Raw genomic sequence first — 57,671 nt, forward strand, 5'->3', positions numbered from 1 at the left:
GCAAGTAGCGCTTTCAGCCAAGGCCGTGCCTTCTCACTTCTGCGCGCGATCCGCAGAGCTGAGGTCGCGCCGAGGACAAGAAGAACACGGAGCTCAGGATTGCCCATTTTAGAGATCCTGCCCAATCGCTCTTTGCCCCCACTGGAGTGAGGCCTAGGGGTAAGTCCCACCCAACCGGCGAAGTGGCGACCTGACTTAAATCCACCGGGATCCGGAACCAAGGCTTTTATCGTCGTTGCCGTAATGGCACCAACGCCTGGGATCGTCGTCAGCCGACGCGCGGTCTCATCGCGCTTTGCTTCGATGACAATAGTGCGTTCGATCATTTCAATCTGAACAGCCAAGGCGTCGATCTGATCCACGATGGCCGTGAGGGCGAAGCGTGCTGACGTTGGTAGTCGGGCGTCTTCGACATCTCGAACAATATCTATCAAGGCAGCGACATTAGGAACGCCCCCGGCTGCAATGATACCCAATTCCGCCAAATGCGCTCTCAAGGCATTTACCGACTGCGTCCTCTGTTGCACCAGAAGAGCACGGGTCTTCAGCACCATCGCATCTGCTTGCTGCTCGGCGGTCTTGATGGGGACAAAGCGCATGGTCTTGCGGATCACCGCTTCGCTGAAGGCTTGGTCGTTGCTTGAACGCCAGAAAGGAGAGACCGTTCCATGAACCAAGCTAGCACAATCGGGTTGGATTTAGCCAAACACGTCTTCCAAGTTCACGGCGCTGACAATGAAGGTTCGGCCCTGTTCAATCGGAACTGCGGCGCACGGAAGTGCTGCGCTTCTTCGAAAGGCTGCCTCCGTGCCTGGTTGGCATGGAGGCATGCGGTGGCGCGCACTATTGGGCGCGGGAGATTGCTCAACTTGGTCATGATGTGCGTCTCATTCCGCCGGCTTACGTCAAACCTTTCGTCAAGCGCGGCAAGACGGACGAGGCCGATGCGACGTTTTTAGCACTAGATGCTGTCGGAGCGGGCCGTTCCACCTCATCACATCCGGTCGCCGCAGGGCCGCTACTCACCCATGATGGAATCTCAAGAATCCATGATCTCCAATGCCAACATCTTGCAAGAGCACAGGTCAGCCTCGACCGGGATGCGCGAGAGGCTTTCCAATGTTAGCTGCAAGAATCACTTGGCCTTGTAGAACCAACGGGCAGCGGAAACCCTTATCGAAAAACTGGAAACCGACTTCAGGGCGTGAGCGGATGGTCGCGGAAGAGACTGGCTGGCCGGATCTACCTAGCGGCGACCCACCGCCTTTGGATCTTGCTTAGCAATCGTACACATGCTCCCGACGCGGCGAGGTGAGGTAGGTGCGAATTGGTTGAATGGAAGCACCTAATAGCCCGGATAGACCGGCCAAGCGTACCGATGGAAGATTCTCTCGAACATCGGATCGGTGTCTCGTGCCCTTAGATTTGCGTCTATAGCGCCCAAAAACAGCTATTTTGGCCCGTTGATTTGCGTCCAGTTCCCTTTAGAAATGCGTCTAACGAGTAGTGTTGCCTTGCGGTTGTATTTGCGCGTATTCACGTTTTTAGATTGCGCCTTCGGAATTGCCAGCAGCTGGCCCATGCGAAACGCCTTGCAGTTCAGCTCATGAGCCGGAGTTGACAGCAGCGCCTAGCACGAGTCGCGAACCGCATAGCAAGCTTCTCAAATCGAGATGAAATTCGACTCGGTGACGGCCTTTGATCGATTTATGGCTGAGACCTGGGGTGTCCAAGCTCGGCAGCTAAGTGATCAACCTGATGTTCAAGACGCCAATTATCGGGACCCATTTGCTCCCTGAGTTGGCCGCGTTACGGAGTAACTAGTACTCCACAAACGACAGCCGATCTAAAAAATCGTGCTCGTGACTTTGTAGCTGACAGGTTGGATCACCGTTCGAGCGCCAGCTTGAGATGGATACGAGGAGGTGCGTGCCGTCCTCGCGTGCGTCATTGCAAACCACATGGAGATGCTTACGGTCCGGATCGTGCGATGGTCCGGACGGTATCAGAAGCGTACCTCTCTTGAACATTCCGTCAATGAACTCGAATCTCGTCGAACATCGAGTCGATATATCGATGATCTTCAATTGCTTCGACCATTTCTTCCGCGTTCTCCATCTTCATTGCTTTGAAGATGCTCAACAAGGTTATCGGCTTGGATGTGTCACCGGGGTCTTCCCACTCCGGTATGTTTTCTTTCTGGTGGGTCCACCTTACGAGCTCCCACGTTCCCATTCCCCCAAATCGCTTCCAGACGGCATCAATCGCCTCGATCTCACCCGAACTGAGAAGGTCAAGTTCGTCCTGGCCCACGTCGCGTGCCAATCCGATTTTGTGCTGCGCCCGGTCGGACAACAGGCTTTTCCATCCCTCGGGATCAGGCCCAGCTTCGCCATTTATTAAGCGGTAGGTCGTGGAGTTCACCGGACCATGCTTCATCGCGACACGATTTTCATCCAGAATTGGGAAACCCCATCGCCGAAGGAATTCCCGATCACAGAGGTATACGAGCTTTACAACCTTTACGATGTCCATTGTCTTCGCCTTGCTCCTCAGCAGGAGCAGGGCGATTACTTGGGCGGCCTTTGTTGGATTATAGCTCATAACTGCGCTCTCGCCTCAACCTCGCGGTTGGTTCTTCTCGTTTGCAACTCTACTACAATATAGTCGCGATTCTGCTAAGAGCAAAAAATGCTGGCTCGCATTGGCCTATGGACCTCGAAAACTGGCGCAGCCCCGAGGGCAGCGCGAGAGCCGTTTAAAAAGGCCTGCGCGCGCTGCCGATTTTCCCTCTTTGGCCAAACTCTGAGCTGCCCACATGCAGATCCCACTGTCTTCCCATGGCCGTCTTTCATGTCTATCCCTCTAACCTCCTTTGAAGCTAAGACAGATTAACGGCCGGCACAAACCGCCTGGACTTGAGGGTCAAACTCCTGTCACCTGCAATTTCCTCCGATTCGGCACGGCTTTGTATGCCGCCGACCGTATAGGCGCATTGTCGCACCCACCAGGCAGCCTGCCGGTTAACACCAGACGACGGCATTCTGCGCTCGACAATGTTCTGAACGGCGGGACAGGTTGTCGTCCAATGTGCAACGTAGTCCTCTATCTGTTGCTGCAAGGGAACCGCCGTGTGGTCAACTGGGCGTTTTCGTCCTCCATATCCTCGCCCTGGATGAATCGTATCCCAGGCTGATTTTAGCTGTTGCCGTCGCCCCTTGCCGGGCATTTTATTGCCAAACCCGCGGATGCCATAATTCCAGATAGGTCGGAAGAATTCGCAAAGTGCGCTCTCTGCCGTTTCGATTTCGTCAGCCTGCAACTCGATGTAGCGCACACGAAAGTCGCGAAGCCGGAGATTTTTCGCAGACCGGATGGAAATGAAATGAGTGCGCAGTCTCCGAAACAGCGCCCCCGTGCGCTCATTTGAACTGCTCGCGCTTCCCGCTTTGCCAACATAAATGGGGTAGGCCAACCCTCCTTGTTCACTGAAGACCTCTGCGCCTCCGTAAAGGGGTCCTTCTCCCACATGATAGATGGCATAAACGCCTGCGCGAATTCTGCCTTCGATGGTCTTCGCCCTCAAATCTGCAGCCTTCGTCAATGGTATCGCAGCGCATCCCACGAGCTTCTTCGGATATTTTTTTCCTTTGGTGGAAAGCTTCGAGCAACCTTCCTCGGATTCCTGGCGGTTGGGAGAAACAAACTTTTTTGATGACATTTTTAATCTGACGCAGCGGTCAGTCCCTTACTGTCACCAATTGTGGATCCGGAATTTTCGCGACGTCAATCGCGTGGTCGTGACTTTCGTGAATCTATTTAAGCGGTCATCTTTGTGCGCCGATATCTTGTTCGACAGGATCAGGAGACGCTCCCAGAAAGTTCCGTTCGCGATCATGGCAGCGCACGTGTCGTGCCGTCATTCTCAACATGCGCGCCGGAAAACAGGGTTGCCTCCCGCGAAGATCCGTAATTGAATTTAAATCAGCAAGGGTCGTTGGGACGCACTAGATGGAAAAATTGACGGAGTTTGGAGAACTAAAGTACCTCGGGGATCTCGTCGATGAAATTCTGGAGCACTTGGCCGCTACCGATAAGGATTACAGGGCGAGGGTGGCCAAAGCGCTGTACGCAAGCTTCACTAGCGACAGCGATGTGCTGGACGGCATCAAGGACGTCTTGATGGATTCCAACACCCACGGTCGCGTAACAGCGCGTTTGGCGTCGGAGCTCCTGGAGCCCACTTTCATTTACCAAGGAGACAGTGTCGTTTCCGTGAATCGCTCCCCAAAGCGCGCTTGAACGTCGACTATGCTCGAAGATCGCTGTACAAAGACGCGCTCGCGTACCCGAAGAGGGCGAATTCGTTCCGACTGCCGAGAAAAGTGGGTTGACCTTTCCAAAGTTCGAAACTCATCATTTTAGAAACAGAGATGGTTGGGATTAAAAAGATGAGCGAACTTTTGAATGCGACAGTTAATCGCCTGGAGGTCATGCGGGCCGACACCGAGCTTCTTGTCCACGCGTTTGCCGGCGCCGTTGTGCTAGCGGCAGCAGAGGATGCGCGAGCTTCAGCAGCGATCAACTATGACGACAAAACCACGCTCGACACCCAACGCAAAACAGAGGATGCTAAGGTCGCGCTGCAGCTCGCGTGGCGTGAAGCGCAATACCTTTCAAACGCTGTCACGGAACGGCTGGATGTCTTTCGGGACCTAGAGGTCCGCTTGGCTAAAAACGGTTAAGACCCCGTCGATGGGATCGAGACGGCTTCTGCCGTAGCAAAGCCTCCTTGCGCCGCGGCAGCGCCCAGCTCACGTCAGCGGCCAGTTTCCCTCGAGGAGAGCGCGAATGTTCGCGCTCAGCCGTTTGATTTCCAGCCGGGCGACCGTACTTTGTTGGATAGGCCCGAGCTCTTCCGACAGAGCGATAATCCGAGCTGCTAGAGCGTCCGCGGCCTTCGCCTTGTCTAGGATTGCCGGGACAAAGGCATACGGGGGCATCAGCCCGCGGTTTGCGGGGTTGTCGGCAAGGTGCTTACAAAAGCTTATGAGGATTTTCTCTTCAACGCCTAGACCCTGATAGACGCTCGCAGCTCTTCTGCCACTCGCCGATGTACCCTCCACAATTCCAACGTCCTTGAAGTGTTGGCTAATGAGCCCCGCGAGTTCGCGGACGAGTTCAGAAAAGTCTCCCCGCATTTGCGCGATGACTCGGTCCTCCTCCTGGTGTTTGAGAATGCTTGTCTGCATGCCGACAAACTCTGCCTGCTTCTTTGCTTCCTCTGCCTGCTGACGCATGACCTCGCGGTTTTCCTCAAACTCCAAACGTGTAAGCCGCAGCTCCTCGCGCTGCTCGGCGAGCTCTTGCGATTGGATCCAAACGGCGGCGACGAGCCAAATAAACGCGATCGGTGCGAAGACACCCGATAGGAAAGTACCCCAGTCCGCGGCGCTCATGCACGAGTATGACCCTGTCACGCCGCCACAGGATTCGGGATGAGCGTACCAACCCACCAGCGTCGCGGCCAAAAGGATCGCAGCTGTCAGGAGGCCTGCGAAAATGATACTTCTCGTGCGCCCCGGCGCTCGCGGACTTGTCGACTGCATTCGTATGCCCTCGAAACTGTGCCGTCCCATCATTGAGCAGCGCCTTTCTTATGTAAATGGCTGTCCGGCGGCACACTGTGTGGGAAGGGACAAGGCAACAATGCAAACCATCGCCAGAGGCTCGCTTCGGTGAAAATCCCGAGCCTCTACACCAGCAGGACCCACTGGAGAAACGGGACGTCCGATAAGGGCTGGCGGCGCTGGACGCTGTTCCGGCGTTAGACGGACGCGCATGGGAAGCCGATCCGGACGCCGCCGAGACGGTCGGTCGCTTTCTTCAGCCCAAGTCGAAAGCCTTGCCACGTCGCTGGCGCTTAGTGATACGTTTCCTCTCTGCCGGAAGCGTGGCTCGCGGTGATGAACGAGAAGCTTGGTCCTCCGGGACCGACAGAGTGTTCACCGGGCGGTGGCAGATACCAGCGCGTCGTGCGCCCGGAACGCTTCACATTCCAACGCATCACCGTTCGTCCAGGCTTTCCAGTCGCTGATTTGAACGATGACTGTTTTACTGTCCGGATAGATGTGAATGAACTGACCGTCGCGACCAACGGCCGTGAAATCAGTGCCCTTTGTCAGCCACCAGAAGTATCCGTAGTTCAGTGGGCAGTCGGTTTTCTGATACTTGTTATCGGCCGCGATCCCGTTGTTCGGGTCTGAAGAAGGTTTTGTCGCCAGATCGAACCAGGCTTGGGGCACGATCTGGCGGTCCGAATGGTCCCGACCCTGGTTGAGAACAAACAAGCCGAACCGGGCGAGATCACGGAGCGTCGCCTTGAAGCAGCATGGCCCCACGGCCAGTCCGGTGTTGTCCACACCCCACGTTGCCCGCTGCTCGGCACCGATCGAAGCCCAAATCCCTTTCTCGAAAAAGTCGGTTAAGCGGGTTTCGCCGAGCATACGATCTGCGACCGCAGCCGCGATGGCAGCGTCCAGCGCGGAATAGTTGAACAAATTCCGGGGCGGTCCGGAGCGCAAGATGAAACGGTGCGCGAAGTCGATCACGCTCTCCGTCATCCCGGTGCGGACCTGCTTGTCGAACAGCACCGCCCCAGGGAAAAAGCCATACCATCCGTATTCACTCCACCAGACGCCGGATTGCATGCGAAGCACCTGATCGACTGTTGCTCGACTGTAGCCACTGGGAATGGCATTGGCCAACTCAGGAATGTATTGAACCACTGGTTGACTAAGCTCAGCGTCGAAGTCCGCTCGTGTGCGAGCGCCGCGCTTGACGGAAAGGACATGTCCGAGCAGCGTTGAGGTGATTGACTTCGTGACCGACGCGATACCATAGAGTTTTGTTGGGCCATTGGGTGGGGCTTCGTCATCCCGGCAAAATCCTTTCTCCTCGTCGTACTTCTCAAAGGTGAATGCGTCCGCTTTAACGACGATCAAGGCGCAGACCTTCGCGCGCGTCATGAAATCCGCAAGGTGGCATGTTGCCGGACCTTTTCCGTCGCATTGATACGTGATGTCGCCGATCTCCTGGCCGCGTGGGAGGTCGACGGATTGCGGTGGTGGGTGAATTGTCGCGTTCTTCGCGGATGCCGGTAGTGGCGCGGTCAAGAGAGAGGCCCCGATTAGGGAGGCGGCGAGGCGCCGAAACACCCACAAGGCGTTTCCGCCATACCTGTATTCTTGCGCAGTTTTGCTCTGTGATACCTTGATCTCAAAGGGCATCCACACGTTCATTGTGAGCTCCGATTTCGCAAATCCGCGTTAAATACTGGGAAACCGAGGTAGAAGTGATCTGCCAGCTGTGACGGCTGGGAAAATACCTCTACCCCAAGATGTTAAGCGATTGCCGGGCTCTGGCCTCCCAGACCCTGGCTCCCTGAGCGACGGCAAATTCGATTGATTTTCGGAGGAAACCCTCGGCATCGCCAAGACGGCCGGCCTTAATCTCCAACTCTCCGCGTAACCGCAAGAGTTCCGCAGTGTAATAGTGCTCGCCGGTTCGTTCTCCAAGGGTTAACGCTCCCTGGACAACGCTCCTAGCTTCGGCAAACGCACCCACTCGAAGATAGCTGTCCGCCAGTACGCCGAGGTAACATGTCTTGTCGACTTCTTGTTCGCCCATGTTGTCGCAAATGTGCTGCATCTGCGCGATCCCGGACGAGTCATTGCTGGCGGCAACCTTCGCCCAGCCGGAGAAGAACGTAGCCATCTTCAGCCAAAGCTGAAATCCGTTACGTGTCGCAAGCGGTATTAGTTCGTCTACCAGTCTCTGGAGTGTAGCAGTGTCCTGGCGGAGCGACATCAGGATGCAGCCGTTGCCAAGGCAAGCGGCGACGCGATAATCCACTTGGCCTCGCGCCTCCCGTTCCGCGTCTAGGAATTGCTCCAACGCTTGGTCTTCCTCGCCGAGCATGTGCAAGGTCCAAGAGAGATAGACCATGGCCATGCTTGGAAAATCGCTGCCGATCTGGCCAGCGCTGCCGCTATAGGAGAGAGCGACCTCCAATGCCTCACGGGCTTGCGGAAATCGACCTCTCACAAACGCGCACATACCGCCGAACTGGAGTCCGAGCACCAACGCCTTGATATTGTTCTCCCTGCTGCCAATTCCCCTGAGCTGCTTGCTTGCCCATTCCGCGTCGGAAAACCGCGCGGAGTTGAACGCGGTCCCGAACAGGCCGTCGAGCGCGTTGATCGCTGCAGCCGTATCGCCGACCGTTTCGCTGAGCGTCATGACATTTCTATAGGCGGCGTTGCCCTCTGCCGTTATGTACCCGTACGCCGCGTAGAGGACGTCGCCCCGTTCGAGCTCCAAGGTTAGTTCCTTTCGATCGCGAACTTTAGAGGGAGGCATTCTCCTTACGCACTCGAGGCCCTTCTGGAACATGTTCGCGGCTTCGACCTTCGCCCATGTTGCGGCCAGCTTTCTTCCTGCGCTCATCCAGCAGTCAGCGGCGCGCTCGAAAAGGCTCGCCTCATCATAGTGCTGGGCAAGAATTTCGGGGTGTTCGACCACCGTTTTTGGTTCGATCAGTTCGATCGCCTGCGCCACCAACGCATGAAGTTGCCGACGCCTGTCACGCAATAATGCGCCACACGCCGCTTCCTGAAGAAGGCTGTGAGAAAAAGTATAGCGCGGCCAATTGCTGAAGGGTTGCGGGGCAACGAGACCGACATCGACCAATTGGTCTATTTCTGGGCGTAGAGTTTCGGCCGTAACGCCAACGACGTGGGCAAGAGTGTTGAGATCGAACTCTCTCCCGATCACGGCCGCTGTCTGTGCGACAGTCTTCGCCCGGCCGAGTTTGTCGAGGCGGGAGAGCAGTGCTGACTGCAGGGAAACGGGAACGTTAACCCGCTTCTCAGCTCGATCCGGCCCGTGATCCGCGACCTCAGTGACGTCATCCAATGTGGACCGCGCAAGCTCCTCCAAAAACAAAGGCACACCCTCGGCTTTGTCAAGGACCTTGCTGGCGACTTGCAGATGGAGGCCCGCAGCTTCCGCCAAGCTCTCGATCAGTTCACCGGATTCATCGCGCGAAAGTCTCGTAAGTTTGAGGTGTTGGAATTCAGGAATACTCACCTCCAACGCCGGTTTGTTGCGAGAGGTCACGACAAGGAGAATAGGTGCCGAGGCAACGGCGTTCACCAAGGCCTGCAAAAGCCTCCTCGAGGAGGGGTCGATCCATTGTTCATCTTCGACAACAAGCAAAAGCGGTCCATCGATGCACAGGTGTTGGAGCCAGCCCGAAAAAGCGTTGGTTATTGTATATTCCTGTTCGGCAGAGCCGAGCTCGGAAGGCGGAGATCCAGGCTGGTCCAGCGCCAGCAGCCGTGCGAAGATTGGATATCCGACGTGCACAGGCACCCCCGTCAGCGATAGGAAAGCTGTGAGCCGCTCCGAGGTGACGTTTGCTGCTTCGCCATCCGATATTCCCGTTTCTTGTTTGAGGAGCCGCAGGAAAGGATAAAGCGCGCTGTTTGAGAACGCCGGCGAACATTGAGCGATGAGGGCCTTCGTATCCCCAAGGCGCTTTTGGAGTTCGAAAACGAGCCGTGACTTGCCGATGCCCGGTTCTCCGCTGATCGCCGCTACATTACCGCGCTTGTCAAGCATGACCTGACGCCATTGAGCCGCCAGACGGTCAAGCTCCGTCTTCCTTCCAACCAATCGGGTCAGCCGCGATTCCCCGGAAAACCTGTACGCACTCGCCAACGCCTTAATGGGCTGTCGAACGTGGATGGGCTGTGGGAAGCCCTTTAACGTTCTGGTGCCGAGATCCGAAAACGCGAAGGTGCGGGCAGTTGCATCGTAAGTGTTTTGATCAACCAGGATGGTATCCGGTTCCGCCAGCGTCTCCAGCCTTTGCGCAAGATTGGGGACGGGCCCGAACGCGACTGTTGAGACGCCCGCCGGAGCGCCTTCAATATCCCCTACAACCACCAGACCCGTGGCGATGCCAATCCGCACGTGAAGTGTCGTGCCCTCGGGAGATTTGAGTTGCGACACCGAGGCGAAAATATCGAAAGCCAGCTGCAACGCGCGTTCGGCGTCGTCCTCTTCGGCTGTTGGGTATCCGAACAACACCTGGAACGCGTCGCCGACGTAGTTTGCCACGTATCCCCCGTGGGACTTAGCCAGCGCACTGCAACGCGCGAGGTACTGTTGTGTCATATGGCTGAAGTCTTCGGGATCAAGGATCGCCGCGAACTCGGTCGACCCTACCATGTCACAAAAGAGAATCGTCAGTTGACGGCGTTCAACCGGATTTCTTCTATCGGTTTGCCGTGGTGTCCGCATCTCAGCAATGGCGGCAAGAAGCTTGCGTCTCGGGCCCGTGCGAATTCTCATTTCGCGTAGATCGCGCTCGGTTAGAAGCGGTAAGCTTTCAAGGTCGATCTGGGAATGTTCGAACTGGTCACCGAGATTGTCCAGCCCGATATCAGCCAGCCATCGCCTGATGTCACTCATCGCTGCTCCATCTAATTGCGTAGCTGACGGGCACTACCAGAACTTGCTTAGTGTATTAGTTGAAGCTACTCTACCCAAAGCGGTTATTCAATGATTTCAGGCATGCCTTCGAGATATCCGAGGGCGAACAGAGCCGTGCAGATCTACGAGGCTTGGGATTGGGACGGGACTGTAAGCGGTCCGATCCCTTTGTGAACTCATGGAGGGCGCTATGAATTCGTTTTTAAGAACTGTAGCCTTGGTGGCATTTGTTTTCGTTGGCATTTCTGGGGACGCGTGGGCGCAAGCCAAACAGTGTCCGTCCCCGAGTTTGGGAGACGGAGACCAGTTTTTCAACATGGCAAACCTTGCCATGCCGACAGCTGACGAACGGACCGCGGTTGAGGATTTTATATCCCGGTATGCTTGGCTGATGGATAACAGAAGGAAAGACGCCGTAGGTGCTCTGTTCGCCGGAGATGGCACGTACTTGCTGTGCCAGCTTGGCGTCGCAGAAAGCGAAGTTAACGCGGTCGGAAAGGACGTTGCGGAGGAGCTCGACGCGTCGTTTAAGAAGCTCGAGGCAGAGAAAAAACGGGCACGGCGGTTGTTTGGCAACATCCTGATCCGGAAGAATATATCTGATGGAACTTTTGAGGTGCTCATTTCCTCTGTCGTCTTTACCCAAGTAATAGCCACCCAAGCGCCCCCGGAAGTCGACTACATGGCCACGCTTTACGCGACGATCGCGGAAGATCCTTTCGGCACGGGGCTCAAATTCCGATCCCTTACAGTCGTGACTGATCCGCAAGGGATCCAGATCAGGGCTCGATAGGTTCGCTCGGTTGGCGGATGGAAAGAAATCGTGGAACACCCGCGGTGGCCGATATTCGCAATTTCGCTTGTGTTAGCCCTGGCGACACAGATCGGGGCGACCAGCGTTGACTCCGGAGGATCCGATCGGCAGCGGCTGGCGGATGATGCCATGCTAGCGGGCGTCCAAAGCGGAGCGACGTCGCTATCATCTTTGCCTCAGCTGGACGAGGGCCACTTAGTCGATGCAGTTCGACGTTTGAATGAAGAAATCCTTTGGGCTCCCGCGGGATTGAATGCCGATCCCATCAACAGGTTCGGTGACGAAGCCAGATCTGTCTTTGGGCCGATCCCCGATGGTGATTGCACGGGTCCGGAATCGAAGCGGCTTGGCCTCGAAGTTGACGGTAACTCCGTCGAATTGGAGCCCAATCCATTTGAGCCCGGCTCTCCCCTTAAGTTCTCCCATCGTGACGCAGATGGCCGTCTCGTAAAGTGGACGAAGGAGATAACAAAGTGCGACAAGCCTTCCCTGGCGGGCGGCGTTACCTTCTGCGGGCTAAATTCGCGCATCAGCCGCGTCCAACGAAACCATGTCGAGTGGCTTTTCTTATGCAGGAAGTCTTCGGGTGACTTGAAGGTCCACGCCGACCCGTACTGGACAGAATCCGATCCTCGATTTTCGCGCTATAGCGCAATCGGTTTTAACTCCGTGACCGGCGAGATCGCGTTCCTCGACGGTCGCAAGGATCGCGCCGTCTTCGATTGGTCAAACAGCTTCCCTCCTCCCGGTGGGCAGTCTTATGGTGATACGATCGGACGACGAGATGCTGAAGCATTGTATGACAAGACCTTTGCCGTCGACTGCGTCTCGTGTCACGACAACAAGAAACCAACCGTCATAGACCCGCACATTCAGCAAGCCAGGGTCGGTTACTTCGATAGCAGGGCGCGGAGTTTCAGTCTTGGCAACTTCCTGACGGCGAGGATCGCCAGGGTCGACTTGCCGTTTCGTGTCATCGGCTCGGGCTACGTGTCCACGCACGGGGTCTCCATGGCGCGCGCGAAGGCTTTTGCAATTAAGGGACATCCCTGCTTCGCTTGCCATTCGCTGACGACGATGGAATCCGGCAAGCGTTTTGCCGCAGATGCGGTAGCTATGCCAGCCGGTGTCAAGGATCCGACCCTTGGGCAATCTGTGGGGATAGTTCAGGAAAATGCGGCGCTCCAACCCGTTCAAGATCACCGAACGGATTGGGCTTCGACATCTGGCGATGGCCGCATTATGCCATGGATGGTCCCGGATCATGGGGGCAATCTCTCGAAAGGCTCGAGCAGGCTCACAGCTGCGGAGTGGGACCAACTCAGTGAGTGTGCGTGGGAAAACGGTGGAAAGACATGCAATTACCGCCCATTGTTCACTGGCTGTCCAGCGCCCGGTGCCGGTGCTGACACCTTCGTCCCATTCGACTTCTCGATTGCTCCGATGACTATGGCAAACACCGATGGTTTCCAGAGCGCCCTGCACCTGACTTGGCGGTATCTCAACGGCTATGGCGATGTACCCGAGAGAGACGATGTGCGTTTTGATATTGCAGTGAGGGAGAAAGAAATCCCTGTCGCACAAGCTCCGCCAGCAACCACCGACTATCCCAGCATGGCTGACGTGAAGGCGACCGAGGCTTCTCCGTCGCTCGGCAGCGTTTTCAAATTACGGAACGACACACTGCTCCTCCTAAATGCATCGTATAGTGGGCATCGGAAATGGAGCGATACACCTCCAGCGAAGGGGCCTCGGAGCTACTCGATTACCATTCCCGCTGTTTGCGGAAAAAGATATCTCATCCGCGTGGTGCCAAAGCGGTTCTGCTTCGACAATACGGGTGTTGTGTACGGTCATGCTGACCATCTCGTCGACTATGATTTTCCGTGTGCCAGGTGAGTGTGCCGACTGGAGTTTCGCTTTATAGCGCGCTGGTTATGCGTCGCAGGGGCTTACAACAAGAATCCCAACAGCCTGAGATGGTCGTACCGCGTATCGTGAATCTCTCGTCGAATGGGCTACGATAGAACCGACCTGGCAAGGTCAGCTGCAATTGTTGAGATCGGCTAAGCGGAAGTCACAGCCGCGCCTTGGGCCTCATGCTGGCGGTGTGGATCTGCGTTTCAGTGATCGGCTAGTTACACATTTTTGCCAGGTCTGCTTTTTTCGCCGCCTGTGAATATTCGTCGAAGCGGAATTCAAATTTGCCGGGCAGGGGAGCCCGATAGATGCCGAATTTAAAATATCCGGTTAGGTCATTCGGTTCTGTGATCTTCGCTCCCAAATCCCCAGTAACCGTTGCCATCTTATTTCCGTTCGCCCAGATTTCGATGAAGCCCTTTTTCGGAGGAACGACAGTATTGTCTGTCCGGCCATTCTTCACATGATACACCATGTCTACCCAACCTTTGCGTGGATCGGGAAGTGGATCTTTGCTTTCCAGCGTAACGTCAATATTAGCCGGACCGAGATATTCGTGGATATCGGTTGCAAACGAAAGGTCACCTATCGCCGGAACAAGGTCACTGTCATCGATGCCAAGCTTTGTAGCAAGTTCCTTGACCGACGGCGCATCCGGTCTTTGACTGCCGAGCGCGTCTTTGAGAGTATCCGAAAATAGGCTGTCCAACGCGGGCTGCTGGGTTCTGAAGAGCTGGAGCTGCTGCAGGGTGTTGATGGCCGACACCATTTGCTGGTTTTGCGGGTCGACCTTGCTCAGTACCTCTTGCGCCGCTTGGAGGGCTTCCGGATCGCCATCTGCTGAAACCACCGTCCGACGGCGCTCGCCGTCCTGCACTGTTATGTAAAAAACTCCGTTATCAAATCGCTGGGCGAGGAAAGGACTGATATCGTTGGGTGCCTTCCATTGCGAGACGACGAACCGGTCGCTGTTCGTCGGGGGAACGTCGCCTGCGACTCGAAAACTGAATGCGTACCATTGGTCGTCCCCATATTTCGAACGGTAGGCATTTTGAGTACGAAGCTCTGCCCGCTGGCAAGGACCATCGCAAGATTTTCCAGAATCCCCGTCTTTGACCGTGAGAGAAATTGCTGAACCTCCACAGCGCGCATCCTTCGGGTATCCAATTTGGTGAGGTTCCGCTTGGATGGTTGACCACCTCGTTGGATCAAGCTTTCCCGCGTTGAAGTCATCGGCCATATCTTTGGCTGTTGCATGCGAGGCGCATAACAAGAACATGGAAGCCAGTCCCACGAGACATCTATTGTAAAGCAGATAGGTGCAAATAGCCTTCACAGTTGTGGCTCCCTTGGCCATAGAACAAAGCATTACACGCAAAGTCGCGACAAAAGCGCGAGATACTAAGACTGCGAGCGAGTGCCGCAGCCGGCTAAGCCGGACACATCGGGAGCAAATGTGCCAAGCGGCATTCGCTTCGTTTCGGTGCCCCACGGTGAGCCACGATTGAAGCACCAGTAACCTAAGATTGCAATGTAAGAGTCGACGCAAACTGCACATGGGGGTCAGAGAGGTGACCGAGTACGAAGGACGGAGCAACAACGACGAAGCTGCCTTTGCTGCCACCGAGGCAAGCGGTTTCTGAGCGTAATTTTCTTCAGACGCATATCTACGCGGTTACGCGACGCGAATCTTGGGGTCTGGACGCAAATCTAGGGACACGGGGCAATCGGTCGGCCGCCGCCGCCGCCTTTGGTTCTAGCTTAGCAATCGAGCCATAACTAACTATTTAGATACTTTTTTTAACCATTAATATCAGATTGTTATGTCTTTTAATCGTTCGCTGCCCGGGCCACTGCGCCTTGACAGCCCAGGCGTTTCGCTGTCTCTTCGGTGAGAACGCACAACTCAGGCACCAAGACCGATTTGGGCATTTGCAGGAGGACAGTTCTGTTATGTTGAGATTTGCCGTCGTCGGAATCGACCATGGACACACCTTCGACCATGTGAAGGGCCTGCTTGCCGCAGGCGCGGAATTCGCAGGGTATTGCCCCCAAACATCGGTGCCTGCGCTTCTTGAAACCTTCAGTAAAACCTACCCCGATGCGCCGCAACTCGATCGCGACACGATCTTTGCCGATCCTTCCATCGACATCGTTTGCATCGCCGCCATCCCACGCGACCGTGCTGGACTGGCCGTCCGCGCGATGAACGCACGCAAGGATGTCATGACAGACAAGCCCGGGGTTACGACCTTCGCGCAGTTGGAAGAGGTAAGGCGCACCGTCGCGGAAACCGGTCGCATATTCTCGATCTGTTTTTCCGAGCGCCACTGTGTGCGATCCGCCGTAAAGGCAGGCAAACTCATCAAAGAAGGTGCGATCGGCACTGTCATCCAGACGCTCGGCATGGGGCCTCACAGGCTGCAGCTGCCAACGCGGCCGGACTGGTTCTTCGATCCCGATCAATTTGGCGGAATAATCGTTGACATTGCATCCCATCAGGTCGACCAGTTCCTGTTTTATACTGGTTCGAGACGTGCCGAAGTGGTGGCAAGTTCGGTCGGTAATTTCGGCATGCCCGACAAACCCGCCTTCCAGGATTTCGGTGAGGTATTGCTTCGCTCTGACAACGCCTCGGGCTATGTGCGTGTCGACTGGTTTACTCCGGAGGCCTTGCCGACATGGGGCGACGGCCGCCTGACAATCCTCGGTACCGACGGTTACATCGAGCTGCGAAAATATATCGATATTGCCGGACGCCCGGGTAAGGACCACCTCTTCCTCGTGAATGGCAAGGAGATGACCCACATCGATTGCTCTGCCGAGAAGCTCGATTATTTCGATGCCTTCATTGCAGATGTGCGTGACCGGACCGAAACAGCGATGCCTCAGGAACATGTGTACGAGGTATGCCGCCTTTCACTTGAAGCGCAATCAAAGGCCGCGCGCCTGGGTCATTGCTGAGGAACCCACATGCCCAAGAAGTTTCGCGTTGGTGTCATCGGAGCAGGTATCGCATCCCGCCACCTAACCGGGTTCGCGTGGAACAAGGACCTGTTTGACGTTGCCGTTCTTTGCTCGTTGGACGAGGAGCGTGGTCGGTCACTTTGTGATGAGTTTGGAATACCGGAATATACCCAGGATGCAGAAACGATGATCGCTCGTGCGGATCTCGACGTTATCGATATCTGCACTCCGCCAGGTTCACATTTCGAACTATGCCGCAAGGCGCTCGAAGCCGGAAAACACGTGATCTGTGAAAAGCCGCTGTTTGGCTCGATTGCAGAGGTGGACGAAATGGCCCGCATAGTGGCGCGCGCCGAAGGTCCGCAACTGATGCCTATCTTCCAGTACCGCTACGGATCGGGACTTCAAAAGCTGAAGATGCTGATCGATCTCGGCCTGACAGGTACTCCATTCCTCACCACAATCGAAACGCACTGGTGGCGTGGGCCAGACTATTATGCTGTGCCCTGGCGCGGGAAGTGGGTCACTGAGCTCGGAGGCGGTTTGCTTGGCCACGCAATTCACGCTCATGACATGCTGAACTACGTGCACGGCGCATGCTCCGAAATATTCTCCTACGGGGCGACACTCGTAAATCCGATCCAGGTTGAAGACACTGCAGCCATTTCGGTGAAGATGAAGAATGGATCCCTGGCAACGCTGTCGATGACACTCGGCTCCCGGAAGGAAATCTCCCGCCTGCGGTTCTGCTTCTCGGATCTCGTAGCAGAAAGTATCCTCGAGCCTTACACGATGGGTCGAGACCCATGGACTTTTATTGCCGGGACGGAGGACCACCAGAAGCGTGTCGATGACGCTCTGGCCGCCTATGTCGTCCACGAAGACGGTTACACGAGACAATTCGAACTCTTTCATCGTGCATTGACCACCGGTGGCGAGCCACCGGTAACCTTGGAGGACGCTCGCAACTCACTGGAACTGGTCACGGCGGCCTATCATTCGCAGCGGACCGGTAAGCCGACTTCGCTGCCAATCCTGTCTGATCATCCTCTCTACCGGTCCTGGTTGCCGGAGGAGGAGGATCGCCTGGCTTCCGGGTCTGAGGCATGATCAAGAGCTTCGAGCACGTCGGCATGGTGACTGGCCACATGGACCGGTCACTTGCCTTCTATTGTGATCTCCTGGGTCTGCGCCTGCGCTTGCGGAAGACAATGGCCAACGGCACGGAAGTGGCGTTTCTCGATACGGGCAATGGCATGCTCGAGATCTTCGCGCCGCCTGACGGCGCCGCTGCCGCTTTGGATCTGGCGCCCGCAACGTCGGGAGTCCTGCATATTACCTTCCTCGTTGATAGCGTCGATGAAAGTTTCGCCAAACTCGAAGCGGCCGGCGCGGCGGTAAGGGAGAGGCCCCGTCCCGCCGTGAATTCCGAGATAATCGATCGGGTGGCGTTCCTGCGCGATCCCGACGGTATCACCGTCGAACTCGCAGAACGGCGCAATGAGCTGAGCCCCGGTTGATCAATACGCCAAAGAGATGTCGCAGCAGGCGCTTTTTGCACTGCAGTAACGAACCAGTAATGCCCATTTGTCAGCCTGAAGGAATCGATACACCTTTCCACAGCTGAGGCCGGCATGTCACGCAGCAAGGACGACTGGATCAATCAACGCGCCTACGCACTCTGGGAATCCGAAGGGAGACCGAACGGCCGCAGTGGCGACCATTGGAGCCAAGCATCCAGCGAGTACCGCCAGCTCGAGTTGACCCGTGCGTCGGTCGACGGCAGCGAGCTTATCGAACGATTGCGGACGATGGGCCGCCTGATGCGCTCAAGCGACTTCAAAGTCATCGACGCCGACACATGCGAACAAAAGACCTCCGCGTAAAAGAAACACTCCGGCCCGTCGCGCCAATACATGGCTTCATTCTCGCACGAGAACGCTCCCCGACTTAAGCCAGAACGGCGGCAGATAAAGCGGTGTCGACGAAAGCGGAAGAATATTCTCGGAGAGTGTCACGCCGAGCTTGTTCGCCATGAAAGAACGCCGCAGAAGAATGCGCGCATGCATCTCCGGATGACGTTGACGTATCTCCTCGCGCATGTTGGCATCCGCGAAGGCCACCATGTCTTCGCAGTTGAGCGCCCAACCCGCGGGCATTGGTACTGGTATCACGTCAACCTGGAACGGCATGCCGGATCGCAAACGCTCAGTCGACCCGGGCCGTACTGGTGAATGCAGCCATTCCTCGTGGCTGCCGAGGTGACCAGGATTTAGAGCCGAGTCGAGACCCGCGGACTGAAGTTTCTCGGTAACCGCGGCGAAGAGGTCGCCGCCCGTCACGCCGATATCTGCCGTCTCGTACCACGTCGTCAAAGCCTCGAAGTAGGCTTTCGCAGGCTTCAGGAATGTTTCTTCATAGTCCGTTAGCAGCCCAGCGCGCGACGACAGCGCACCCCAGTAACCGAGTGCTGTCGTCACGCCATCGCCCTTTCTCAGTCGGCGCGACGTGGGGCTTCTCAGGCCGATGATGGTCTCGCCGACACTGGCTGAAGCAAACATTGTATGGACGTTCGTCGGATCTCCCTCGTAGCCGAGATGCCCAAGCGCCTGAAATTCCGTCTCGTTCTCCCGAGTTCCGGCAACGACCCTGAACAGCGCCTGCGAGCAACGCGCTGCCGCCCACTCAAACGCCGCGAGTTGATCGACATCGACAACTGCGCGATGACCATTCTCCGGATGCATGAGGATAGGGGTGGCATCAAGCAGTGTTCCCGCCGGGCCGATTACTCGCCGCAGCGCATTGACAATGAAATGCGGGACGAAGAAACTCTGGCCGTAGTCCTCATCCTCGTCAGGTCCGAGATATTTCCAGCCGACCAGGCCGACAGAATCGCCGCCCTTTAGTCCCGCATCGCGCAACCGATCGGCCAACTTCGGATCCTGACTGCGATCCTGCCCCATAAGGCTCAAGGTTTGCGCCCGCAGCACGGTGATCCCGGGGAGACCGGCGATTGCCGCATAGCTTTCGGACTCATTTCCGGTGATGATCACACGACGCCCTTCCGGACCAAGCAGCAGCAGGGCTTCCTCGAAGCGCGGCTCGAAACCGGTGAGATGCATGATATTTCCGAAGTGCTCACGGTCGGCATAGACCACAAGCCAGTCAGTCCGCGCGGCATTGAAGGCGGCAACCGCACGTAAATCATAAATTGCCGATGGAACCTGCGGCTGCGGTCCAATCGGGCCGAAATCGGGCAATGCAACAGGGGCTAGCGTGACAGACATCAAGTTCCTCCAAGCAAGTATCAAGGCATGGCAAAGGTGAAGGCAGAAAAAGCGTGAATAGTGGCGGGCCAGGCGCCGGGGAGCCGAAGATTAACATAGCCGAAGCACCGAGCGGTGCGATATCACCCTCTTAATGGTGGAAAGCTTTCGAACATGAATCATGACAGTAGCCGCGACGCCCCTCCCACGATTGCCGACGTTGCCCGTTTGGCGGGTGTCTCGCGTGCGGTAGCAAGCCGGGCACTTTCCAACGAACCCCGGCCGGTGTCCTCCGAGAAAAGAGAACGTGTAATCGCAGCGGCCACCCGCCTTGGCTACCAGCCGAACCTGCTCGCACAAAGCCTGACCACCAAGACAGTGAATCTCGTCGCCGTAGTGGTCAATCACATTCACGATCTCTCTGACCTCGATCTCTTTGACCGGCTCATCGATCAGATCCAGATCGTCGGCAAGCAGGTCATCTTGATCCGTATCGGATCGGTTGCGCGCGTCGAAGAGTTCTTGCGCAATGGGGTGGCCTATCATGTCGATGCCGCGTTGGTGTTTTCCGACTTTGCCGACGCGCCGACCGTGCGGCGGATGTTCCGCTCCGATCATGTCATCATGCTCAATGGCCTTCACGACCAGTACTCTCCCGTCATCATCCCCGACGAACGGGCCGGCATCGCCGAAGCGGTGGCTGACGCCGCATCGAAACGGGTTCGCAGTGCCGCTCTCGTTACGGGTCGTGCATCCTCTCCGGTCGAGCAGGCCCGCATTCGCTCTTACCAGGAGTGCTTCGCACGCTACGGGATCGACCTCATTCGAACAGTTCAGGGCGACTACTCCTACGAAAGCGGGCATGCGGCCGCCATCGAACTGACAGGGTTGAGCGCTCTCGATGCGGTGTTTTGCACGTCAGATGCGATGGCGATGGGAATCCTGGATGTCCGTCGGGTCGATTTTCCCGATGGCCGACCCACGCGCTTCCGGCTCTATGGTTTCGACAACCTGTCCCTGACCGATTTCGATGCCTATCCGATCTCGTCGATTGGCTATGACAAGGCGCTCTATGTCCGCCACATCGTCGATGCCGTTGCCAATCCCGGCATTTTCAAGACTTCCCAGCCCCCTGTGACTGTGCCGACCCGTTTCGTTCCCCGCCGGACCGCCTAGACGAAAACGGGCTGCCGGAAGGCAGCCCGTGGTAGCCCTACCACTGAGGGTTCAAGGCAGGAGGGTTAGATTCGGGACCCCACCACTTCTTGTAGTTCGCCGCATAGGCGCCCGACTGGATGTAATCGGAGACAAACATGTCGAGCCACCGCACGAATTCCGGGTCTCCCTTGGCGACGGCGATACCGATTGGATCGTTGGAGTAGAGGCCCGGCAGGGTCACGAGCGACGGATTTTTGGTCGCCAGATAATCGAGCAGCGAAGAATCTTCGATCGCCGCGTCGACGCGCTTCTGTTGCAATTGGAGGACGCCGTCTGGGGCAAACTGATCGACGTAGACAAGTTCTGCATCCGGGACAGCCGTTTTGAGGAAGCTCTCGCCCGTCGTTCCCCGACCAACGACGACCTTCTTCCCGGCGAGGTCCTTCAACTCCTTGATGCCCGAATCCTTCTGGACGATGACCCGCAAGCCGGCGCGATTGTAGGGGATCGTGAAGTTCACGGTCTTGGCGCGTTCCAGCGTTGCGGAGGTGTTGGCAACTGAGAGGTCAATCTGGCCTGAAACCAGCATAGAGATACGTGCATCGCCTGAAACGTCGACGAACTCCACTGGTACTCCGAGCTTCTGGGCGAGTTGCGTCGCGACATCGACATCGTAACCGACGGGATTGTTCTGCGCGTCACGGAAGCCGATCGGCTCGCCGCCGAGCGAGACTCCGATGCGAACGGTTCCGCGCGATCGGATATCGTCGATCATTCCCGCAAACGACGGGAGAGCAGAACCTGCCACAATGGCGAATGCGGCAAGTGTAGTCAGAATGCGCTTCATGTTTTCATTCCCTCTTTGATTATGCCTGTTTCGCTACCCGCAGTTCCGGTTCGGGCATCGAGTCCTCCCAGAGCCAGTAGCGAATTTCGCCCTCGCATCTGAAGTTCACGACCTCGTGGTTTCCCTTCGCATCGACCGCATGGATCACGACGCCCGCCAGGAAGCCCGAGGAAAGTTCATTGAGCTCGTCGATAGCGAGTTTCACCGCGTCAGTGAGTGAATAGCCGAGCTTCATTGCAAGGACGACCGTGCGAGCCGTCGAACAACGCATTGTCATTTCTCCAGTGTGCGTGCAGGCGGCAGCCCCATAGCGACTATCAGCGTAGAAACCGGCACCCGGAATCGGGCTATCGCCAAGGCGGCCAGGATATTTCCATGCCCAGCCAGAAGTTGACGTCGCCGCGTGGATGCCGCGTGCAGGATCCGCCGACAGGAACACCGTGGTGTCCCGAACGCGCTCCGGATCGGTAATCGCGCGGCTCAACGGCGCGAGCGGTATGTCCGGAAATTTCGCGAGGTCCTCCGCCGACAGCTCCTTTTCCAGCCGCTCCCACCAGACCCTCTTGCTGTCTTCGAACAACACGTCATCCTCTGCGAAGCCGATCTCGGTGGCAAAGCGCCGGGCGCCGTCACCGGTCAGCATGACGTGCGGGAGGCGCTTCATAACTTCATGGGCAAGACGTGCGACCGGCAGCGTGTTGGGCACGGCCCCGACAGTCCCGACTTCGCGGGTGTTGCCGTCCATGACCGCGGCATCAAGCTCCATATTGCCAAGCATGTTGGGCCAGCCGCCATAACCCACGCTCCGCACTTTCACTTCGCTCTCGACCTTGCCGATCCCGGCGACCATTGCATCGAGACTGTTTGCACCATCGCGCAGCATTTCAACGGACGTCGGAAAACCCGGCCAGGCTTCTTTGTTGGCCAACAGCAGCATCTAGCACCTCTAATCTTTGCGCATCTTGGAAAGGAACTGGGCGACACGCGGTTGCGCCATGCCACCACTGTTGTCGAAAAAGTCTTTTGTCGGGAGATCGACCAGCAATTTGCCCTTGTCGAGAAACACGATCCGGTCCGAAATCTGCCTGGCAAACTCGACCTCGTGCGTGACGAAGAGCATCGTCGTCCCGTCCTGGGCGAGCTTGGCTAGAATTGTGAGCACTTCCGCTGTCATCTCCGGATCAAGCGCGCTGGTCACTTCATCCAACAGCAGGTAGCGAGGCTGCATCGCAAGCGCGCGGCAGATGCCGACGCGCTGGCGCTGACCGCCAGAAAGTTGCGCCGGGTAGGCATCGGCCCTGCCGCCCAGTCCGACCGATTCCAGAAGGGCGCGCGCCCTGGCTTCAGCCTCGCCGCGGGGCTTCTTCAGCACTTCGATCGGCGCAAGCGTGATGTTGCCGAGCACAGTCATATGCGGATAGAGGTTGAACAACTGGAAGACCGTGCCGGAGCGTTTCCGCGCTTCGGCAAGCTCCTTCGGCATGCTGACGTCGAATTCATCGACCATGATCCGGCCGCCGCTGAGCCTTTCCAGCCCGTTGATGCAGCGGATCAGCGTCGACTTCCCCGACCCCGAGGAGCCAAGAATCGAAACAACCTCGCCAGGCGCAATCGTCAGATCGACACCGTCGAGCACAGGCGTCTGACCGAAGGACTTCCTTACGTTTTCAACTCTTATCATTTCAGAGCCCTCTCCAGGCGCTATGGGCGCGGAGGCGTTTTTCGAAGCGCGATCCCGCATAGGCGACCAGCTTGGCGGCGGCGAAGTAAAGCAGGCCAACAGCCGTCCAGACGACAAATGGCTTTAGGGTGCGCATGTTCAGGATGTTGCCGATCTTGGTCAGGTCGACAACGCCGATAACCGAGATCAGCGACGTGACCTGCAGCTGGTTGACGAGGAGAGCGATCAGAGGCCCGACCGCAAATGCAGCCGCCTGTGGCGCGACGATATGACGAAGCACCTGCCGGCGGCTTAATCCAAAGACACGCGCCGCTTCGAGCTGATCCCGGCCGATTGACTCGATGCCCGAGACCGCAATGACGTAGACGAAGGCGGCTGTGTTGGCGGAAAGGGTGATCGCCGCCGCCGTGACGGGCGTGACGCGGATGTGGAGAAGGCCAGGCAGGCCGAAAAACACCAGGAACAGCTGCACCAGAACCGGTGAATTCTTCAGCAGCTCGGAAAAGAAGGTGATGCACGCGCTCAACACCGGCACGCAGTAGTAACGCACGATCGCCCACGCGATTCCGATCACCAGTCCGATCAGGGACGTTCCTAGGAAAAGGGCCAGATTGACGCCGAGCCCTTGCGCGAGAAGGACGAGGTCGAACGCCGTGAAATCAGTAAAACGCATCAGGTAACAGCCTCCATCATGTCACGGTTGAGGCGGCGGTGGAGGAGCGCAATCGCGAGAGAGACGAGGTAGGTCAATGCCGCATAGACCACGAGGAGAACAACGTAGACTTCAAAGGGGCGGTACGTCTGCGATACGACGATCTGCGCAGAGCCGGTGAGCTCATTCAGAGTGATCGTCGAGAGGATCGAGGAGGTGAGGATCATGTTGATGAGGACCGAGCCGAGGGGGCGCACCGACGTGCGCAGCGCGATCGGCAGGACAATCCGCGTGAACAAAACGCGCCGCGACAGGCCGCTTACCTCAGCAGCTTCGATGATGCCCTGATCGATAGCCAGAATGCCTGCACGGATGACGTCGGAGGCATAGGCGCCGCCTGCGATCGACAGCGCAATCACGCCTGTTGTAAACGCGTCAATGTAGATGCCGACCTCGGGCAGACCATAGTAGAAGAAGAACAGCTGCACGATGAAGGGCACATTGCGGAAAATGTCGACGTAGAGGCAGGAGACCCGCTGCAGAAGTGCCGAGGAGGAAGTCCGTGCGATCGCCACGAATGCCCCCATCACGACGCTTCCGATGAGGGCCAGTGCGCATGCCTCTGCCGTCAAAAGCGCGCCATGCGCGAGAAAGCCGAGATGGGGCAAGAGAACCGAAAGATCGAGCCGCACGAACTATCCGTATTGCGAGTGAAACCGGTTTCACCGTGAATTGGCAAGCTGGAATTGTCAAGAACGTAATGTCGTTCTCCCTCGCGTTTCCTATCCTCGCTGTGATGAGATGGCTTGGAGCAATCTGACAACCTAAAGGAGGATCAGGACGGCCGGGTGCGTTACCCTGCGACTCGCAATAAGACGATAGCAACCGACAACACGAGCATGATCATGAGCCAAATCCCCAAGATCGAATACGCCACCGCCTCGCGCGAGATTCAGGCAGCGCACGACGAAGAGGTGAGGGTTCGCGGTCGCATGACGAACATGAAGCGGACACTCCTGCATTCGCCGGTGGCGCACCGGATTTACGCTGAATGGTTCACGCTTCGCGCCGAACTCGCGTCCATTCCCGATCGACCCATCTGGATCTTTTCCCATTCGATTTCGAAAGCAGCGCGCTCAAAGATCGCCGTCGGCTTCTTCCGCCGGGCGTTGATCAATGCAGGCTTCAATCCGGACGCAATGGTGCTCTCGGAAGAAGAGGCCATTCTTGACCGCTTCGGAAATGCCATCGTCGCCAATTCCAACGCGATCCCCGCGGAAATCTGGACCAGCCTGAAGGAGCGCTACGATGATAAGACGCTCGTCGACCTTGTGGCATTTGCTGGTATCATGCTCGCGACTGCGACATTCAACAACGTGGTCGAGGTCGACTTCGATCCAGAACTTGAACCGTTCATGGTGACACCGGGTTCCGCGCCATGACAGACGGGCTCTCAGATGGCCTGAAGGCAGGCTTGTGCCAAAGGCCCCGATACGCGCTGTTCAGTTTCGAGCCGGCATCCGAAGTGCTGTCACCTTCGTGGAAAGCTCGCTCGCCACGAAGACCGCATGTTCAGTGATCTGAGGCAAGCCCATCAACTCTCCGAACGTACCTCGCGCCAGCGGCCCGGAAACGAGCAGAGTCGCGTCGGGCAATCCATCGGCATCCAGCGCCTCCGAGCGCTCGGAGCATGCGATGCCGAGGCCGGTTGGATCGAGTTGCAAGTGCGACTGAGCGCGCATCGTTGAAAGCCAGGCTTGACTGTCCAGGATCCCGCCATGTGCCGGACCGGTTGTGACGACGACGGCATCGAAGCACCGCTGCAATGAGGGGCCGCTGCGTCGTCGAAGCGCGACGTGGATCGACCCGCCTTCAAAATGGACCTTGCCGACGGACGCCGCCAGGACCTCCATCCTGCCTTCCGCGATTGCCTGTTCCAACACATCCTCAACCTGCGGCGCGATCCGGAACCGATGGACATCCCAAAAGGGTCTGATGTGACGCACAATCCTGCATCGCTCCGACATGGGTAATTTCTGCCAGAGGGCGCGCCCATGGGTACGGACCTGGTCGATGACCGCATGCCAAGTCAGTCCGGCGGCCTCGGCCTCGGTGATCGCCAGACGTATGCTTCGGAGGAGGGCGGTGGCGCTGTGGGTTGGGGTTGCTTCGAAGTCCCCAAACGGATCTTGCGGCCAGGGCGAATGCCCTCTCGATCGCAATCCCCGACGTGAAATCGAGGTGATCTGGCCGCGGTGACCGGTGCGTGCCAGCGAAGCGACAATGTCGGCCGCCGTAAGGCCGTTGCCGATAATCAGCAGCCTGTCATTCGGACGAATGTGCCCCAGAGCTTCAATACGGGTCGAATCGGGCACAAAACGATGATGTCCCTCGAGAACGCGCAGGGCACCCGGCACCGACGGTGAGGGATGACTGGTGGCTATAACCAGGAAATCGGCAAACACCTGACCGCCCTGGCTGTCGGCAATGCGCCAGAGCAATCCGTCGCGGCACACGTCGACAACGAGCGCGCGCCGATGGCGCACTGCTCCCGTTTCAACATAAGGGGCGAGAGCTGAAGCAATGTAAGAGCCAAAGACCTGGCGGCGCGGGAAAAGGTTGCCGTCTGGCCGGAAAGCTTCGGGATCGTCGGCGACCGCATCCTCGCGCGCGATCCATTCCAGGAAATCCTCGGGCCGGTCGGGCAGCAGGCTCATGCGCGCAGCGGGGACATTGATGCGATGGGCAGGATCGGTCGTATCGTAAGCGAGCCCTCTGCCGAGTTCAGAACGTGGTTCAAACACGACGATCGCGGGTGCTTGCTCGCCCATGGTACGCACAAGGTGATAGGCAACGCCAGCACCAGACACGCCTCCACCAACAACCACAACAACGGGGTGGCGTGTCTTGCCGCCGTTATTTCGTCCGGTTGTCACGCTGTCGTGGTCCAATGCACGCGATTCCGATGACCTTGGTGGGGGAAGGCGCGTTTGTCCTTCGCGCCCGGATGGTTTAACCTAGAATGGGCCGAAGAACCGAGCAATGGCAATATTCTACCAAATCAGTAGAATTTTTATCCCCCACTTGCGCCCGTCGGCCGAAGAGTTTTTCCGTGCTGCAGCGCAATAGAGATGGGCTTGCTTGGTTTATTTTCACCAGTTTTGGAACTATCCGGCTGTTCGAGGCTCGCCTCACCAATTCAAGACGGGAAACACCAAAATGAACAAGAAGACGTCCAAACCAAGCCTCGCGCGCCGCACCACCCTTACTGTGATGGCCGCCTCTACTATCGCTCTGATCGCCCTGGCAACGCCGTTTACTGCCTTCGCCGAAGACAAATCTATTAAAGTTGGCATCATGAGTGGCGAGGACGAAGATGTCTGGCGAGTCGTGACAGCCGAAGCCGCAAAGAAAGGCCTGACGGTCGAAACGGTCGTCTTCAACGACTACACGCAGCCGAACGAGGCGCTGGAGCGCGGCGAAATCGACGCAAACGCTTTCCAGCACAAGCCATACCTCGACAACCAGGTTGAACAGCATGGCTACCACATAGTCCCTGTTGGATATACCGCGGTATGGCCGATCGGTCTTTATTCCAAGAAGCACAAGGCGGTCGCCGAGATTGGTGAAGGCGCGACGATCGGTGTCCCCAACGATCCCTCGAACGAAGGCCGTGCACTGCGGGTCTTGCAGAACGAAGGCATTATCAAGCTGAAGGATGGCACGGGAATTCTTGCAACAGTCACTGACGTTACCGAGAATCCAAAGAACGTCGAAATCAAGGAGCTTGATGCCGGCGTGGTCGGCCGCGCCATCGATGATCTGGATGCAGCCGTGGTAAATACCGACTGGGCACTGAAGGCCGGCCTGTCCGCAGCTGACCGTATTGCGCAGGAGCCGATCGCCGATAACCCGTACCGCAACTTCATTGCCGTCAAGCAGGGCAGCGAAAACGAAGCCTGGGTCAAGACGCTTGTATCGTCCTACCAGAACGACACGGTTAAGGCGGAGTTCGACAAGGTGTATAAGGGAACCGGCGTCAGCGCCTACTGATCGACATTTGCGCCACGCAGCGGGTGCATGAACAAGGCGGCCCGGGCGTTCCCAGCCCGGGCCGCCTTGAGCGTTTTCCGAAAGGATAGAAGATGAATTCGAATGTATCGGCCGCCACAATCGAGGCTTCGCCAGCGGTAAAGGGCGAAGAGGTCGTCCGCCTCGTCGATGTCCACCGGCACTTTGGTACGACTGCCGCCCTGGATGGAATATCGCTCACCGTTCACAAGGGCGAAATTCTCGGGATCATCGGGCGAAGCGGGGCCGGAAAATCCACGTTGATCCGCTGTCTGAATGGCCTAGAGCGTCCGGACAGCGGTTTGATCGAAATCGAGGCACGCGGCATCGTCGGTCTCGACGAAAAGGAACTGCAACCCCTTCGGCGCCGTGTCGGGATGATTTTCCAGCACTTCAACCTGCTGGCATCGAAAACCGTCGAAGAGAATGTTGCGCTCCCTCTGAAGATCGCTGGCGCTGGAAAGTCGGAGCGCCTGCAACGCGCGCATGAACTGCTCGAGCTCGTCGGTCTTGCCGACAAGGCGAGGGCCTATCCTTCATCCCTATCCGGTGGTCAGAAGCAGCGTGTCGGCATCGCCCGCGCACTCGCAGCCCGTCCGGCGTTGCTTCTGTCTGACGAAGCGACATCCGCGCTCGATCCTGAGACGACGCGATCCATCCTGGCCCTGCTCAAGGACATCAACCGCAAGCTTGGGCTCACGATCATCCTCATCACCCACGAGATGGAAGTTGTCCGAAGCATAGCAGATCGTGTTGCGGTCATTGACGCTGGCCGCATCGCGGAAGAAGGACAAGTCTGGTCTGTATTTGCCGATCCAAAAGCAGCGATCACCAAGAGCCTGCTGTCTGGCAGCCGGCCGCAATTGCCTGAACATATAGCAGCACGCCTGTCGCCCACATCGGGCGATGAAGCCATCCTCAGCATCGACATGGCGGGCCCCGTGGCACAGGGCGCGGTTTTTGCCGACTTGTCCACAGCACTTCCGCAATCCTTCCGCCTTGTCCACGGCGGTATCGACCATATTCAGAACCAGCCTGTGGCGCGGTTCTTTATCGCCGTGCCGACCCGCGACCCGGCCTTGAGAGACAAGGTCCTGCAATTTCTGAAAGCCCGCTCGGCGCGGGTGGAGGTTCTCGGTTATGACACCGATCATGTTTAATCTTCTGCTTCGCTCGCTTTGGGAAACGATCCTGATGACCGGCGCATCGGGGCTCATCTCGCTGGTCTTCGGTCTACCGCTCGGGCTGGCGCTGGTTCTCACCAACAAGGGCGGCATAGCCCAAAACGCGTGGATTAACGGTATCCTTGGCGCCATCATCAACGGTTTTCGATCCGTTCCCTTCATCATCCTGCTGGTGGCGCTGATCCCGTTGACGCGTCTTATCGTCGGTACGGCTTTGGGAACGTGGGCAGCGATCGTGCCGCTCGCGATTGCAGCAACACCTTATTACGCGCGTATCGCGGAAGTATCCCTGAGAGAAGTAGACCGCGGCCTGATCGATGCCGTGCGCGCCATGGGGGGCAATGGGTGGACGATCATTCGCGAAGTGCTGGTTCCAGAAGCGCTCCCCGGGATTGTCGCCGGGTTCACCGTTACCCTCGTGACCCTGATCGGAGCGTCTGCAATGGCGGGGGCGATCGGTGCCGGCGGACTTGGTGATCTCGCCATACGCTACGGCTACCAACGCTTCGAGACTGCCGTAATGGTCGCTGTTGTTGCCGTGCTGATCGTCCTGGTCTGCGGCATCCAGTGGCTTGGCGATCGGCTGGTCGCCAGGCTGGACCACAAGTAATCAATGCCGGAACGCGGCGGCAGGGTGCCCAGGCGGCAACCTGCCGCTCTTGCCAAACAGCTTTTGTCTCAGGGCGCCCTGCGCATAATCTGCCTTGAATAGCCCGCGCTCCTGCAACTCCGGGATCACGAGATCGACGAAGTCAAGCAGGCTTTCCGGAGCAACGGTACGCGCGAGATTGAAGCCATCTATGCCGCCATCGGCAATCCATTCCGCCAGTCGGTCCGCGACCTGAGCGGGTGATCCGACAATTGGCTTCATCCGACTACCAAGCACCATGTGGTCAATGATCCGGCGCAGTGTCATGGGCGTCGGCGCATCCTTGGTGATCGCGGCGAGTGCCGACTGATTGGCATTGGTCGACGCCTGCGTGATGGGGTCGTCAAGACCGTATTTGGAGAGATCAACGCCAGTCGAAGCCGCGTAGTGTGCAAGAGACGCCTCCACGTTGGCATGCGTGCGGTAGTCCTGGAGCTTGTCCCGCGCCTCCTTCTCGGTCCGGCCAACAACAATTGTAACAAGCTGCAGAACGCGCAGGGCATCTGGTCCGCGTCCGAACGCCTCGGCCTTTGCCCGCAATGCCTCAACGGGCCGGCAGACTGCCTGCGGGGTTGGCGCGGCAACGAAGACACACTCGGCATGCCTGGCGGCGAAATCCTGCCCACGAGCGGAGGCTCCCGCCTGGAAGAGTAGCGGCGTGCGCTGCGGTGAGGGTTGTGAAAGATGAAACCCCTCAATTTTGTAGTATTGCCCCTCGTGCTTCATGGCACGAACCTTTGCAGGGTCGGCGAAAATTGCACGGACCTTGTCGCCAACGAATGCATCGTCGTCCCAGCTTCCCTCCCAGAGCTTGTAGAGAATTTCGAGATATTCTTCTGCCGCATCGTAGCGCGCGTCGTGTTCCGGCAACTTCTCCAAACCCATTGCCCGCGCTGCGCTGTCGAGGTAGCCGGTGACGATGTTCCACCCGATCCGACCCTTTGTCAGGTGGTCGAGCGTCGACATGCGCCGTGCAAGGAGGTAAGGCGGTTCGAAAGTCGTGTTGACTGTCACTCCGAAGCCGAGGTGCCTGGTGACGTAGGCCATGGCCGCGATCGGCACCATGGGGTCGTTTACAGGGAGTTGGGCAGCAGCCTGGATGACCGGCGCCGCACTGTTCTTGTAAACGTCGTAGACGCCGAGGATATCAGCCAGGAATATCCCATCGAGCTTTCCGCGCTCGGCAGTTCGGGCAAGATCCACCCAGTAATCGAGATCCGTGTAGTGAAGCGAGGTATCGCGTGGGTGGGTCCACATGCCGTGATTGATATGGCCGACGCAGTTCATGTCGAAGGCAAAGATCTGCATCTGTTTCATTGCGGTCGATCCCCGTCGTGACAGAAAGGGCGCCCCGTCAGGGACGTGGCAGGCGTTCGCGCTAGATCTTACCTTTCCACGGAACGAGGGTTGCTTCCAAGATCCGAACGGCGAGGCTGAACGCGAATGCACAGGCAGCGATTATCCCGATGCCGACGAAGACGACGTCGGTCGCGAGGAACTGGGAAGCTGACATGATCATGTACCCGATGCCGCGATTTGAGGCGATAAGTTCCGCTGCAACAAGCGTGCCCCAGCCGACGCCGAACCCGATGCGAATGCCTGTGAGGATCTCCGGAAGTGCAGATGGCAGAACGATGCTGACAACCAGCTGCCAGTGCCGGGCACCGAGGGATCGCGCCGCATTGATGCGTTCGATCGGCAACGAGCGAACCCCGGCCTGGGCGGAAAGACAGATCGGAGCGAAAATTGCAAGGACGAGAAGCGTCACCTTCGACGTCTCGCCAATTCCGAGCCAGATGATCATCAATGGCAGATAGGCAAGCGGCGGTAGCGGCCAGTAGAATTCGATCGGCGTATCGAAGATGCCCTTTGCCCACCGGTTGAGACCCATCAGCAGGCCAATCGGGATGCCGGCAGCGATCGCAATGGCGGCCGCCGCGGCGATCCTGAAGAGACTTGCAGAGACATGTTCACCGAGAGAGGCGCCGGCATAACCGTCCCTGTAAACCGTGCCGATCTGGGTCAGTACCTCCTGTGGTGCCGGGAGGAAGAGACGCGGAACCAGTCCGAGCCTTGCAACCAGCCACCATGATGTGAGCAGCACGACTGCTGTCGCGAGGCTGATGAGGAGCGTACTTCCTTCCCCGGCGCCGAACCCCTTCATGTCCACTGTGTTGGGCTGCTCCTGTGTGGGCCGGACGAGGAGCCCGGCAGTCTCGATGGTGTCACTCATTCCGCCGCACTCCTGATTTGATCGGACCCATGCAGGATTCCCCGGATTTCTTCTCGCAAAGTCGCAAACTGCGGCGCCATCTTGATGGCTCCAGCGTCGCCGGCTCGCGCGAACTCGCTGACAAAGTCGAGATCAAAGCGCGCTACGATGCGACCAGGTCGCGGAGACATAACCACGACTTGCGTGCCGAGAAACAGCGCTTCCTCGATCGAATGGGTGATGAAGAAGATCCGTTTTCGTGTGGCTTTCCAGATGGATATGATCAGTTCTTGCATCTGTTCCCGCGTCAGGCTGTCGAGCGCGCCGAATGGCTCATCCATCAGTAGCACCTCAGGATCGGCAGCCAGAGACCGGGCAATTCCTACACGCTGGCGCATGCCTCCTGACAGTTCGTAGGGAAATGCGTCAGCGAAATCGCTCAGGCCCACGAGAGAGAGCAACTCCATCGCACGAGCTCTGCGTTCAGCCTTTGAAACTCCCGCAAACTGCAGTCCAAGCGCGACGTTGCCAAGGACCGACTTCCATGGCAGCAGCGTGTCTTTCTGGAACACGACTCCCCGGTCTGCTCCCGGACGCGTGACGGGGCGCCCGTCAAGGGTGATGGCGCCTGACGAGAGCGGCAGGAATCCCGCTATCGCGTTGAGCAGCGTGGACTTGCCGCAACCCGAGGCTCCAAGTGCCACGACTAAGCTGTTGTCGGGAATATTGAGTGAAACTCTATCGAGAGCATGGACCGTCCGGCCGTCTCGCGTTCTGAAAAAGACGCTGGCTTGATCGACTTTGAGCATATGTAATCTCTTCGTCAGTGACGCCGGCGCCTCTCGCGCCAGCGTGCAGAGGTGATTTGAATTGTGTTTTCAGTTGTTTGCGTCGACGACTGCATCTGGCGTAACAAAGGCAGCGTAGCTCGGCAGGACTTCGGTTACCTTGCCCTGGTCCTTCAAAAAGGCGGCGGTATCCTTGAGGATTCTGGCGGCACCCGACTTGTCGCCGCCGCCAAGCCAGGCCTCGGATGCCTGCACCTCAGGCGTAAGAAGAGTGAGGTTCTTCAGCGCGGAAGCTTGCTGCTCGGCAGTTCCGCCCAAAGTCTTGGCAAGCAACCGTGCATTCTCGCTATCGCCATCCCAGGCCTTCTTGTCTGCCGCGAACGAGGCGTAATAGGTGTTGATGACGCCGGCAAAACTCTTCAAGAACGCGGGGTTTTCATCAGCAAACTTCGATGCGGCGACCCAGGCGGAGAAAGTGGGCGCACCCCGGTCCGCAACGTCCTTGGATGTGACCAGAACCTTGCCGTTCTTTTTCAGTTCGGTCAGTGCCGGATCCCAGACGAAACCGCCGTCAATATCGCCGCGGTTGTAGCTCGCAACAATCTCCGGCTGCGGAATGGCGAAGACCTGTACATCCTTTTCTGTCAACCCGATGGACCTGATCAAAGCAAGGAGCTGGTAGTGATCCGTGGAGACAGGAGCCGCGGCAAGCTTCTTGCCCTTTAGGTCGGAGACCGACGAAATCCCGGAGCCGTTGCGGACGACGAGCGCTTCATCGACGCCAGAAATGGATGAGAGGTAGAAGGCCTTGACCTCCAGTCCGCGTGAGGTTGCTGCCGCAAACGGGCTCGAGCCGACGTAGCCGACCTGAACATCACCAGCAGCGATGGCGGCAAAGATCTCTGCACCCGAGTTGAACTTGCGGAAGTCGATCTCATAGCCGGTTGCCTTGGCAAACTCACCATTGGCGATGGCGACCGATGACGGAAGCGCGTCGGTCTGATATGCGACAACGACTTTCTTTTCCGCTGCCCCTGCAAGAAATGGTGTCAGCAGGCTGGCCGACCCTAGGGCCACTGCCACCAAAAGTGCTCTCAATTTCATGTTTCGTCCCCTTGCGGCTGAACATCGTCACCGCGTGAAGTTGTTTCGACACGGAGACACTAGGGCAGGGACTTGCTCCCACACAGCTAAAACCATCTAATTTATAGACTATAGAAACAATATTGTTTTGGCATGAGTTACGGGGGCGACCGGCTGAACCTTGGGCTGTTTGCGCCTGCCAATGGTCATGTTGATGGAAACGGAGCGACACGTGGTCAGGCACGCTCATGCCAGATGAGGGGTCCTATAAGCAGGCTGTCGTGATTGATCCGGCTGGTGATTGGATAGCCACTCGTTGTGCACGGCCGGACCCCACCGTATCGGACGTGCCTGCCACCAACCTAGCTGCTCCACAATCGATCGAGATCTGGGGTCTCAGAGCGAATTGATGGAGATGAGAAAGCAGGGCGCTTCGCCGTGGAGTGTGACGTCCACCCCTCTGGCCCCCTTCAGGAGGATTGTGTCGCCTGGTTCAAGTTCGACATGTTGGTCGCTCCATTCGACTGCAAGCGCAGCCTGGCGGCAGAGCAGAAGACAGGTCTGGGCCTCGGGTCGCATGGATGTAGTCGAGTTGACAGCCAGTCTCTCCACCCGATGCCGCAGCATGTTGCGGCGCGTCATGACGTTGAGGTCCGTGATCGGACCATCTGGCAACGCTGCAGACACGGCAACATCGGCCGGAAAGGCGAGGGGAGCGCTCTCTTGTGTCAGCAATACAGGAGCGTGTCCATCGATCGCCAGCGACATTCCGTTTCCCTCGAGGATCGACAGCGTCCGGTCGACGCCGGCAAAGATCGAGAACGGTCCATCCGTGGCAACGATTGCCATGCTGATGCGCCAATCAAAATCGCTTATCGGCGCCCCCTCTGGCGAAACCGCGATCTCGATGGTTTCGCCCCCGCCGTTCTTCCACGGCATACGGCGATAGGTCCTGGACTTGAGCACGGTTGCGCGGATCATTTTCGTTCCTGGATTGCAAGGACGACGGAGTGATTGGTCGCGTCCACGCCGAAGATTGAGGAGGTTGTCACGGTCACGATGAAGGCTTTTTTCGGGTAATCGGGCCCCATCGGATTTGGGGCCCGGTATCCTTCATCAGTTCCCGAGAATTGCCGGCAGGCGCAAGCCTTGCTCCCTGGCACAATCAAGGGCGATCTCGTAGCCCGCGTCAGCGTGACGCATGACGCCTGTCGCCGGGTCGTTCCAGAGGACACGCTCGAGGCGGCGAGCTGCATCGTCGGTGCCATCGGCGCAGATCACCATGCCGGAATGCTGGGAGAAGCCCATGCCGACGCCGCCACCGTGATGAAGCGATACCCAGGTGGCACCTGACGCGGTATTCAACAGAGCATTCAGAAGCGGCCAGTCGGATACGGCATCCGAGCCGTCCTTCATCGCTTCGGTCTCACGGTTCGGGGAGGCGACAGAACCGGAATCCAGATGATCACGGCCGATAACGATAGGAGCTTTCAGCTCACCGTTCCGGACCATCTCGTTGAAAGCAAGGCCGAGACGATGGCGATCGCCAAGACCGACCCAGCAGATGCGTGCCGGCAGGCCCTGGAATGAGATCCGCTCTCTCGCCATGTCAAGCCAGTTGTGGAGATGCTTGTTGTCGGGAAGAAGTTCCTTCACCTTCGCATCTGTCTTGTAGATATCTTCCGGGTCGCCAGAGAGTGCAGCCCAGCGGAACGGACCAATACCTCGGCAGAACAGTGGCCTGATATAGGCTGGCACGAAGCCCGGGAAGGCGAATGCATTCTCCAAACCTTCGTCCTTGGCGACCTGGCGGATATTGTTGCCATAGTCGAGTGTCGGGACGCCCGCATCCCAGAAGGCAACCATTGCCTCGACCTGCTGCTTCATGGAGGCGCGCGCAGCAGCTTCCACAGCCTTCGGATCACTTTCGCGCTTGGCCTTAGCCTCCTCGACCGTCCAGCCAGCGGGCAGGTAACCGTTGCGCGGGTCGTGCGCCGACGTCTGGTCAGTCACCATGTCGGGGCGTGGGCCGCCCGCCTTCATGCGACGAACAAGCTCGGGAAAGATTTCCGCGGCATTGCCGAGGAGACCCACCGATTTTGCTTCCCCGGCTTTCGTCCACTTGTCGATGAGAGCGAGCGCCTCGTCGAGTGTCTTTGCCTTTTCGTCGACATAACGCGTACGAAGGCGGAAATCGATGCGGGTCTCGTCGCATTCGACCGCAAGGCAGCAGGCTCCCGCCATGACAGCCGCAAGCGGCTGAGCCCCACCCATGCCGCCGAGACCGCCGGTAAGAATCCATTTTCCCCTGAGGTTGCCATTGTAGTGCTGGCGTCCAGCTTCGACGAATGTCTCGTACGTACCCTGTACGATCCCCTGCGTACCGATGTAGATCCAGGAACCGGCCGTCATCTGGCCGTACATGGCAAGACCCTTCTTGTCGAGCTCGTTGAAATGATCCCAGGTCGCCCAATGCGGGACAAGGTTCGAGTTTGCAATCAGAACACGCGGGGCATCCTTGTGTGTCCGGAACACGGCAACCGGCTTGCCAGACTGCACCAGCAGCGTCTCATCCTCGCTCAGCGTCTTCAGGGTCGCCGTGATACGATCGAAGTCGTCCCAGGTGCGGGCTGCCCGGCCGATGCCGCCATAAACCACGAGCTCGTTCGGATTTTCGGCCACGTCAGGGTCGAGGTTGTTCATCAGCATGCGCAATGGCGCTTCTGTCATCCAGCTCTTGGCAGTGAGCTCGTTGCCGCGCGGCGCGCGGATTTCACGGATGTTGTGGCGTGGATTGGATGTCATGCGTGTTCCCCTTGTGGAGTGATTTCTAGCGTTTCAGGCCCTGAGCGATCTGTTCGATCCGCAACAGGATGTCTTTCAGATGTATCCGCAGGCGGTCGGCCTTATGGCTGTCGTAGGCAAACGGTGTCGCTTCGGTCTCAAGATGGGTTGATTGCGCAAGCTCCATCTGGATGGCATGTACTCCCGTTTCCGGACGACCATAGTGGCGGGTGGTCCAGCCACCCTTGAAGCGGCCGTTGAGCACGCTGTCATAGCCTTCGGCGGCTCCGACAACGGTCAGCGTCGCCTGCTCGATCGCGCCATCGCAGGTCTTGCCCATGTCCGTCCCGATGTTGAAGTCTGGCAACTTGCCTTCGAAGAGGAACGGGATGTGGGAGCGAATGGAGTGGCAATCGTAAAGGATTGCCACACCGTGGTCTGCTCTGACGCGCTCGATTTCGGCGGCAAGCGCCGCATGATAGGGCGCATGAAAGTCCCGCACCCGCAGAGCGATGTCGGCCTCGCGCGGCGACTCGCCATCTTTCCAGATCGCTTGCCCATCGAAGTCCGTTTCCGGGACCAGACCCGTCGTATTCTGCCCGGGATAGAGGCTTCGCCCCTGAGGATCACGGTTCGCGTCGATAACATACCGATGGAAAGTCGCGCGAACAGTCGTAGCGTCGGCGAGGAGGCCGTCGTAGAGCCGATGGATATGCCAGTCGGTATCGGCAAGTTTCCTGCCATTGTCATTCAGGCGATCCCAGATGCCCGCAGGGACGTCGGTCCCGGTATGAGGAAATGCGAGGATGACCGGCGAGGTCCCCTGCCTGACTTCGAACACGGACATGTCAAGCCTCCAGGACCGGAAGAATGCCGCGCGACACAGATGCATTGAGTGCACCGGTCGCAATGAGATCGCCCGCTGCCTGAAGGTCGTTGGCCATGTAACGGTCGAGATCCAGCGTCGAAACTGCGCTGCGGATCGCGGTCAGTGCCTTCTGCAACTCCGGACTGGTCGAAAGCGGCGCACGGAATTCGACCCCCTGGGCCGCCGACATTGCTTCGATGCCGATAATGCTGAAGAGATTGTCGGTCATCTGCAGCAGGCGTCTGGCACCGTGGCAAGCCATCGACACATGGTCTTCCTGATTGGCGGAGGTCGGCGTTGAATCGACGGAGGCAGGGTGGGACATCTGCTTGTTCTCAGACATCAACGCCGCGGAGGTGACTTCCGCGATCATCAAGCCGGAATTCAGCCCCGGCTTTTTTGCAAGGAAGGCTGGCAATCCATAGGATAGCGCAGGATCGACCAGCAAGGCGATGCGTCGCTGCGCGATCGCTCCGATTTCGCATATTGCGAGCGCAATCTGGTCAGCCGCAAATGCCACCGGCTCGGCGTGGAAGTTGCCGCCCGAGACAACAGAGTTGTCGGACAGCACCAGAGGGTTGTCCGTTACTGCGTTGGCTTCGGTCTCCAATGTCCGCGCAACCATCCGCAGGAGATCCAGGCAGGCGCCGTCGACCTGCGGCTGGCAGCGGATACAGTAGGGATCCTGAACCCGCTCGTCGCCCTCGATATGGCTTTGACGGATCACGGAGCCTTCGAGAAGCGCTCGAAGCGACGCGGCCGTATCGATCTGCCCCCGATGACCGCGCAAGGTGTGGATATCCGGGTGGAATGGTGCGGACGAGCCCATTGCCGCGTCAGTGGACATGGCACCGGTGATCAGGGCTGCCTGTGCTGCGCGATGCGCCCGGAAGAGCCCGGCCAGCGCAAGAGCTGTCGAGGTCTGCGTACCGTTGATCAACGCAAGCCCTTCCTTTGCGGCAAGGACAACCGGCTTCAGGCCGGCTTTCTCGAGAGCCACATGACCGGAAAGACGAGCGCCTGCAAAAAAGGCTTCGGCTTCTCCCATCATGACGGCCGCCATGTGGGCGAGTGGGGCAAGGTCTCCCGACGCGCCCACGGAGCCTTTTTCTGGAATGACGGGGATCACGCCCCTTTCCAGCATGCCTTCGATCAACCGGACCAGCTCGAGTCGAACCCCGGAGGCGCCACGGCCCAGGGAGACCAGCTTGAGGGCCATGATCAAACGGACGACGTTCTCGGGCAGTGGTGCGCCGACGCCGCAGCAATGCGAGAGGATAAGATTGCGCTGAAGCGTGGCCACATCAGCGCTGTCGATCTTGATCGACGCAAGTTTCCCGAAACCGGTATTGATGCCATAGACAGGCTGATTGCCGGCAGCGATTTCGGCAATACGCGCTGCCGCCTTGGCGATACCAGCATCAAACGATGCGTCCAGCCTGGCCGGCTCTCCGGTCCAGTAAATGGTCTCGAGCTGCTTGAGAGAAACGGTTCCGGGATGAAGGGTAATGGTCAATGGTCGATCCTTTCGCCCTTGAAGACATGTGCGTGAAGCGGATTAAAGCCGATGCGGTAGACGAGCTCTGCCAGGCTCTCCACATCCCAGACGGCGAAGTCCGCCGATTTGCCGGTTTCGAGAGTGCCCGTTTCGTCAAGCAGCCCAAGAGCCCGCGCGCCCTCGCGCGTGACCCCCGCAATGCACTCCTCCACGGTCAGGCCGAAGAGGGTGGCGGACATGTTCATCGTCAGCAGCAACGACGTCAGCGGCGAGGTGCCCGGATTGCAATCCGTCGCGATGGCAATGTGGGCGCCAGCGTCTCGCAGTGCCTGCAGGGGGGGCTTCTGTTTTTCGTTGATGGCATAGAATGCACCCGGCAACAGGACGGCAACCGTCCCGGCCTCAGCCATCGCGCGAGCGCCCTCCGGATCAAGATATTCCAGGTGATCGGCAGAAAGCGCCTTGTATGAGGCTGCGAGCTTCGCGCCCCCGAGGTTTGACAACTGCTCGGCGTGGAGCTTGACCGGCAGACCGAGGGCGGCTGCCCGATCGAAGACTCGAGTGATCTCCGCGGTTGAGAACGCGATCGTCTCACAGAATCCGTCGACGGCATCGACAAGGTGCTCTGCATGGGCATTTTGCAAAGCCGGGATGACTACGTCGGTGATGTAGTCGGCATTGCGCCCTTTGTATTCGACCGGAGTGGCGTGAGCACCAAGATAGGAGGTGACGACCCGAACCGCACGGACGCGTTCGAGCCGGCGCGCAGCGCGCAGCATCTTGAGCTCACCGTCGACGCTCAATCCATAGCCAGACTTGATCTCGATGGTGGTCAGACCTTCGGAAAGAAGCGTATCCAGTCTGGGAAGCGCTGCTTCCACGAGGCCTTCCACCGAGAGCGCGTTCGTCGCCTTGACGGAGGAGACAATCCCACCACCAGCCCGTGCAATCTCCTCATAGGTAGCCCCTTGGAGGCGCATCTCGAATTCGCGGGCGCGGTTGCCCCCGTAGACGATATGGGTATGGCAGTCCACCAGACCGGGTGTAACCCAGCGGCCTTCGAGATCGGTGATCTGTGCCCGCTCGATTGCCGCCACCGGCAGGTCGGCCTCCGGGCCGACAAAAGTTAGACGGCCATTCTCGGTGACAATGGCACCCTTTTCGATGATGCCGAGACCCAATTTTTGCTGCTCGAGCGTCGCCAATCGCGCGTTCCGCCACAGATGTGGACGGAGATCTCCGGATGCGTCGCCGGTTGAAATTTTGTTCCCAGTCATCAGCTTTGCGCCTTCCCTTATGTGGAAACATGTATATACATAACAGGAGCGGTGACAAGTGAAATTTTGTGCATCCTCCTCAAAAAGGAAGATGTGCAGTGCCAAAGAGGAGAAAAGCCTAATGACCGGACCTGTCGCGACCAGACTTCACGCCAGCGCGGCTCTGCTACCGGGAGGCTGGCGCGAGAACGTGCGCCTGACCATTGCAGACGGACGAATTGAAGACGTTCAGACAGGTGTTGACGCCGGACCCGGTGACGAGCATCACCAAACGATCGTTCCGGCGATGAGCAACCTCCATAGCCATGCTTTCCAGCGCGCAATGGCTGGCCTTGCAGAGGTCAGGGGCCCTGCGAACGACAGTTTCTGGAGTTGGCGCACCGTCATGTACCGGTTTGCCCTGTCTATGGAACCCGAGCACGTCGAGGCCGTTGCCGCCCAACTCTACATGGAAATGCTCGAGGCCGGCTTTTCGCGCGTCGGAGAGTTCCACTATCTTCACCATGACCGGGACGGAATGCCCTATGGCAATATTGCCGAACTCGCAGAGCGTATCGGTGCGGCAGCAACCACCAGCGGGATCGGCCTGACACTTCTTCCGGTCTTTTACGCCCATTCCGGCTTCGGCGGTAAGACGCCGATTGATGGCCAGCGACGCTTTATCAATAACCTGGACAGCTTTGCCGCTTTGATGGAGGGCTGCCGCGGGGTGACAACCGCAATCCCCGGCGCCGAGCTTGGCATCGCGCCGCACAGCCTGCGGGCCGTAACACCGGAGGAACTTGCCAAGATCGTGCCGCTTGCCGGCGACGGGCCGGTCCATATCCACATCGCCGAGCAGGTCAAGGAAGTGGAAGACTGCGTGGCGTGGTCAAGCGCACGCCCCGTGGAATGGCTGCTTGCAAACGCACCTGTTGATGAGCGCTGGTGCCTGATCCATGCGACACACATGACCGACGCAGAGACACGCGGCATGGCGCAGAGTGGCGCGATTGCGGGTCTTTGCCCGATCACGGAAGCCAACCTTGGTGATGGTACATTCCCCGCGCCACTTTTCATCGAAGAAGGCGGGCGCTTCGGCGTCGGCTCTGACTCGAATGTTCGCATCTCCCTGCCCGGGGAACTGTGTCAGCTCGAATATTCATTGCGACTCGCCTTGAGAGGTCGCAACGTCATTGCCGCCCCTAGCGGTTCGACCGGGCGGAACCTTTTCGATCGCGCGATCGGTGGCGGTGGTGACGCGCTCAAGGCTCCAGGTGGTATCGCAAAGGGAAACCACGCCGACCTCGTTTCGCTCGACGCAACCGCCGTCCCCTATCTCTCCGGCGACCAGCTGCTCGATCATTGGGTCTTTGCCGGTGGCGTCACCATCGACAGCGTCTGGACGCTTGGACGAAAACAGGTCTCGAGCGGACGCCACGTGGCGCGCGAGGACATCAACCGAAGGTTTCTGAAGGCGATGGGCGAGCTCCTGACAACATAGGGCTTCCCTCGCCGCGGTATACCGACTAGAGCGGGAGTCACCAACTGGAGCGTGGCGATGAATCAAGGCAAGGACACAACCTTGCACCAGCGGATCGTGAGCGAGATCGAAGGCCGCATCGTCTCGGGCGAATGGCCTCCTGGCCATCGCATTCCGTTCGAGGTGGATCTCACCAAGGAATATGACTGTTCGCGCATGACCGTGAACAAGGCGCTTACGCAACTGGCCAAGGCGGGTCTCATCGAGCGCAGGAAAAAGTCGGGCAGTTTCGTGACGCAACCTCAAGCGCAATCGGCGGTGCTTGAGATCCACGACATCCGGACGGAGGTTCAGTCACTGAACCTCGCCTATTCCTACGCCGTATCGAAGCGCGAGCAGCGCAAGGCGAGGCCGGACGACATCAGGCGCCTCGATCTTGCATCGGGATCGTCGGTGCTGGACGTATCCTGCATTCATCATGCGGGCGGGCGGCCCTTCTGCCTGGAAGAGCGCCTGATCAGTCTTTCAACTGTCCCGGAAGCCGCCGAAGAAAATTTCGCTGACATGGCGCCGGGTGCGTGGCTGATCAACCAGATACCGTGGAGCAGCGCCGAGCACCGAATCCACGCCGTCTCGGCCGGCGCCGACGAAGCCATTGCCCTGGATATACCGCGTCATACCGCCTGCCTGGTTGTCGAGCGACGTACCTGGAGCAATGTCGGACCAGTCACCCATGTCCGCTTCACCTATCCAGGTGACCGCCATGCGTTGGTAGCGCGCTTCACGCCGGCATCGCAATAGCAAGTCGGCAGCAACCATTATCGACGGGCGTAGGATATTCCCCGTTGCAGTGCTTCAGTAACAGATTTTGACGGTAAGAGCCTTCGTGCGGGTCCACACCGCCCCCAACGCGGCTTCGCCTGCAAAGCATGTGCAATCAGGGCCTTTTGCTATGGAGCGGATGGCAGGCTGTGGATAGCGATATCTCCAGTTCTCGCTGCAGCTGTATTTTGCTCCTTTCCGGAAAACGTACGGTGCCCACCAAGATGACGAAATGTTGATTGGTTCGGCCTATTTCCGAGAAGCCCGGTGAGGCTAAATTCTATCACCGATAGTGTTGCACGGGGGCTGTGATGGACACGCTTCGAAGAATGATATCCGTTGGAATGCTCGTCGCTATTGCAGGTCTCGCATCGGCCTGTTCAACCAGCTCAGAGGCACCCCTCACGACGGGATCGGTCGGGTATGGCAGACATAATGCCGACTTTGATCTCAGACCGGCGTGCAGTGGCGGATTCGGCAACGATCGACCCTGCAGCTATTAGGCGCTTTTACCAGATCAACGGGGTGATTTGACGTCGCCGACACGCGTTGCACTTCTGGGTCGACGACCGTTCGTCCAAACGGGCCGGAGCGTGGCGTCCCTCTTGCTGCGGACGTCCTCTGCCAGACTTGCCGGGTTTCGTAGACGATCTCGGTTGGTGTCTCGCCAATTCTAGCGAAATTGATTCACGACAGAGTACTTTCCGGCTTCCCAGGCCCTCATCTCGCCGCCTTCACAACTGTAGTTTTCATCGGTCTCTGATATTCCGATCCCGATGCCCTCGATGCCTGGATCATCGAAGACGACAAACACATCGGCTTTTCTGACTTTCCGCTGCTGGAAATCTTTCAGGATGTACTTGTAGCACTCGATATCCTGGCGCGAATTCTGAATTAAGATCTGAGCTTCAATCTGTTTGTGACCTCCGATAGCGGGCGCATTTCGGCGAGCGCTGGAAAGGCGAGTGCGAGCATCGGGAAAGCCGCCAGGGGGAAGGGGCATCTGTTCATTGATTGTCGACACCAGAAGCCAGCGATCGGAAATGAATATGAATTTTCAGTCATAAGGTCAGATCCCTCAGAAATTGCAAGTGATCAACGCTGCCTCCCATGTTTTGGGGAGAAATACCCTCACCACGGCTCGCACTTCACGTTACCTGCTGCTTGCGCGAAAGACTGCCCCGATTGAACCGCACGGCCTTTGTCGTCATGATGAGGGCACCTGACATCGAGACACACGACGGCGATGCGTATCTTTCTGGTCCGACATGGCGAATCCCTCGGCAACATTGATGAAAAGGCCTACGGGCAGTTCGGCGACCACAATGTTCCTCTGACGCAATGGGGTTACCGGCAAGTGCAAACGGCCGGTCAGGCGTTGGCGTCCTACCTCGCGGGACTGCCGCAGACCGGCAGCGCCAGCCTGGACATTTGGTACTCTCCCTATTTGCGGACCCGGCAAAGCAAGGACGCGCTTCTCGAAACCCTACCGCCCGAACGGATAGGCGCAATAAGGGAGGATTACCTGCTTCGCGAGCAGGACTTTGGCCTTTTCACGGAAATATACGATCATGCGGAGCGTCGGCAAAAGTTTCCGGACGAGTTCGAAAAATGGGCCAGGCTGCGCAGCACCAGTGGAAAATTCTATGCAAGGCCGCCCGACGGGGAGAGCAGGGCGGACGTCGCCCAGCGTCTCCGGCTTTTCCTGCAAACGGTAATCGACGATGTGTCCGGAATATCCAACGATGTCATTATCGTGGGACATGGGGTGACGAACCGGGCGTTCGAAATGAATTTCCTCCACCTTGCTGTCGACTGGTTTGAGCGCTCCGACAATCCAGGAAATTCCGACGTCACATTGATCGAGGGAAACCGTTCCTCAGGATACAGCTCGTCCCTGCTGCACAAGGCGACCGACCGGATGGAAGGTGATGACGAGCTGCGTATGGCCCACGGATCAGAATTGACGATTGCCCCGAAACAAAAACCATAGGCAGACGTCATCGCCGATGTTAATGGCGAGCAGGGGACAGGCCGCACTCGGTAACCTCCGGCTCGTCCTTGATGCTGGCTTTGATCCGCAGTTCCCAATCCGGACCCAGCTGAAAACCGTGCGCCCGCAGCATGTCAGCCACCTTAGGACAGTCTGCGGGACTGTCGTACTGGCCAGCAAGAGAAACCTCGATGAGCGTCTCCCCGGCGTCCACTGCGCAATCGCCGTTCAGGCCGGTCCCCTGAAGAAACGAGCAGACGGCCTGGGCGCGCTCCAGGCCTGTGCCATCGTTGGAAACGACCGGTGAGCCGGCCGCCAGAATGGCAGCCTCAAACAGCGATACCAAGGTTTTCATCGTAGCCTCCGTGGAGGGAGACATCCGCACCGGTCAACCGATGACTGGAGGCCTCCGTCTTCCTTCCAGGAGATGAAGGATGAAGGGGACATAGGTCGTATATCAGAGGCGGGAAGGGCGCCCCTCGGGATTAAGCGAGCGAATGGAATTTCCGTGGAATGTTAACCCACGAGAAGCCGTGGTTAAGGCGGAAAAGGATGCCACCGCTGGGGTGAGCGGCGGCCAATTTTCCAATTGGACGTTGATTTTTTTGGCACTTTAAGAAGACAGCTGCTCTTCTGCTTACAATACGCTGCCAAAAACTTGTTCTGAGCTGCCATATGCCTCATGCCAATAGGCGATTGGTGCCGGTGGGTGACGGTGAAATCTCGGATGCGCCGTTACCTCCTGAACGTCTCATTGTATCGGTTGGAGCCGCCGATACTGAGAGGGTGTGCTCCCAGTTCAGCGCTTGCAGGCGTGGGTGAACGAGCTGGACTGGTGAAATCCAAGCAACCAGGCGATCCGGGAAGCCTGCAGACCATCCTGCATGCAGGTAATCGTCAGTTCATGTCTCAGACCATCCAATATCAACCCGAAGGCCGTTCCCTGCGCAGCCAGGCGCCGCGCGAATGTCCGCTCGCTGACACCCAGTCGGTGCGCAACATTGTCGGCACTCGCTTCGCCATGAGGCAATAGAGGCGAGATCGTGTTCTCCACCAGCGTCCATGGTCGACACACGCGCGGTGATGGCTTGCTCGCAAAGTCCGACAACAGCTCGGTGAGGAAGGGGTCTATACCGATGACCGGAAGGCCAAGGACGGCTGCGTCGAACGTCAGGCCATCAGAGTAATCGCCGAATTGCACGTCGCAGCCGAATAGAGACTTGATTTGAGCGAGATCTCCGGAGCAATGGTGTGCGAGCGACACACTCAGAGGGATAATCCGGCTTCCCATCAGTTTGCGGCATACGCGAAGAAGCACCGAGGCGACGAACTCGGCGTGATGTCTATCGGTATGGCGCGAAAACCGTTCGAAGGAAACTGCGGGTCGCAGTACGCCCCCCTGATTGTCGAACCGAAGTTCCAGCGTCTGATCTCCGGAAGGTCCAGTTGGGTCGCTAGACTCAGTCCGAACTTGTGCGCCTCAGAAGCGGCAGCGGATCGCTGTCTTCCCGCTTGATCCGCGCGAGCGCAAGCTGTGAAGCAAACCCTATCGCGGTCGCAGCAGCAGCTAGCCCCTGAAACTTGTTCTTGAGGACTTGAGACATCACTCCCCCTGGTCTCGTGCTTATAAGTGCCAACAACATGATGAGGCCTCTCGTAGCGGAGGGCAAATGTGGTCCTGGCGCGAACGGACGGAAATTTCGGAGAAAATTTCAGCCACCTGTCGATTTTCGCTTTTGTCAAACGTTCCTTGTCAGGATGGCGACCGGTGCAAGGTTCGCCGGCGTTTTAGAACAAAGGAGGAGTCTCGTGATGGATCAGAACAACCTTGTCTCTGCCAGAGAACTGGCAAGAAGAAACGCCCTCACCTTTCCAAACGAAAGTAGCGAATACAGGCAGGCGCGCGACGAACTCCTTGCCGAAGAAATCGAGCTGCGCCGCCATATCGAGCGCGTCGCCGAGCAGCGTCGGGCTTTGCCGCCAGGTGGCGAGGTAACCAGAGACTACACATTCCGGGGGCCGGATGGCGAAGTCACAATGCATGACCTCTTTGCCAACAAGACCACGTTGGTGATCTACAGCTACATGTATGGACCCAATCGCGAGCGGCCATGCCCAATGTGCACGTCCATGCTGTCTGCCTTCGATGGCGAGGTTCCGGACATATGCCAGCAGGTTGCCTTTGCGGTCGTTGCGCGTTCGCCGATAGACCGTTTGCTGGCGTTCAAGAAGGAGCGGGGCTGGCATCACCTCCCACTCTATTCCGATACAACGGACGAATTTAGTCGTGACTATCATGCCATCGGACCCGATGGCAGTGACGATGCCGCCTATAATGTCTTCACCCTGAAGAATGGCGCGATCCGTCACTTCTGGAACCCGGAAATGGGACCGGCAACCGCCGATCCCGGTCAGGATCCGCGCGGCGCACCGGATTTCATGCCTCTCTGGACCGTCCTCGACACAACCCCGGAAGGCAGACCGGCGACCTGGTATCCCAAGCTCACTTACGACCTCGCCCGGTAGCCGGCGCGTTTCGCGGGCGTCAGCGCACCTTGCCGACGCTCGCATACATGCCGGTCGTGCGGAACTCTGTCGGATTGGTTCCGTATACCCGCCGGAAGACCTTGGAGAAATAGTTTGCGTCTTCGAACCCCGAGCGGATCGCCACTTCCTTCACCGGCATGTTGGCGGTCTTGGTCAACAGCTTCACAGCCCGCCTCAACCGCTTTTGCAAGACGAACTCAGCCGGTGGGAGGCCCTCATTGGCTGCGAACATTCGTGAGAAGTGGGCCCGGCTGAGGCCGGCGATCCGGGCAAGATCCTCCACGGGCAAGGGACGCTCGAGGTTTGCCGAGATGTAGTCGATGACATGCTGCATCGTACGGTATTCCTCACTGAAAACCGGATGCGATCCAAAGACATCGTCGTACAGCGCCATCGCGGCCTCGTAGGCGATGGCGGAGGCGAGCCCCGGCGTTTCCGCGCCATTGATCAGGCGCAGGCTGCAATCCGCAAGATGCTCGATTGTTTGCGGCTGCAGCTTCAGGATCGGTCCCGTGACGGCAAGTATCGAGCGATGGATACGCAGCGCCTCCTCACCGTTCATCGAAATCCAGAAGAACTCCCAGCGATCACCGTCATCAAGCCAGTAGCGATGATTGTGGGGGACCAGGACCAAAAGCGTCTCGCCTTCCTTGACGCGAAGTTGGCGGTTCTCGTACCGCAGGTTTCCCGCCCCGCCGATCGTGTGCTGCAAAACGGTAAAAGGTGTTTGTCCGCGCTTGCGGCCGTCCCAGTCGTAGGTGGCATTTTCGCGAATCTCGTAGCCGGTGCTGGTGGGCATCGTATGCAGGCTCTGGCGGCCACGAGGCAGCGACACCGTCCGCATCACCGGTCCGTTGTCAATCAATTTCTGCAGCACAAAATTACCCATGAAAGCATAATCCTTCTCTGGCGGCATCGCCGAATATGCGCATAATCCGCCCTCAAGAGAGAGAACACCGCCAGCACCGAGGACCGGCGGGGAGGAGAATAAGCCCGTTTTCTGGCCTTTTCTAGCGTCGAGCGCAAGCCCGGGCGCTAATCTTCTTCTCATCGTTCAGCGACGGCAATTTTATCGCATTGAGGCAGGGATCATGAGTTTCAAAATCGCTATCATCGGCGCGGGCAGCGTCGGCTTCACGAAAAAACTGTTTACCGATATCCTTTGCGTTCCTGAGTTCCAGGACGTCGAGTTCGCGCTGACCGACATGAGTGAACACAATCTGACGATGATCAAGCAGATCCTTGATAAGATCGTCTTGTCCAACAAGCTGCCAACCAAGGTGACGGCGACGACCAACCGCCGCGAGGCCTTGACCGGCGCGCGCTACATCATCAGCTGCGTGCGCGTTGGCGGCCTCGAAGCCTATGCCGACGATATCCGCATTCCGCTGAAATATGGCATTGACCAGTGCGTCGGTGACACGATTTGCGCTGGCGGCATTCTTTATGGCCAGCGCAATATCCCGGTCATTCTCGACTTCTGCAAGGACATCCGCGAAGTCGCCGAGCCAGGCGCCAAGTTCCTGAACTACGCGAACCCGATGGCGATGAACACCTGGGCCGCGATCGAGTACGGCAAGGTCGACACCGTCGGTCTCTGCCACGGCGTCCAGCACGGTGCCGAGCAGATCGCCGAAGTGCTCGGCGCGAAGTCTCCTTCCGAACTCGATTACATCTGCTCGGGCATTAACCACCAGACCTGGTTCGTCGATCTGAAGCTAAACGGCCGCAAGATCGGCAAGGACGAGCTTGTCGCCGCCTTTGAGGCCCATCCAGTCTTCTCGCAGCAGGAAAAGCTGCGCATCGACGTCCTGAAGCGTTTCGGCGTCTACTCGACGGAGAGCAACGGCCACCTCTCGGAATACCTCCCCTGGTACCGCAAGCGGCCGGACGAGATCACCAAGTGGATCGACATGTCCGACTGGATCCACGGCGAGACCGGAGGTTACCTCCGCCACTCGACCGAAACGCGTAACTGGTTCGAGACGGAATTCCCGCAGTTCCTGGCTTCGGCCGAAAAGCCGATCGATCCGGCCAAGCGCTCGAACGAACATGCCAGCCATATTCTCGAAGCGCTGGAAACCGGACGCGTCTATCGTGGCCACTTCAACGTCAAGAACAACGGCGTCATCACCAACCTGCCGCCCGACGCGATCATCGAATCGCCCGGTTTCGTCGACCGATTCGGCATCAATATGGTCTCCAGCATTACGATTCCGGAAGCATGTGCGGCAACCTGCATGGCGTCGATCAATGTTCAGCGCATGTCGGTCCATGCTGCAATCAGCGGCGACATCGACCTCTTGAAGCTCGCCGTCCTGCACGATCCGCTGGTCGGTGCCGTCGCGACCCCGGAAGAGGTCTGGCAGATGGTCGACGAGATGGTCGTCGCCCAGGCCCGCTGGCTTCCGCAGTATGCGGATGGTGTTCCGGCAGCAAAGGAACGTCTCGCGAAATCGACCGTCAAGACCCGCGACTGGGCCGGTGCTGCCCGCCGCAACGTCCGTTCGATCGACGAACTGCGTGCCGAAAAGGCGGCGCTGAAGCAGGCCGTCTGAGTTTCCCGGAGGACGGGTGGCGATGGGGCTCCGGGAGGGACCCTATCGTCGCAAGCCTGTTGCCGGATCGTTTGAGGAGAACCGGGGTCGCCGCGCGCGCCTCGAAACAAGAGGGAGAGACGATGAGAAATTTCCGCAACCTTGGCATTCTTGCCGGACTGGCGCTGAGCGTCTCGGTCCAGGCTTTGAACGCTTATGCTTCCGAGCCAACAGCACCGCCCGTTCCGCCGCAATTTCCGGCGGAAGGCAAGATCAAATACGTCTCGAGAGATTCCATCGAGGAATTCAAGGCACTTCCATCCTACAATGAACCAGACTGGGTGAAGAAGAACTTCGTCGACACCGGCAAGCTGCCCCCGGTGAAGGATCGCCTTCCCAAGGAGCCGCTCGTCTTCAAGACCGAGAACATGGTTGACGGCATCGGGGTCTACGGCGACACCATGCGTCACGTTATCGGCGGCCGGCCGGAGGGTTGGAACTACGGCGCCGGCCAGACACAAGGCTGGGGTGGCATCGATATCGGCCTTTCGGAATGCCTGACGCGCACCGCACCGCTCTTCCAGGTCCAGGCCAAGGACACCGAACCGCTTCCGAACCTCGCCAAGGGCTGGGAGTGGTCGCAGGATGGTCACAAGCTGACGATGCACCTTGTCGAAGGTGCGAAATGGTCGGATGGCGTGCCGTTCAACGCTGATGACATTATGTTCTACTGGGAAGACGAGGTCATCGATCCGAACGTTTCGCCGCTTGGCGGCGGCGCTTCGCCCGAGGCTTTCGGCGAGGGAACGACGCTCAAGAAGATCGATGATTACACCGTCGAGTGGACCTTCAAGGAAGCGTTCCCGAAGCAGTATCTTTACACGATGGCCTATCCGAGCTTCTGCCCGGGCCCATCGCATATTCTGAAGCCGCAGCATCCGAAGTATTCGAAGAACACGTATGATCAGTTCAAGAATGCGTTCCCGCCGGAATACATGAACATGCCGGTCATGGGTGCCTGGGTGCCTGTCGAATACCGTCCGGACGACATCATCGTGATGCGCCGCAATCCCTACTATTGGAAGGTCGACGAGAAGGGCAATCAGCTGCCTTACCTCAACGAGCTGCACTATAAGCTGTCGACCTGGGCGGACCGTGACGTGCAGGCGGTTGCCGGATCCGGCGACATTTCCAACCTGGAGCAACCTGAAAACTTCGTGGCGTCGCTGAAGCGCGCCGCCGAGAAGACCGCGCCCGCACGCCTCGCCTTCGGTCCACGCCTGATCGGCTACAACATGCGCATGAACCTGTCCGCCAACGGCTGGGGCGATCCTGATGCTCGTGGCCAGGCCCTCCGCGATCTGAACCGCAATGAAGACTTCCGAAAGGCGGTCACCATGGGTCTCGACCGCAAGGCGATCGGTGACTCCCTGGTTAAGGGTCCGTTCACAGCGATTTATCCCGGCGGCCTCTCCTCCGGCACGAGCTTCTACGACCGCAATTCCGTGGTCTACTACCCCTTCGACCTGAAGGCCGCCAAAGAGCTCTTGGGCAAGGTCGGCCTCAAGGATACCGACGGGGACGGGTTCGTGAACTTCCCTGCGGGGACGGCCGACGGCAAGAACGTCGAGATCGTGCTGCTCGTCAACAACGGCTATGCAACAGACAAGAGCCTTGCCGAAGGCGTCATCGGCCAGATGGAAAAGCTCGGGCTGAAGGTGATCCTGAATGCATTGGACGGCCCCAAGCGTGACGACGCCCACTACAGCGGCCGCTTCGATTGGCTCATCCAGCGCAGCTCGCCGGAACTTGCCTCGGTTGTTCAGAACACCGAGCAGCTGGCGCCCGTCGGCCCACGGACGAGCTGGCAGCATCGCGCCGGCAAGGACGGCAAGGTTGATCTGATGCCCTACGAAGAAAAGCTGGTCGATATCGTCACAAAGTTCCAGACCAGCCAGGACAACAACGAGCGCGTCGAGCTGATGAAGCAGTACCAGAAGGTGGCAACCGAGAATGTCGATACGGTCGGCCTCACGGAATACCCAGGTGCACTGATCATCAACAAACGCTTCTCGAACGTCCCGGAAGGCACCCCGATCTTCATGTTCAACTGGGCCGAAGACTCCGTCATCCGCGAACGTTTGTGGGTGGCCGCCGACAAGCAGGGCAAATACGAGCTCTTCCCGGAGCAGCTGCCCGGCAAGCCCGGTGACAAGGGTCCGATCAACTAAGACTTCCCTCCCAACCGAAAAGCCGGTCGCGCGTGAAGCGCGGCCGGGCAATATCAACAAGCCGGCCGCACCGACAGGCGCGACTGGCGGCAAGGAGAAGCGAACCGTCCGATGTTACGATTCCTGCTCGTGCGCATAGCCTCCGCGATCCCGGTACTGATCATTTTGAGCATCGTAACCTTCGCGATCATCCAGGCTCCCCCCGGTGACTATGCCGACTACATCCGTTCGCAGCTGATCAATCAGAGTGGAGCGTCCTTCGCGGCCGCCGATGCGCAGGCCCAGGCCTATCGCGTCGCTCATGGCCTCGATCAGCCGATGGTGATCCAGTATTTCAACTGGATCAAAGGTATCGTGACACAAGGCGATTTCGGCTACAGCATGTTTTATAACAAGCCCGTGGCGGACGTTGTGGCCGAGCGACTGCCACGCACGTTGGCCCTGGCTTTGGTCTGCCACATCTTCGCGTCGGTGCTTGGTATCGGTTTTGGCATCTGGGCGGCCACCCGCCAGTACAGCTGGATCGACAGCCTGCTCTCCGGCGTCTCCTTCCTCGGCATGACGGTGCCGCGCTTCCTGATGGCGTTGATCATCGTCTATCTCCTCGTCTTTCAATTCAACGTCTCGGAAATCGGCAGCTTCTTCTCGCCGCAGTATGGCGGAGCGCCGTGGTCCTGGGCGAAATTCGTCGACCTCGTCAGCCATGTCTGGCCGGTCGTCGCCATCGCCACCTTTGGCGGTCTCGCCTACAACATGCGCGTCATGCGGGGCAATCTGCTCGACACGCTGAACGCCCAGTATGTCGAAACGGCGCGCGCCAAGGGATTGTCGGGTGGTGCGGTCGTCATGCGCCATGCTGTGCCAAATGCGCTCCACCCGCTCGTCATGTATCAGGGCGTCGTGCTCCCCTACATGCTGACTGGCGAAATAGAGACTGCAATCATTTTCTCGCTGCCGACCGTCGGCCCGGCCATCGTCGGCTCGATGGCAATCGGCGACGTCTACGTCACGGCAACCTTCATGATGGTCCTTTCGGCGACGCTCATCGTCGGCAACATCATCGCCGACATGCTGCTCGCCATGCTGGACCCGCGGGTCCGCCAGTACGGAGGAGCATGATATGCTCGCCTTTGATTCTGCTCCCCCACCGCCCCACGAAGAAACCATCAAGAACGCACCGTACGGCAACGAAAGCTATCTGTCGCTTGTCTGGCGTCGCCTGAGGCGCTCATGGACCGGCATGATGGGGCTGATACTCGTTGGTCTCCTGCTTTTCATGGCCGTCTTTGCTGATTTCTTCGCACCGATGGACCCCAAGGCGACGGACGTCGGCTTCGCGCCACCGCAGATGATCAGCTTCCACGACAAGGACGGCAACTTCACCTATTCGCCCCGCGTCTATGCACTCGGCGAATCCGAGGAGCTCGATCCCGTCACCTTCCAGCCAATCGTCGGCCCGGACTATGACAATCCGCGCCTGCTCGGCTTCTTTGTACCGGGCGCGGAATACAATCTCCTCGGGCTCATTCCGGCAAACCGACACTTCTTCGGGTCGATCGATGGCCAGCCGGTGCATTTTCTCGGCACCGACAAGTTCGGCCGCGACATCCTTTCGCGCGCCATTATCGGCTCGCGGATTTCGCTGACGATCGCGCTCACCGTGGTCTTCATCGTGACCATGATCGGCACGACGGTTGGCATGGTGTCCGGCTATTTCGGCGGCGCGTTCGATACCTGGGTGCAACGCTTCGTGGAAGTGGTTCTCGCCTTTCCGCAGCTCCCGCTCTACCTAGCACTGACCTCGCTGATCCCGGTGACCGCGCCAACCAATGTCTTCCTTGCATTCGTCATCGTCGTCATGTCGGCCCTCGGCTGGGCACAGATGTCGCGCGAGGTGCGCGGCAAGACGCTGGCGCTCGCACGCATCGACTATGTCCGGGCAGCGATGGCCGTCGGCGCTACCGACCGGCGTATCATCTTCCAGCATATCTTCCCGAACGTGATGAGCCACGTCATCGTTGCCGTGACGCTGCATATCCCGAGCGTTGTGCTGCTTGAATCCTTCCTCGGCTTCCTCGGCTTTGCCGTGAAGCCGCCGCTGATCTCTTGGGGCCTGATGCTGCAGGACACCGCCAATTACTCGGTGATTGGCACCTATCCGTGGATTCTGGCGCCCGTCGGCTTCGTGCTCGTCACCGTCTTCGCTTTCAACGCGCTGGGCGACGGCCTGCGTGACGCAGTCGATCCTTATTGAGGTGAAGAACATGGCACTTGCACTCGTCAACTCCTTCGCCCCATCCGTCCGTTTCGATCACGAAGCGCACAAGGAGAGCCCCGTCATCGACGCCCGCAACATCGGCGTGAACTTCAAGGTCGAGCAAGGCACCGTGGAGGCGGTGAAAGATATTTCCTTCCAACTCTACCGCGGGGAGACCATCGCGATCGTCGGTGAATCCGGCTCGGGAAAATCGGTGACAGCCAGAACCGTCATGGGACTTCTGTCGAAGCGTGCTGTGGTCGCACCGAAGTCGACCGTCAAATATGACGGCGCCAATATCCTGAAGTTCTCCGAGCGCCAGCGCCGCAAACTGCGTGGCGACCGGATTTCGATGATCTTTCAGGAGCCGATGAGCTCGCTGAATCCGATCTATACGATCGGGAGCCAGATCGTAGAGGCCATCCGGGTGCATCGCAAGATGAGCAGGAAGCAGGCGGAAGCCCGCGCGCTGGAGCTGCTGAAGCATGTTCAGATCCCCGATCCAGAAGCACGGCTCAAGCAGTATCCGCACCAGCTCTCCGGCGGCCAACGCCAACGCGTGATGATCGCCATGGCGCTCTCCAACGACCCCGACGTGCTGATTGCTGACGAACCGACGACGGCGCTCGACGTCACCGTCCAGGCGCAGATCCTCAACCTGATCCGCAACCTGCAGACGGAAATGCGGATGGCGGTGATCCTGATCACCCACGATCTCACGGTCGTGCGGCAGTTCTCCGACTACGTCTACGTCATGCAGCATGGCGAGATGCGTGAGCACAACACGACCGAGAAGCTTTTTGCCAATCCGCAGCATGTCTATACCAAGCACCTGCTAGGCTCTGAGCCGCGGGGGCAGGCCAACCCGCTGCCCGAGGGGTCCGACGTCATCCTCGATGCCAAGGGCGTACGCGTGTCCTTCATGATGCGGCATGGCAGCTTCTTCAAACCGCAACTGAAGGAGCTCGTCGCCGTCGACAGCCTCAGCCTGACACTTCGCCGCCACGAGACGCTCGGCCTCGTCGGGGAGTCCGGCTCCGGCAAGACCACATTCGGACAGGCGCTGCTTCGGCTGAACGACACCGATGGAGGCGAGATTTATTTCGATCGCCAGCCAATCCACGGAAAATCGCGTGCCGAGATGCGGCCGCTGCGCTCGCGCATGCAGGTCGTGTTCCAGGACCCGTTCTCCTCGCTCAATCCGCGCATGACGATCGGCCAGATCATCGAGGAGGGGCTCGTTGTCAACAAGCTCGGAGCAACAAGAGCCGAACGGCTCGACCGCGTCCGCGAGGCGCTGATTGCAGCTGGCATGCCAGGCAATATCCTGTCGCGTTTCCCGCACGAGTTTTCCGGTGGTCAGCGCCAGCGTATCGCAATTGCCCGCGCCATCGCGCTCGAACCCGAATTCATCCTGCTCGACGAACCAACGTCTGCCCTCGACCTGTCGGTCCAGGCCCAGATCATTGAGCTGCTGCGCAAGCTGCAGGACGAACGCGGCCTCAGCTATCTCTTTATTTCGCACGATCTCAAGGTCGTGCGTGCCCTCTGCCACCGTGTGATTGTCATGCAGCATGGCAAGATCATGGAGGAGGGGCCCGTCAACGAAGTTCTCACCAATCCCAAGACCGCCTACACGGAACGGCTCGTCAAAGCCGCTTTCGAGGTAGCCTGATTGCACATGCCGGAGGTTATAATGGCAAGAAATCCCAAGATCACGTTTATCGGAGCTGGCTCCACTGTTTTCATGAAGAACATCATCGGTGATGTGCTGCAACGCCCAGCCTTGTCGGGCGCCACGATCGCCCTGATGGATATCAACCCGCAGCGCTTGGAAGAAAGCGCCATCGTCGTCAACAAGCTGATCTCGACGCTCGGCGTCAAGGCCAAAGCCGAGACCTATTCGGACCAGCGCAAGGCACTTGATGGAGCCGACTTCGTGGTCGTCGCCTTCCAGATCGGCGGGTATGAGCCCTGCACGGTCACCGACTTCGAGGTCCCGAAGAAGTATGGTTTGCGTCAGACGATTGCCGACACGCTCGGAGTCGGCGGGATCATGCGTGGCCTTCGCACCGTCCCGCACCTCTGGAAGATCTGCGAGGACATGCTTGCCGTCTGCCCTGAAGCGATCATGCTTCAGTATGTCAACCCGATGGCAATCAATACTTGGGCGATCGCGGAGAAGTATCCAACCATCAAGCAGGTCGGCCTCTGCCATTCGGTGCAGGGCACAGCCATGGAACTGGCACACGATCTCGACATCCCCTACGAGGAGATCCGCTACCGCTCGGCCGGTATCAATCACATGGCTTTCTATCTGAAGCTTGAACATCGCCTGCCCGACGGATCCTACAAGAACCTCTATCCGGATCTCATGCGCGCCTATCGCGAGGGCCGCGCTCCGAAGCCGGGCTGGAATCCTCGCTGCCCGAACAAGGTCCGGTATGAAATGCTGACGCGGCTCGGCTACTTCGTCACCGAGAGCTCGGAGCACTTCGCCGAATACACTCCCTACTTCATCAAGGAAGGCCGCGAGGATCTGATCGAGAAGTTCGGCATTCCGCTCGACGAATATCCGAAGCGTTGCATCGAACAGATCGAGCGCTGGAAGGGACAGGCGGAGGCCTATCGCTCGGCTGACAAGATCGAGGTCAAGCAGTCGAAAGAATACGCCTCTTCGATCATCAACTCGGTTTGGACCGGCGAACCCTCGGTCATCTACGGCAACGTTCGTAACAATGGATGCATCACGTCGCTTCCAAACAATTGCGCCGCTGAAGTGCCATGCCTCGTCGACGCATCCGGCATCCAGCCGACGTTTATCGGCGATCTGCCACCGCAGCTCACGGCCCTCATGCGCACCAACATCAACGTTCAGGAGCTGACCGTCCAGGCCATGATGACGGAAAACCGCGAGCACATCTATCACGCCGCCATGATGGACCCGCACACCGCGGCCGAACTCGATCTTGATCAGATCTGGTCAATGGTGGACGATCTGCTCGCCGCCCATGGCGACTGGCTGCCGGCGTGGGCACGCACCGGCCGCAAGGTTCAGGCCGCCTGACCATCTCTCTCCCGGTCACGGCCATATGAAGTCCCGCGGCAATGCCGCGGGACTTTTCTTCTCCTACACTCTCACCAAGGTTGTTCCGGGCGGCTTCGCGGTCAATGAACGGAGCAATTCTCTCGCCACCAGGCAAGGCATTAGACGGTCTCCAGCAGCTTGTGCGTCAACCCAATCTCGTCGAAAATACCCACTCGAAAGCTGTGACTCGCCAGCCATGGCTTGCCGCATTCGATGGACTGCGCTTGCTCTCTGGGCAGACCATCAACGATGATCCGGCAAATTTCGTTCGGCCGGAGGCTGTTGAATGACCAGACCAATCCTGTCCCTGCAGCTCTTCTCGATGAGAGGCCTTGGGTCGCTCGATGCGCAACTTTCGGCCGCCGCCCGCGCCGGTTTCCGCTCGGTGGAGCCGCTGGAAAGTCATTTGCGCGATACAGACGAGCTGAAGCAAGGCCTCATACGCCATGGGCTAA

Annotated in this window: 53 protein-coding genes and 1 pseudogene (1 of these 54 running past the window's edge); 26 read left to right on the top strand and 28 right to left on the bottom strand. The window is 58.4% G+C overall.

The window, feature by feature from the left end; all coding sequences use genetic code 11:
* On the bottom strand, nt 1-677 hold a 677-nt coding region (locus FHT76_RS31665; RefSeq protein WP_259186211.1), incomplete at its 3' end, for an IS110 family transposase.
* On the opposite strand from FHT76_RS31665, the pseudogene FHT76_RS31670 reads away from it, so the two are divergent.
* Nucleotides 669-949 (top strand): annotated as a pseudogene (locus tag FHT76_RS31670) (IS110 family transposase); the annotation flags it as partial. The gene FHT76_RS31665 and the pseudogene FHT76_RS31670 sit on opposite strands and share 9 nt — an antisense overlap.
* Nucleotides 950-2,034: 1,085 nt before the next feature.
* On the opposite strand, the gene FHT76_RS31675 reads toward FHT76_RS31670, so the two are convergent.
* Nucleotides 2,035-2,604 (bottom strand): Panacea domain-containing protein, encoded by a 570-nt coding sequence (locus FHT76_RS31675; protein ID WP_183757150.1) that lies wholly within the window; start codon nt 2,602-2,604, stop codon nt 2,035-2,037.
* Nucleotides 2,605-2,881: 277 nt separating this feature from the next.
* Nucleotides 2,882-3,721 (bottom strand): Eco29kI family restriction endonuclease, encoded by an 840-nt coding sequence (locus FHT76_RS31680; protein ID WP_183757149.1) that lies wholly within the window; start codon nt 3,719-3,721, stop codon nt 2,882-2,884.
* A gap of 290 nt (nt 3,722-4,011) precedes the next feature.
* Here FHT76_RS31680 and FHT76_RS31685 point away from each other — a divergent pair, with 290 nt between their 5' ends.
* Nucleotides 4,012-4,302 carry a hypothetical protein gene (locus tag FHT76_RS31685; protein ID WP_183757148.1) on the top strand — a complete coding sequence of 97 codons (291 nt, stop codon included), beginning with the start codon at nt 4,012-4,014 and terminating at the stop codon, nt 4,300-4,302.
* 149 nt (nt 4,303-4,451) lie between these two features.
* Nucleotides 4,452-4,745: a hypothetical protein gene (locus FHT76_RS31690; RefSeq protein WP_183757147.1), complete on the top strand. Its 294-nt coding sequence runs from the start codon at nt 4,452-4,454 to the stop codon at nt 4,743-4,745.
* Between the two features lie 69 nt (nt 4,746-4,814).
* Here FHT76_RS31690 and FHT76_RS31695 read toward each other — a convergent pair whose 3' ends face one another.
* The 3 genes from FHT76_RS31695 to FHT76_RS31705 form a co-directional block, all read right to left on the bottom strand.
* Entirely contained in the window at nt 4,815-5,459 is a 645-nt protein-coding gene (locus tag FHT76_RS31695) for a hypothetical protein (protein ID WP_183757146.1), read from the bottom strand.
* Between the two features lie 546 nt (nt 5,460-6,005).
* Entirely contained in the window at nt 6,006-7,301 is a 1,296-nt protein-coding gene (locus FHT76_RS31700) for a serine hydrolase (protein ID WP_183757145.1), read from the bottom strand.
* 88 nt (nt 7,302-7,389) lie between these two features.
* On the bottom strand, nt 7,390-10,539 hold the full coding sequence (locus tag FHT76_RS31705) for an adenylate/guanylate cyclase domain-containing protein (protein WP_183757144.1): 3,150 nt from the start codon (nt 10,537-10,539) through the stop codon (nt 7,390-7,392).
* Nucleotides 10,540-10,876: 337 nt separating this feature from the next.
* Between FHT76_RS31705 and FHT76_RS31710 the strand changes: the two genes are divergently transcribed.
* Nucleotides 10,877-11,353, top strand: a complete 477-nt coding sequence (locus FHT76_RS31710) for a nuclear transport factor 2 family protein (RefSeq protein WP_246720094.1) — start codon at nt 10,877-10,879, stop codon at nt 11,351-11,353.
* A 690-nt stretch (nt 11,354-12,043) separates the two neighbouring features.
* Nucleotides 12,044-13,273, top strand: coding sequence for a hypothetical protein (locus FHT76_RS31715; protein ID WP_259186212.1), 1,230 nt, complete (start codon nt 12,044-12,046; stop codon nt 13,271-13,273).
* A 235-nt stretch (nt 13,274-13,508) separates the two neighbouring features.
* Here FHT76_RS31715 and FHT76_RS31720 read toward each other — a convergent pair whose 3' ends face one another.
* Entirely contained in the window at nt 13,509-14,630 is a 1,122-nt protein-coding gene (locus FHT76_RS31720; RefSeq protein ID WP_183757142.1) for a heparin lyase I family protein, read from the bottom strand.
* 617 nt (nt 14,631-15,247) lie between these two features.
* Here FHT76_RS31720 and FHT76_RS31725 point away from each other — a divergent pair.
* From FHT76_RS31725 to FHT76_RS31740, 4 genes are all read left to right on the top strand, one after another.
* Nucleotides 15,248-16,258 carry a Gfo/Idh/MocA family protein gene (locus FHT76_RS31725; RefSeq protein ID WP_183757141.1) on the top strand — a complete coding sequence of 337 codons (1,011 nt, stop codon included), beginning with the start codon at nt 15,248-15,250 and terminating at the stop codon, nt 16,256-16,258.
* A 9-nt stretch (nt 16,259-16,267) separates the two neighbouring features.
* Nucleotides 16,268-17,371, top strand: coding sequence for a Gfo/Idh/MocA family protein (locus FHT76_RS31730; protein ID WP_183757140.1), 1,104 nt, complete (start codon nt 16,268-16,270; stop codon nt 17,369-17,371).
* Nucleotides 17,368-17,781 carry a VOC family protein gene (locus FHT76_RS31735; RefSeq protein ID WP_183757139.1) on the top strand — a complete coding sequence of 138 codons (414 nt, stop codon included), beginning with the start codon at nt 17,368-17,370 and terminating at the stop codon, nt 17,779-17,781. Before FHT76_RS31730 ends, FHT76_RS31735 begins: the two co-directional genes overlap by 4 nt.
* Before the next feature lie 114 nt (nt 17,782-17,895).
* Entirely contained in the window at nt 17,896-18,147 is a 252-nt protein-coding gene (locus FHT76_RS31740; protein WP_183757138.1) for a DUF2934 domain-containing protein, read from the top strand.
* 36 nt (nt 18,148-18,183) lie between these two features.
* Here FHT76_RS31740 and FHT76_RS31745 read toward each other — a convergent pair whose 3' ends face one another.
* On the bottom strand, nt 18,184-19,548 hold the full coding sequence (locus tag FHT76_RS31745) for a M24 family metallopeptidase (protein ID WP_183757137.1): 1,365 nt from the start codon (nt 19,546-19,548) through the stop codon (nt 18,184-18,186).
* A 153-nt stretch (nt 19,549-19,701) separates the two neighbouring features.
* On the opposite strand from FHT76_RS31745, the gene FHT76_RS31750 reads away from it, so the two are divergent.
* On the top strand, nt 19,702-20,703 hold the full coding sequence (locus tag FHT76_RS31750) for a LacI family DNA-binding transcriptional regulator (RefSeq protein WP_183757136.1): 1,002 nt from the start codon (nt 19,702-19,704) through the stop codon (nt 20,701-20,703).
* Between the two features lie 37 nt (nt 20,704-20,740).
* On the opposite strand, the gene FHT76_RS31755 is transcribed toward FHT76_RS31750, so the two are convergent.
* The 5 genes from FHT76_RS31755 to FHT76_RS31775 are packed head-to-tail and all read right to left on the bottom strand — an operon-like array spanning nt 20,741 to nt 24,557.
* Complete coding sequence (locus tag FHT76_RS31755; RefSeq protein WP_183757135.1) at nt 20,741-21,532, bottom strand: transporter substrate-binding domain-containing protein; 792 nt, start codon at nt 21,530-21,532, stop codon at nt 20,741-20,743.
* Nucleotides 21,533-21,551: 19 nt separating this feature from the next.
* Nucleotides 21,552-22,469 carry a N(4)-(beta-N-acetylglucosaminyl)-L-asparaginase gene (locus FHT76_RS31760; protein ID WP_183757134.1) on the bottom strand — a complete coding sequence of 306 codons (918 nt, stop codon included), beginning with the start codon at nt 22,467-22,469 and terminating at the stop codon, nt 21,552-21,554.
* Nucleotides 22,470-22,478: 9 nt separating this feature from the next.
* On the bottom strand, nt 22,479-23,213 hold the full coding sequence (locus FHT76_RS31765) for an amino acid ABC transporter ATP-binding protein (protein ID WP_183757133.1): 735 nt from the start codon (nt 23,211-23,213) through the stop codon (nt 22,479-22,481).
* 1 nt (nt 23,214) lies between these two features.
* A complete protein-coding gene (locus FHT76_RS31770) occupies nt 23,215-23,886 on the bottom strand; it encodes an amino acid ABC transporter permease (RefSeq protein WP_183757132.1) in 672 nt (223 codons plus the stop codon).
* Nucleotides 23,886-24,557, bottom strand: a complete 672-nt coding sequence (locus FHT76_RS31775) for an amino acid ABC transporter permease (protein WP_183757131.1) — start codon at nt 24,555-24,557, stop codon at nt 23,886-23,888. The genes FHT76_RS31770 and FHT76_RS31775 overlap by 1 nt, the downstream gene beginning before the upstream one ends.
* A gap of 213 nt (nt 24,558-24,770) precedes the next feature.
* Between FHT76_RS31775 and FHT76_RS31780 the strand changes: the two genes are divergently transcribed.
* Nucleotides 24,771-25,307, top strand: a complete 537-nt coding sequence (locus FHT76_RS31780) for a hypothetical protein (RefSeq protein WP_183757130.1) — start codon at nt 24,771-24,773, stop codon at nt 25,305-25,307.
* 60 nt (nt 25,308-25,367) lie between these two features.
* Here FHT76_RS31780 and FHT76_RS31785 read toward each other — a convergent pair whose 3' ends face one another.
* Nucleotides 25,368-26,816, bottom strand: a complete 1,449-nt coding sequence (locus FHT76_RS31785; RefSeq protein ID WP_210281000.1) for an FAD/NAD(P)-binding protein — start codon at nt 26,814-26,816, stop codon at nt 25,368-25,370.
* Between the two features lie 268 nt (nt 26,817-27,084).
* Between FHT76_RS31785 and FHT76_RS31790 the strand changes: the two genes are divergently transcribed.
* The 3 genes from FHT76_RS31790 (at nt 27,085) to FHT76_RS31800 (ending at nt 29,730) form a co-directional block, all read left to right on the top strand.
* Nucleotides 27,085-27,918: a MetQ/NlpA family lipoprotein gene (locus FHT76_RS31790; RefSeq protein ID WP_183757129.1), complete on the top strand. Its 834-nt coding sequence runs from the start codon at nt 27,085-27,087 to the stop codon at nt 27,916-27,918.
* A 92-nt stretch (nt 27,919-28,010) separates the two neighbouring features.
* On the top strand, nt 28,011-29,096 hold the full coding sequence (locus FHT76_RS31795; protein WP_183757128.1) for a methionine ABC transporter ATP-binding protein: 1,086 nt from the start codon (nt 28,011-28,013) through the stop codon (nt 29,094-29,096).
* On the top strand, nt 29,077-29,730 hold the full coding sequence (locus FHT76_RS31800) for a methionine ABC transporter permease (protein ID WP_183757127.1): 654 nt from the start codon (nt 29,077-29,079) through the stop codon (nt 29,728-29,730). Before FHT76_RS31795 ends, FHT76_RS31800 begins: the two co-directional genes overlap by 20 nt.
* On the opposite strand, the gene FHT76_RS31805 is transcribed toward FHT76_RS31800, so the two are convergent.
* From FHT76_RS31805 to hutI, 9 genes are all read right to left on the bottom strand, one after another.
* Nucleotides 29,731-31,086: an LLM class flavin-dependent oxidoreductase gene (locus FHT76_RS31805; RefSeq protein WP_183757126.1), complete on the bottom strand. Its 1,356-nt coding sequence runs from the start codon at nt 31,084-31,086 to the stop codon at nt 29,731-29,733. It abuts the gene before it with no gap.
* Between the two features lie 61 nt (nt 31,087-31,147).
* A complete protein-coding gene (locus FHT76_RS31810) occupies nt 31,148-31,933 on the bottom strand; it encodes an ABC transporter permease subunit (RefSeq protein ID WP_246712685.1) in 786 nt (261 codons plus the stop codon).
* A gap of 65 nt (nt 31,934-31,998) precedes the next feature.
* Nucleotides 31,999-32,790 carry a taurine ABC transporter ATP-binding protein gene (locus tag FHT76_RS31815; protein ID WP_183757124.1) on the bottom strand — a complete coding sequence of 264 codons (792 nt, stop codon included), beginning with the start codon at nt 32,788-32,790 and terminating at the stop codon, nt 31,999-32,001.
* A 69-nt stretch (nt 32,791-32,859) separates the two neighbouring features.
* Nucleotides 32,860-33,873, bottom strand: coding sequence for a taurine ABC transporter substrate-binding protein (tauA, locus tag FHT76_RS31820; RefSeq protein ID WP_183757123.1), 1,014 nt, complete (start codon nt 33,871-33,873; stop codon nt 32,860-32,862).
* Between the two features lie 375 nt (nt 33,874-34,248).
* Nucleotides 34,249-34,833, bottom strand: coding sequence for a HutD family protein (locus FHT76_RS31825; protein ID WP_183757122.1), 585 nt, complete (start codon nt 34,831-34,833; stop codon nt 34,249-34,251).
* Between the two features lie 135 nt (nt 34,834-34,968).
* On the bottom strand, nt 34,969-36,657 hold the full coding sequence (gene hutU, locus FHT76_RS31830) for a urocanate hydratase (RefSeq protein WP_183757121.1): 1,689 nt from the start codon (nt 36,655-36,657) through the stop codon (nt 34,969-34,971).
* A gap of 25 nt (nt 36,658-36,682) precedes the next feature.
* Nucleotides 36,683-37,483, bottom strand: coding sequence for an N-formylglutamate deformylase (gene hutG / locus FHT76_RS31835; RefSeq protein WP_183757120.1), 801 nt, complete (start codon nt 37,481-37,483; stop codon nt 36,683-36,685).
* 1 nt (nt 37,484) lies between these two features.
* Nucleotides 37,485-39,020: a histidine ammonia-lyase gene (gene hutH, locus FHT76_RS31840; protein WP_183757119.1), complete on the bottom strand. Its 1,536-nt coding sequence runs from the start codon at nt 39,018-39,020 to the stop codon at nt 37,485-37,487.
* Nucleotides 39,017-40,279 (bottom strand): imidazolonepropionase, encoded by a 1,263-nt coding sequence (hutI, locus tag FHT76_RS31845; RefSeq protein ID WP_183757118.1) that lies wholly within the window; start codon nt 40,277-40,279, stop codon nt 39,017-39,019. The genes hutH and hutI overlap by 4 nt, the downstream gene beginning before the upstream one ends.
* Nucleotides 40,280-40,400: 121 nt before the next feature.
* Here hutI and FHT76_RS31850 point away from each other — a divergent pair, with 121 nt between their 5' ends.
* The 3 genes from FHT76_RS31850 (at nt 40,401) to FHT76_RS41485 (ending at nt 43,066) form a co-directional block, all read left to right on the top strand.
* A complete protein-coding gene (locus tag FHT76_RS31850) occupies nt 40,401-41,762 on the top strand; it encodes a formimidoylglutamate deiminase (RefSeq protein ID WP_183757117.1) in 1,362 nt (453 codons plus the stop codon).
* A 57-nt stretch (nt 41,763-41,819) separates the two neighbouring features.
* Nucleotides 41,820-42,542, top strand: coding sequence for a histidine utilization repressor (hutC, locus tag FHT76_RS31855; RefSeq protein ID WP_183757116.1), 723 nt, complete (start codon nt 41,820-41,822; stop codon nt 42,540-42,542).
* Between the two features lie 332 nt (nt 42,543-42,874).
* Nucleotides 42,875-43,066, top strand: coding sequence for a hypothetical protein (locus FHT76_RS41485; protein ID WP_405049305.1), 192 nt, complete (start codon nt 42,875-42,877; stop codon nt 43,064-43,066).
* Nucleotides 43,067-43,236: 170 nt separating this feature from the next.
* On the opposite strand, the gene FHT76_RS31860 is transcribed toward FHT76_RS41485, so the two are convergent.
* The gene (locus tag FHT76_RS31860; protein ID WP_246720079.1) at nt 43,237-43,587 is read right to left on the bottom strand and encodes a hypothetical protein; all 351 of its coding nucleotides are present in this window, start codon (nt 43,585-43,587) and stop codon (nt 43,237-43,239) included.
* A 222-nt stretch (nt 43,588-43,809) separates the two neighbouring features.
* On the opposite strand from FHT76_RS31860, the gene FHT76_RS31865 reads away from it, so the two are divergent.
* Nucleotides 43,810-44,556, top strand: a complete 747-nt coding sequence (locus FHT76_RS31865; RefSeq protein ID WP_183757115.1) for a histidine phosphatase family protein — start codon at nt 43,810-43,812, stop codon at nt 44,554-44,556.
* Nucleotides 44,557-44,575: 19 nt separating this feature from the next.
* On the opposite strand, the gene FHT76_RS31870 is transcribed toward FHT76_RS31865, so the two are convergent.
* From FHT76_RS31870 to FHT76_RS31880, 3 genes are all read right to left on the bottom strand, one after another.
* Complete coding sequence (locus tag FHT76_RS31870; RefSeq protein WP_183757114.1) at nt 44,576-44,911, bottom strand: hypothetical protein; 336 nt, start codon at nt 44,909-44,911, stop codon at nt 44,576-44,578.
* A gap of 444 nt (nt 44,912-45,355) precedes the next feature.
* Complete coding sequence (locus FHT76_RS31875; RefSeq protein ID WP_183757163.1) at nt 45,356-45,979, bottom strand: AraC family transcriptional regulator; 624 nt, start codon at nt 45,977-45,979, stop codon at nt 45,356-45,358.
* Between the two features lie 37 nt (nt 45,980-46,016).
* Nucleotides 46,017-46,160 (bottom strand): hypothetical protein, encoded by a 144-nt coding sequence (locus FHT76_RS31880; protein ID WP_183757113.1) that lies wholly within the window; start codon nt 46,158-46,160, stop codon nt 46,017-46,019.
* A gap of 208 nt (nt 46,161-46,368) precedes the next feature.
* Here FHT76_RS31880 and FHT76_RS31885 point away from each other — a divergent pair, with 208 nt between their 5' ends.
* Nucleotides 46,369-47,082 carry a DUF899 family protein gene (locus tag FHT76_RS31885; RefSeq protein ID WP_183757112.1) on the top strand — a complete coding sequence of 238 codons (714 nt, stop codon included), beginning with the start codon at nt 46,369-46,371 and terminating at the stop codon, nt 47,080-47,082.
* Between the two features lie 19 nt (nt 47,083-47,101).
* Here FHT76_RS31885 and FHT76_RS31890 read toward each other — a convergent pair whose 3' ends face one another.
* Nucleotides 47,102-47,992: an AraC family transcriptional regulator gene (locus FHT76_RS31890; RefSeq protein WP_183757111.1), complete on the bottom strand. Its 891-nt coding sequence runs from the start codon at nt 47,990-47,992 to the stop codon at nt 47,102-47,104.
* 202 nt (nt 47,993-48,194) lie between these two features.
* Here FHT76_RS31890 and FHT76_RS31895 point away from each other — a divergent pair, with 202 nt between their 5' ends.
* From FHT76_RS31895 to FHT76_RS31925, 7 genes are all read left to right on the top strand, one after another.
* A complete protein-coding gene (locus FHT76_RS31895) occupies nt 48,195-49,661 on the top strand; it encodes an alpha-glucosidase/alpha-galactosidase (RefSeq protein ID WP_183757110.1) in 1,467 nt (488 codons plus the stop codon).
* 122 nt (nt 49,662-49,783) lie between these two features.
* The gene (locus FHT76_RS31900; RefSeq protein ID WP_183757109.1) at nt 49,784-51,871 is read left to right on the top strand and encodes an ABC transporter substrate-binding protein; all 2,088 of its coding nucleotides are present in this window, start codon (nt 49,784-49,786) and stop codon (nt 51,869-51,871) included.
* A gap of 111 nt (nt 51,872-51,982) precedes the next feature.
* The gene (locus FHT76_RS31905) at nt 51,983-52,990 is read left to right on the top strand and encodes an ABC transporter permease (protein ID WP_183757108.1); all 1,008 of its coding nucleotides are present in this window, start codon (nt 51,983-51,985) and stop codon (nt 52,988-52,990) included.
* A 1-nt stretch (nt 52,991) separates the two neighbouring features.
* A complete protein-coding gene (locus tag FHT76_RS31910; protein ID WP_183757107.1) occupies nt 52,992-54,125 on the top strand; it encodes an ABC transporter permease in 1,134 nt (377 codons plus the stop codon).
* A gap of 10 nt (nt 54,126-54,135) precedes the next feature.
* Nucleotides 54,136-55,803 carry an ABC transporter ATP-binding protein gene (locus FHT76_RS31915; RefSeq protein WP_183757162.1) on the top strand — a complete coding sequence of 556 codons (1,668 nt, stop codon included), beginning with the start codon at nt 54,136-54,138 and terminating at the stop codon, nt 55,801-55,803.
* A 21-nt stretch (nt 55,804-55,824) separates the two neighbouring features.
* On the top strand, nt 55,825-57,195 hold the full coding sequence (locus tag FHT76_RS31920) for an alpha-glucosidase/alpha-galactosidase (RefSeq protein WP_183757106.1): 1,371 nt from the start codon (nt 55,825-55,827) through the stop codon (nt 57,193-57,195).
* Nucleotides 57,196-57,502: 307 nt separating this feature from the next.
* Nucleotides 57,503-57,671, top strand: partial view of a sugar phosphate isomerase/epimerase gene (locus FHT76_RS31925; protein WP_183757105.1) — the 5' end (the start) only. It continues 596 nt past the right edge of the window; the window shows 169 of its 765 coding nt (coding positions 1-169); the start codon lies at nt 57,503-57,505; its stop codon lies beyond the right edge, outside the window.

This window comes from Rhizobium sp. BK176 (assembly GCF_024808055.1).

Bases quoted from the DNA above. Each gene is read 5' to 3' on its own strand.
- FHT76_RS31755 (WP_183757135.1), bottom strand. From the start codon at position 21,532: ATGAAGCGCATTCTGACTACACTTGCCGCATTCGCCATTGTGGCAGGT.
- FHT76_RS41485 (WP_405049305.1), top strand. From the start codon at position 42,875: ATGGACACGCTTCGAAGAATGATATCCGTTGGAATGCTCGTCGCTATT.
- FHT76_RS31795 (WP_183757128.1), top strand. From the start codon at position 28,011: ATGAATTCGAATGTATCGGCCGCCACAATCGAGGCTTCGCCAGCGGTA.
- FHT76_RS31700 (WP_183757145.1), bottom strand. From the start codon at position 7,301: ATGAACGTGTGGATGCCCTTTGAGATCAAGGTATCACAGAGCAAAACT.
- FHT76_RS31680 (WP_183757149.1), bottom strand. From the start codon at position 3,721: ATGTCATCAAAAAAGTTTGTTTCTCCCAACCGCCAGGAATCCGAGGAA.
- FHT76_RS31675 (WP_183757150.1), bottom strand. From the start codon at position 2,604: ATGAGCTATAATCCAACAAAGGCCGCCCAAGTAATCGCCCTGCTCCTG.
- FHT76_RS31685 (WP_183757148.1), top strand. From the start codon at position 4,012: ATGGAAAAATTGACGGAGTTTGGAGAACTAAAGTACCTCGGGGATCTC.
- FHT76_RS31750 (WP_183757136.1), top strand. From the start codon at position 19,702: ATGAATCATGACAGTAGCCGCGACGCCCCTCCCACGATTGCCGACGTT.
- hutG (WP_183757120.1), bottom strand. From the start codon at position 37,483: ATGTCCGTGTTCGAAGTCAGGCAGGGGACCTCGCCGGTCATCCTCGCA.
- FHT76_RS31915 (WP_183757162.1), top strand. From the start codon at position 54,136: ATGGCACTTGCACTCGTCAACTCCTTCGCCCCATCCGTCCGTTTCGAT.
- FHT76_RS31815 (WP_183757124.1), bottom strand. From the start codon at position 32,790: ATGCTCAAAGTCGATCAAGCCAGCGTCTTTTTCAGAACGCGAGACGGC.
- FHT76_RS31865 (WP_183757115.1), top strand. From the start codon at position 43,810: ATGCGTATCTTTCTGGTCCGACATGGCGAATCCCTCGGCAACATTGAT.
- hutC (WP_183757116.1), top strand. From the start codon at position 41,820: ATGAATCAAGGCAAGGACACAACCTTGCACCAGCGGATCGTGAGCGAG.
- FHT76_RS31710 (WP_246720094.1), top strand. From the start codon at position 10,877: ATGGCAAACCTTGCCATGCCGACAGCTGACGAACGGACCGCGGTTGAG.
- FHT76_RS31805 (WP_183757126.1), bottom strand. From the start codon at position 31,086: ATGAAACAGATGCAGATCTTTGCCTTCGACATGAACTGCGTCGGCCAT.
- FHT76_RS31770 (WP_183757132.1), bottom strand. From the start codon at position 23,886: ATGCGTTTTACTGATTTCACGGCGTTCGACCTCGTCCTTCTCGCGCAA.
- FHT76_RS31760 (WP_183757134.1), bottom strand. From the start codon at position 22,469: ATGCTGCTGTTGGCCAACAAAGAAGCCTGGCCGGGTTTTCCGACGTCC.
- FHT76_RS31780 (WP_183757130.1), top strand. From the start codon at position 24,771: ATGAGCCAAATCCCCAAGATCGAATACGCCACCGCCTCGCGCGAGATT.
- FHT76_RS31735 (WP_183757139.1), top strand. From the start codon at position 17,368: ATGATCAAGAGCTTCGAGCACGTCGGCATGGTGACTGGCCACATGGAC.
- FHT76_RS31740 (WP_183757138.1), top strand. From the start codon at position 17,896: ATGTCACGCAGCAAGGACGACTGGATCAATCAACGCGCCTACGCACTC.
- FHT76_RS31825 (WP_183757122.1), bottom strand. From the start codon at position 34,833: ATGATCCGCGCAACCGTGCTCAAGTCCAGGACCTATCGCCGTATGCCG.
- FHT76_RS31695 (WP_183757146.1), bottom strand. From the start codon at position 5,459: ATGAGCGCCGCGGACTGGGGTACTTTCCTATCGGGTGTCTTCGCACCG.
- FHT76_RS31895 (WP_183757110.1), top strand. From the start codon at position 48,195: ATGAGTTTCAAAATCGCTATCATCGGCGCGGGCAGCGTCGGCTTCACG.
- FHT76_RS31880 (WP_183757113.1), bottom strand. From the start codon at position 46,160: ATGTCTCAAGTCCTCAAGAACAAGTTTCAGGGGCTAGCTGCTGCTGCG.
- FHT76_RS31730 (WP_183757140.1), top strand. From the start codon at position 16,268: ATGCCCAAGAAGTTTCGCGTTGGTGTCATCGGAGCAGGTATCGCATCC.
- FHT76_RS31800 (WP_183757127.1), top strand. From the start codon at position 29,077: ATGACACCGATCATGTTTAATCTTCTGCTTCGCTCGCTTTGGGAAACG.
- FHT76_RS31885 (WP_183757112.1), top strand. From the start codon at position 46,369: ATGGATCAGAACAACCTTGTCTCTGCCAGAGAACTGGCAAGAAGAAAC.
- FHT76_RS31910 (WP_183757107.1), top strand. From the start codon at position 52,992: ATGCTCGCCTTTGATTCTGCTCCCCCACCGCCCCACGAAGAAACCATC.
- hutI (WP_183757118.1), bottom strand. From the start codon at position 40,279: ATGACTGGGAACAAAATTTCAACCGGCGACGCATCCGGAGATCTCCGT.
- FHT76_RS31745 (WP_183757137.1), bottom strand. From the start codon at position 19,548: ATGTCTGTCACGCTAGCCCCTGTTGCATTGCCCGATTTCGGCCCGATT.
- FHT76_RS31905 (WP_183757108.1), top strand. From the start codon at position 51,983: ATGTTACGATTCCTGCTCGTGCGCATAGCCTCCGCGATCCCGGTACTG.
- tauA (WP_183757123.1), bottom strand. From the start codon at position 33,873: ATGAAATTGAGAGCACTTTTGGTGGCAGTGGCCCTAGGGTCGGCCAGC.
- FHT76_RS31725 (WP_183757141.1), top strand. From the start codon at position 15,248: ATGTTGAGATTTGCCGTCGTCGGAATCGACCATGGACACACCTTCGAC.
- FHT76_RS31705 (WP_183757144.1), bottom strand. From the start codon at position 10,539: ATGAGTGACATCAGGCGATGGCTGGCTGATATCGGGCTGGACAATCTC.
- FHT76_RS31920 (WP_183757106.1), top strand. From the start codon at position 55,825: ATGGCAAGAAATCCCAAGATCACGTTTATCGGAGCTGGCTCCACTGTT.
- FHT76_RS31690 (WP_183757147.1), top strand. From the start codon at position 4,452: ATGAGCGAACTTTTGAATGCGACAGTTAATCGCCTGGAGGTCATGCGG.
- FHT76_RS31890 (WP_183757111.1), bottom strand. From the start codon at position 47,992: ATGGGTAATTTTGTGCTGCAGAAATTGATTGACAACGGACCGGTGATG.
- FHT76_RS31810 (WP_246712685.1), bottom strand. From the start codon at position 31,933: ATGAAGGGGTTCGGCGCCGGGGAAGGAAGTACGCTCCTCATCAGCCTC.
- FHT76_RS31900 (WP_183757109.1), top strand. From the start codon at position 49,784: ATGAGAAATTTCCGCAACCTTGGCATTCTTGCCGGACTGGCGCTGAGC.
- hutU (WP_183757121.1), bottom strand. From the start codon at position 36,657: ATGACATCCAATCCACGCCACAACATCCGTGAAATCCGCGCGCCGCGC.
- FHT76_RS31870 (WP_183757114.1), bottom strand. From the start codon at position 44,911: ATGAAAACCTTGGTATCGCTGTTTGAGGCTGCCATTCTGGCGGCCGGC.
- FHT76_RS31765 (WP_183757133.1), bottom strand. From the start codon at position 23,213: ATGATAAGAGTTGAAAACGTAAGGAAGTCCTTCGGTCAGACGCCTGTG.
- FHT76_RS31790 (WP_183757129.1), top strand. From the start codon at position 27,085: ATGAACAAGAAGACGTCCAAACCAAGCCTCGCGCGCCGCACCACCCTT.
- FHT76_RS31850 (WP_183757117.1), top strand. From the start codon at position 40,401: ATGACCGGACCTGTCGCGACCAGACTTCACGCCAGCGCGGCTCTGCTA.